This is a genomic window from Streptomyces sp. JH34, assembly GCF_029428875.1.
In the GTDB taxonomy this organism is placed as follows: Bacteria; Actinomycetota; Actinomycetes; order Streptomycetales; family Streptomycetaceae; genus Streptomyces.
The window spans coordinates 850053-907723 of record NZ_JAJSOO010000001.1 but is presented as its reverse complement, the minus strand read 5'-3'; the positions used below and the strand labels follow the sequence as shown (position 1 = coordinate 907723).

Below are 57671 nucleotides of genomic sequence, written 5' to 3'. Positions count from 1 at the left end.
CTGACCATCAGCTTGATGACCTCGCGCGGGGTGAAGTGCTCACCCGCGGTCTCGTTCGACTGCTCGGAGAAGCGACGGATCAACTCCTCGAAGATGTACCCCATGTTGTGGTTGGAGACGACCTCGGGGCGCAGGTCCAGGTCCGTGAACTTCCCCATGACCTGGTAGAGCAGGTTCGCGCTGTCGAGCTTGCGGATCTGCTGGGCGAACTCGTACTTCTCCAGCACCTCGCGGGCGTTGGGCGAGAAGGCGCCGATGTAGATCTGGAGGTTCGTGGCGGCGTTGTCCGGGTCACCGGCGATCTTCTTCAGCGTCAGGCTGCTCGTGTTGTAGAAGGAGTGGCCCGACGCCCGCGGAAGGAAGTAATCCGTGTCGAGGTCCTGTTCCTTGCACCGGACGACAGCCTCCGCGACTTTCTCCCGCGTCGGCTCCAACACGCATTCCAGGCGGCGCAGCACCGTGAACGGAAGGATGACCTTTCCGTAGTCGGACTGCTTGTAATCGCCGCGCAGAAGGTCGGCGACGGACCAGGCGTGGTTCGCCAGCTCCGTGTGCTTGCTGCTGTTCAAGGGATTCCCCGGTTTCCTTTCGGACCCCCCGCTCTCCGGTCTACCGGAGCGGGTACTGACAAGTGTGGTGGTTGCGTGAAGGCCGTAGTGCCGATTCAGGCCGATTCCGCGGCGGCCCCGCTGCCGGCCGCCGCCGGGGCCGACGGGACCAGCCCGCCCCCCGTCAGTCCGCCGACCAGCAGCCGCGCGGTTTCCTCGGCCAGTTCCGTGGCGCGCGCGGCCTCGGTTCTCAGCGCGTGGACGCGGCGGAACGCCTCGCCGTAGCGTCTCTGCTCCTCCAGCGGCAGCAGCGGTACGCGCAGTCGGCCCGGGCTGACGTGAAGCACCGTGCTGCCCGTCGACGCGCTCGCGATGTTCTCCTCCGCGCCGAGGAAGCCGGCCAGGAACCACGGATCGAGCCTTGCCGGATCCGGTCGGAACAGGTGGACCTGATGGCCGAGCAGCGCCCCGGCGTCCGCGTCGTCCGCCACTCGGGCCATCGCGCCGCTGCCCCCCGCGACCGCCCGTACGAGCACGTCGCCCGCCGCGATCACCGGCGCCCCGTCCGCCCGCAGCCCGCTGGGGTCACCCGACGGGGCCGTGCCGCGCGCGATGTCCAGGCCGGTGAGCACGGCGGTCACCGATGCCGCACCGGCGGAGCCCTTGGAGTCCGGCGCCGTGCGCAGCAGCGTGAGCGCACCGCCCCGGGACAGGTCCGACGCCGTGGCCGTGCGCCACACGCGCGGGGCGGGGCCGGCCGCGCTCCAGTCGTCGTAACCGGCCGCCCTGCCCAGCGACTTGGCACCGGCGACGAGCCGTCGGCGTACCTCGTCCACTTCCCGGGCCAGCTCCGCCGGGGCGACGTCCGTGCGCGAGGCGCGTACATGGCGGGCGGGGGAGAGGTCCACGACGTCGTCCAGGAGGTCGACCACCGGGACCGCGCGGGCGGTGCCCGGCTCGTCGGCGTACGCGTCCGGGTCCTTCGCGAAGGCCGACCACTGGGTGAGTGCCGTCTCGGTGAGTGCCGTCCAGTTCATTGGGGTGCGGCCGGTTCGCGTACCGGAGGCGGTGCCGCCCGTGCGTGTGCCCGGGCCGGTCGCCGTGTCGGCGCCCGTTCCCGCCGCCTCGGACGTGTCGATGAACAGGACCGACGTGTGCGCGGGGCCTGCCGGCTCGGGACGGCGCAGCACCCAGATCTGGAGCCCCACATGGAACGGCGCCGCCGCGCCCGGGGGCAGCGCCACCACCGCACGCAGGGCGCCGCTGCGGACCAGCTCCATGCGGACCCGGCGGCCCGAGGCGCGGGAGGCGGTGGCCGGGGGGAGGAGCAGGACGGCGTGGCCGCCCGGCACCAGATGGGCCAGCGCGTGCTGGACCCAGGCGAGCTCGGACTCGGCGCGCGGCGGTACGCCGTACGCCCAGCGGGCGTCGTACGCCAGCTCGTCGTGGCCCCAGTCGCGGTCGCCGTAGGGCGGGTTGCACAGGACGGCGTCCACGGTGGCCCCGCCGAACGCGTCCGCGCGGAGACTGTCTCCCGCACGCACCGTGATGTCCGCGTCCGGGGCGGCCAGCAGCAGGCTCACCGCACTGCGCTGCGCCTGCACGGTCACGCTGTCCTGGCCGTACAGCACCGTCGCGCCCCGCCGGGCGGCGGCCGACAGCAGGGAGCCGCTGCCGCATGCCGGGTCCATGACCTGTGCGTACGGTCCGGGCACCAGGCGGGCGACCAGGTCGGCGAGCTGCACCGGGGTGCGGTAGGTGCCGCTTGCGGCACTGTCCTCCAGCTCCCGCTCCGCCAGCACGGCCAGCGCTGCCTCGCCGCTCGCGTCGTCCTGTACGCAACGCAGCAGCGCCCGCAGGACATCGACGTCATGCGCCGCGAAGTGGACGGCCTCCGCACCGGGGACCAGCTCCGCGAGGTCGGCCACCGCCCTGTCGGCGCGGGTGACGAGCTCGGCGTCGGACAGGCCGGCCAGCGCGGTCCGCTCCTCGGGAGTGCGCCGGGCCGTGGCCAGGACCAAGGGGAGCAGGGCGCCGGTCATGCCGCCACCCCCGGGGTGCAGCCGCAGCGTGGTGCGCAGCTCCTCCGCGGGGTCGGCCGTCGAGGCGTGGCCCCGGGCGCCGAGCCACTTCTGCACGTCCACCAGGTCGTAGAGAGGGCTGCTGTCGGTGCCCCCGGACGGCGCGGGGAAGTCGTCGTGCCGACGGCGCCAGTTGCTGACGGTGGCGCGCGTGACTCCGGCGATGCGTGAGATCTCGGCGGCGGTCACCTGGGCTGGTGGCTGGGGCATGGCGGGAGTCCTGGGCCTCTCGGTAGCTGACAGCTCACAACTTACACCGTCGGTCAAACGCGTCAAGCTGTTTGACAATGCTTTCACTGTGATGCTTCTCTGATGTTGCTTCCAAGTGAAGGTGCTCGGCCCGAGGGGGGTCCGAGGAACTCGCCGATCCCGTGGGGGGAATCGCCATGCGCATCACCATGCCGACCGCTGTCGTCGAAGGCACCCAGCTCACCGTCATGCCGTTCCGGGCGGACGCCGTGATCGGGACCATGTCCGTCCCGACGCTCGTCCAGCTCGTTCCCTCGCCCCGCCGCGAGGAGGACACGAAGACGCTCAAGGCCGCCTCCGGCGCCGTGCGTCGTCACGCCGAACTGCGGTCGCTCGTGCAGCGGGCGCTGAAGTCCACGCAGAAGGGGAAGAACGTCGGCTCGTACGCCGAGTACATCGCCGACGGCGTCAAGGGGGAGCTGGGCGCCGGCTGGTCCACGCCGCCGATCACCTTCTGGCACGCCGGACCCCTTGCCGCGCTCAGCGACGAACTGCTGCCCGGCACCGGACTGCGGACCCTGACCATCACGCCCGGCACCTCGGTCGTCGCGATCGACGGCGAGACCCAGACGACCGCCTGGCACGAGCTGTACGACGACCCGGAGCACTTCGGGCTCACCTACGCCGAACTCGCGACGATCCGCGTGCCGTTCGAGCTGTACGTCGACCTGAGCGTCGCCGACGCGCGGCAGATCTTCTACGACCGCAACGTCCAGGGCGTGACCGTCGCGAAGAACCTGGCGATGTCCATGGACCAGCGGGACTTCGCCACCCGCCTCGCGCACCGCGTCGCCGACGCCGTCAAGGTGAACGTGGATGACAAGCTCGTACCGTTCACGAAGCTCGTCAACGCCAGCAAGCGCCAGGTCGGAAAGAGCGACCCCGAGGTCATCACCCTCTCCGCGCTGCGGGCCCTGGTCATCACGGCGGTCTACGGCCGCAACGGGCTGTCCCGGTCCGCGGAGACCGTCCAGGAGGACGAGCTGCCCGCCGGTACCGACGCAGGTCAGGTCGAGGGACACGTCGTACCGCTACTCGCCCGGCTCATCGCCGAGCACAGCTCCCACTTCGTCTCGCGCAGCGCCCTCACCGCACCCGCCGTGCTCGCCGGGCTGGGGATCGCCGTCCACCACACCACGCCGTGGGCCGACCCGGCGAACGCGCTGAGCACCGACGCGTTGCAGCGGCTCCTCGCCGACATCCAGTGGGAGCGGGAGGCGCGCTACTGGGACGGCGTGGCCGCGAAGGCCGGGGCGACCGGTCGGCTCAACTTCAGCGGCGGCGTGAAGGACTCCGGGGGCCGTGTCGCCGACGCGATGCTCTACCCGGGCACGGAGGCGGGGCGGCGCATCCGAGGCCAGTGACCGGCCTCTTCACTCCTACCGATACCGACACACCTTCACGATCAGGAGACCGCACGATGAACCCCGAGAGCCCGCAGCAGCCCGGCCCGGCCCGCCCCGCCACCCCGCCTCCGTTCGGCCCGTACCCGACCCGTCCCGTACCACCTCCGCACGGCACGTTCCCGGGCGCGTTCATGCCTCCGCCGCCTGTCCCCGGTAAGCCGTCACAGGGCAGGAGGTGGCTCACCCACGGAGCGGTCGGCCTCGTCGCCCTCTTCCTCGGCGTCGGGATCGGCATCTCGGACGACCAGGCCCAGGCCACGGACTCCGCAGGGCCCGCTCCGAAGGTGACCGTCACCAAGACCGTCACCAAAGAGGTCGAAGTGCCGGGTCCCAAGGTCACCGTGACGAAGACCGCGACGGTCACGGCTCCGCCGCCCAAGCCGCCGAAGCCCAAGGGGCCGCCCACCACCGTCGAAGGGGACGGCGAGTACCTGGTGGGGGAGGACATGAAGGCGGGGACCTACAAGACCGCGGGGCCCGACGGGGGCTTCGGGTGCTACTGGGAGCGGGCGAGCAACGCCAGCGGCGAGTTCGACGCGATCATCGCCAACGGCAACCTCGACGGCAGCGGCCGGGTCACGGTCAACAAGGGCGAGGTCTTCAAGTCCACCCGCTGCCAGGAGTGGAAGCGGACAGGGTGAATCGAGCCGGCGGAGAAACCGGAAGCGCGGCACCCCGGGCGCCAAGACTTCTCACTTCTGCTGGTAACTGATGAGGTATCCCGTCGAAGGCGGTTATGCCCTGGCCTACTATCAGGGCGTTCACCTGAAGCCCTGGCCTCCGCGGAGGTCTCGGTACGGCAGTCTGGACCTGGGAGATTAGGGCGCCGATGACCACCGACCCCCTGCCCGTAGCTGGTTTGGCCGAGCTGCGGCAGGCAGAACTCGCGCGCCGCGAGGAGCGCCGGATCGCGCGCGAGAGCGGCGCGATACCCGCCCTGCGCGCCCGGCGTCGCGGCACCCCCGCCCGCGGGACGGAACCCGTCGTCGCGGGCATACCCGACGGTCACGAACCGGCCCCGGCGCACGTCGAGTCCACTCCCCGCATGTCCCTGTCGGCGCGAGCCATGGCCGCGCTGGAAAGGGCCGCGGCCGAGGCAGGGGACATCGGCTTCGTGGACGAGGCGCTCGTGCGTGCGGGCCGCGCAGCCGATCCCGAAGCCGCACTGTCCGAGGACGTCCTCACACTGCTCAGCGGTACGACGCTGTTGCCGGCCCTGAGACATCTGGTCGAGCTCGCCGCGTGCGGCCTCCCCGTGCTCGGTGAGGACCAGCGCACACGAGCGGAAGCCATATGTTCCGGCCGACTGCCCGCACCCGCCGTCGATCCCGACGAGGTCGATGCCTGGCAGTTGCACCTGGAAGCCGCCGAGGCGTTCGGGCATGCCACTCTGTCGACGGCTGCCTGGCAGCGACTGGTGGAGCGCCTTCCCCTCCCGGTCGTGGACGACCTGATCGACCGGGGGAGCCTGCGACGACACTCCGCCACCCACACCTGGCCCATGCAGAGCCACCGGGTGCGCTACGTGACCGCGCGGCTGTCTCCCGAACACCTCGACGACACCGAGCTGGAGGCCCTGGACTGGGAGGACGAGGTATGCCGTCGCATCCTCGGGTCCGGCGGCGGGGTCCACGCGATCGACGGCAGGCACGACCAGTGGAGTCTGCGCTCCGCCCTGCTCGCCGGCGACGTCAGCGTCCTGGACGACGCCGAAGCGTTCCCGGACCACATGCCCGAGGGCCTGGCCGACCTCGTGTCCTCCTTGCAGGAAGTCCGGCGTGGGTGCCCCGTCGGCAGGCAACTGGGCCAGGACCGGTCGCTCTTCGGTATTCTCGAGGACTGCATCCCCGACGGGATCCTCGTCTCCGGAAGGACGGACTTCCACTACTGGGCCGGCACGCGACGCATGCACCGCCTGCTGGACGACATCCACTGGGCGCTGGCCTGTGCGCCGGATCGCCTGCAGGAGGCACTGCGCGCCACCACCCAGCAGGCCTTGGCCGTGCGTAACGAGGAGTCCCGGGGGATGGCCGGAAAGGCCGACCGGGAGGCCCGAGCCGTTCAGGCATATCTCTGCTTCCTCGATGCCGGCCCGAACGACAAGGACCGGTTCGACCGGGGGATCGGTCTTCTGGAGGACGTATTGAAACGAGGCGGCTCACGGCGCGGCGGAGTCGACGGCGAGGAACGGCGTCACATGGCGTCCCTCAGTGAGCTCCTCCATTCCCTGCGGCGTGCGTCGAAGCCGCAAGCGGTCGTCAACCCGTACCTGGCCCTGTGTGTCGAACACGCATCCACCGAGTGGCGCCAGGGTTGGCGTGACCTCCGCGGACAAGCCGCTCCGGACCAACTCGAGTACGTCAACGGTGCCAAGGACCGCGTCCAGCGCATCGAAACCGCTCGTCGTCTGGGCCGGGAACCGGAAACGGTCTACGTACTCCCTTTGAACGAGCGCTTCCTGTGGGTGCCCGGTGTGCGTAACCCGGTACTCCAGCCCGCCCCTCAGCCGATGGAGCGGCGGACCGGTGCCAGCAGCGAGGAAGAACAGCAGTGGACCGCCGACGAGGCGGCCCGAGAAATCATCGGCCACTGTGCCGCAGGATCGAGGAACGACCGCTGATGCCTGAGAAGAAGAAGCCCCGCAAGTCTGCATCTGTGATCCAGGGCCCTACCCCGTACGCAGCGGGTGTGCGCTCCCGGCCTCGGGCGGGCGCTGGCAGGCCGCCTCGTGCGCAGCGCGAGGCCGGTGAGACACAGAGCCGCAATGAAGGAGCTCAGCGGACCCCGGCGCGGGGGACGAACGAGAGCCCAGCCGCTCGCCAGGAGGAGCCCGAAGGCTTCCCGCCGGTACGAGAGGCGGCCGAGCGGCTCGCCGATCCTCGTTTCGACCCTGAGGTCATGTTCCGCATCCTCAGCGACAAGATCGCGGCCAAGGTGGACAAGGCCGCGAGCAGGGCGGGTAAGAATGCGGCACAGGAGGTCAGCCGACAGCTCACCGCCGAACTGGACGCAGCGATCGCCGGAGTCCAGTCCTCTGCCGGAAAGATGGGGGCACTCGTCCAGCAGGCAGTGCAGGCCGCGGTGGACGAGGCGCTGCGCACCGCCGTCCTCAACGCCACGCGCGTACACGAGGAGCACCTGGCTCAGTTGGCTCTGATCGACCGCACGGCGCAGACGGCCCGCGACCTCTCCGCCGTGCAGCTGCGCATCGACGCCGAGATGCGCCGTTCGGGACTCACCCGCGTGGTGATCCCTGATCCGGACGCGTTCAACTTGAGCAACCCCACCGAGCACGGGGACAGCACCTCCTACGAAGTCCTCGCTCCGGCCTACGTTGACGGCCGGACCGGACGGATCGTGCAACGTGGCGAGATGCGGCGGATACCGGTGGCGCCCACGGGCCAGGAGGAGGACGGCAGATGACGTACGGCATCGACTTCGGGACCAGCAACTCCGTGGTGGCCCGATGGTCGGGAAACGCCACGGAAGTCATCCGTGTGGACAGCGCAGGACTCCCGGCGGAATGGAACCGGCCCGGGTTCGACGAACTGTTTCCGTCCGTCGTCTCGCTGCGGGACATCCAGCGGACGCTCTGTTTCGGCTGGTCCGCCAAATGCGAGACGGCAGACCCCCAGGACGCCGTGAAGCGCATGCTTGCCTCTCGTCCCAGGGCCGTCGAAGATGGGGACTTCCGGTCGGCCGGCACAGTGCCGGAGGAGCAGCAGGTCTGGCTCGGTGACGAGCCCTTCCGCAGTACCACCGTGGCTGCCGCACTGTTCGAGCGCATGCGGGACGGTGTGCGGCGCAACCTGCGCGACATGGACGAGGCCGTGGTGACCGTCCCGGCCAATGCCACCGGCGCCGCGCGGTACCGCACCAGGGCGGCCGCGAGGCTCGCTGGCATCAAGGTGAAGGCGCTGATCAACGAACCCACCGCGGCAGCCATCAGCTACGCCCACGACTACCCGGGCGAGGGCTGCTTCCTCGTGTTCGACTGGGGCGGCGGCACCATCGATGTCACGCTCCTCGAGCACTACGACGGCATTTTCGACGAGGTGGCATCGCGTGGGATCACCGCGCTCGGAGGCCTCGAATTCGACGAGGAACTCGTCAAGCTGGTCTTCGCGAAGCTGGGCACGGACTTCGGCACACTGCCCCGAGCCGATGCGCGCAGATGGCGCCGCCACGTCGAACTGACGAAGATCGCCCTCTCGCAGCCCGGCGCGGAGGAGGTGCTCTTCGAGCCGCTCGGCGGCCTGCCGCCTGTTGTCATCCACCGCGAGGAGTTCGAGCAGGCCGTCCAGCCCTTGGTCCGCCGCGCGCTGGTGCCGCTCGAGGAGTGCCTCCAGGACGTCGGCTTCACGGCCGAGAACCTGGACGCCGTCCTGATGATCGGCGGGACGTCCCAGATTCCGCTCGTGCGCAGGGAGGTCGAACGCATCCTCGGGCGCCAGGTGGTCGACTCGACACTCTGCAACCCGATGACCGCGGTCGCCAGGGGCGCAGCGATCACCGCAGCGGAGATCGACGGCCTCATTCCGGAGACCACCATCTCCGTAGCGACGAGCCATGACCTCGGGCTGACCTTCCAGGCGGGAGGACGCCGTGGTTTCGCCACCCTGATTCCGCGCTATTCGACGCTTCCGGCGCGCGGGACGAGCAGTGCCATGCCGGCCACGCGCGGGGCCGCGAAGGTAGTCCTGGAGATCGTCGAAGGCGATGGGCAGCGCGCCGCAGACGACGAGCGGACCTTCCCGCTGGCGCGGCTCGAACTCCGGGTTCCGCAGCCGCACAGTGATCCGTCGGCCAATGTCTTCGACGTCGACTACCACTACGACCGCAGCGGAATCCTCAAGGTGCACGCCAAGACGCGGCACAGCGGCACGGTGATCCTCGACGAGGAACTGGACTGCTTCGGACCGGACGGGACTCCCATCGCGCAAGGGCTCGACCGGGAGCTGGCACGCCTCCTCAAGCGTATCGACGAGCCCGTGGCGGGAGCTCTGACACCGCCCCCGGTGCGAGCAGAGGGTCGCACGGGGCCGCTGCTCTTCCCCGAGGTCGAGGAGAACGAGAGCAGCCCGAGTCTGGTGGTCGACGGGCGCGGGATCATGACGGCAGGACGTACGGCTGCCTCGCCCCGTCCTCCGAGCGTGAACCTGCTGGGGTCGGCACTCAAGGCCATCCGCACCCGTTACCCGGAGCGCCGCGTGGTGACGGTGCTGGGGAACGACATCGTCGACGCCGTCGAATACGACGGGCAGGACCTTGTCGAGCAGGCAGTGGCCGAGGGGCTGATCGTCACCGTTCCCACCGCCTCACCGCAGGCGGTCCTGAACGTCGCGCAGCAGCTCGACGCGATGGTCGTGTCCATGGAAGACCTGACCCGCTTCAGGGCACCGCATCCGTGGGTGACGGAGACAGGACGCTTCGTCAAACTCGCGCGGGTGGAGTGGAACTGGGTGTTCGTGTAGAAGCGGCTCTGCCGGGGCGCCCCGCCCCGGCAGAGAGCTGATCTTCATGGGTGCGCTACGGGAACGCTCCTTCACGGCAGCAAGGGGCGTCCCTCACGCGCGGCTGTGAAGTGCTCCGGTCTGAGCGCCTCCTCGCCGTACTTCTCGGTGAAGGCACGCACGCGGCCCAGCGCGGAGTCCGGGTCGGGCGGGCCCTCGCTCACGGTGAAGCCGTAGACCACCTCGGCGAAGGCGATCCCTACCTGTTGCGGGTCGTTCATGTCCATGGGTGAACTGTAGGGCGGGGGTCTGACACACCGGTTCCCCGATATCGTTCCTGGCAGCGACAGAGGCGCTCGGGCGCGGGGGAGGACGTCGATGAGCGTGCTGCGGAAGCTGAGAGGCGCGGGGGCGGTGGTGCTCCTCGTCTCGGTGACGGTCGGCTGCACGGCGAGTGGACGGCCGGGGGAGCCGACGAAATCGGTGGATGCGCCAGAGATACGCACCGACGCCGCCCAACTGGCGAAGTGCGTGGAGCTACCGGGGAAGCCGCAAAGGGTCCGCTGGCGCATTCGAACGCTGGGAACGGTGGACGGCAGAGCGCCCGGCCCCACCGACTTCCAGCTCGAGGGCGTCGCCTGGCTGGCCGACGGGGAAGCGGCTCGACTGCGCGCCGCGGGGGCATGGGAACCGGACTCCTCCGGCGTCTTTGTCCCGGAGGAGCTGTCTCCGACCCTCGGCAAGGCTCACGGCTGGACTCGGAACGTCGGCCTGGAGGAGGACGCGGTCGAGGGAGCGCCGCACTTCCTCCTCAACCAGGGAGCGAACGCCCTCTACGTCTGGGCGCTCAATCCGCAGTGCCAGCCGTGAGCGATGTCCGAGCCGGCGACGAGGCTCGGCGTGGAGGTGCGGAGGCCGTGCCTCAGGTCGCGGTAGCCACCCACAGCTCCATGTCACTGATGGCCAGTCGGCCCGGCCGCTGGGTGGGTGCGCATGATCCAGCAGGGTATGTCGGTGCCCCGCGAAGTCGCGGCCCGTACCAGGAGACACTTTTCGCTGTCGGTGGCCGGTCGGGCTCTCGGGGACGGCGGGCTTACGGGGGCGACGTGCCCGTCCAGTGCCGCATCGCATCGCGTCGGACTGTGCCGCCTCTTCGGTGCGGTCTGGTTTCGTACAATGTGTCAGAGCCCGTAGGGCCGAGAGCATCCCCCGCCGCGATTTTCGCGTTGCCTCTCACTTGTCGTCGCGTAGCCCCGCACGCCGTATGAAGAGAGCATGCCCCCGATGGCCTCAGCCAGAGACGAAGAGGACACCCGCAAGGTACAGACGGCTGTGTTCGGCGGCCCGGACGGGCGCCGCCCCGCCTTCCTCCCGTACGAGAAGCAGCCCGCCGACCGCCTACGCCAGGTGCACGGTGCGAATGCCTTCACCTGTGGTGTCCTGCTCGGTGGGTGCGGCAAGTTGCTGACGTTGCGTGCCTGCGACGACAAGAAGTCGCACTTCGCCCACCGCCCCCCTGTGCGCTGCAGCCGGACCTCCGTGGGTGAGAGCAGCGCCGACCATCTGTACATCGGTGAAGCCCTGTTGACGTGGCTTTCCACGCAAGGCCGTCCGAACGCCGCGGTGGCCTACGTCAAGCAGAGCCACGCACGCAGTGATGCGATCGAGATCCGCTTCGGTTCCCAGAAGAAGCGCCGTCTCCTCCACGTACAGATGTCCCGACGGTCCTTCAAGGACTGGACGGCCGACGGTGAACGCATTGCCGCAGGGCCAGGTAAACCGCCGTCCATCCGCATGTACGGACCGGACAGCCAGCTTTCCCCGTTCGAGGTGAACGCCCGTGGATACGCGCTGCGATTCCGATGCGAGACCAAGCAGGGTACGCGGGAAGTGTTCGTCGGCACGCAGTCGCCGGACCACAGGGTCGAATGGACGACGCTCGACCGGTGCCGACTCACCGACCGCGGAATCCTCACCCCCTGGCTCGAGCACACGGCGGACGGGATTCGTTTCCGGACGGCCACCCAGGCGTCGGGCACGAGCGGGCCATCGCGGCAGGCCGTCACCCCGGCGCCGAAGGCTGCCGCAGGCGTTCCCGCGCTCGCCCTGGCTCCCGGCCTGGTCGCCTTCACGGGTGCCCGACTCTCCTCCGAGGTCTCGTCGGACCGCCAGGTGTACGACGCGGATGCGCAGCCGCATGGTTCGGCGGGCTTCCGCGCGCGGATATCCCTGCCCGCCGAGACAGACCCGCCCGAGCCCCATCGCGTCTACGTGCTGGCCGCCGGGGCAGCGGTCGTCGGACCTCCACCCGCGATGGGTTCGGGAACATCATGGAGCCTCCGGGCCGAGCGCATCGTGCGTCTCACCCCGGCCAAGGCCGCGGAATGGGACGTGCTCAGGCCGCCGCCCGCACCGGACCTGAAGGTGGTGACGGACCCGATCCCGGTTCGTGTGCCTGTCGAGCCGTCGGCAGGAGGTCCGACGCCACCGCCGCCGGCACCGGCTGCGGAACCGGCACCGTCTACGGAGCCGGAGCCGGAACCGGCACCGGCACCGGTACCGGAACCCAAGCCGGCAACAGTGGTCGAGCGACCGGCTGGTGACGTATCGGCCAGGCCGGCGGACGACGTCCTGGTGAAGAACATGGCCCGCGTGCTGATGGACATCGCACGCGCCGGAACCACCATCACCTGGCGCGATCTGCTCCGTGCGGTCGGAGTTCGCCCCGAGGACGTCAGCGTCGAGCGTCAACTCGGCCTCCTTGCCGCGGTCGACGGTCCACGGGCGAGGAGCAGCAAGCCATTGCTGTGCTGCCTGGTCACCTTTTCCGCCGCTGCCCAGCCGGTGGGGACGCCTCCCGCGTTCTTCCGGCGGGTGCTGCTGGCTCTGGGTTGGCCGCACTGGACGAGCGAGGCGCAGGTCGCCATGATCTGGACCGAGCACCAGCAGCGGCTCCACCGGGCGGCCCGGCACGATGCGCCCGATGGGCCCCCTGGGCGTAGGGTCCCGTCGGTCGCGGATCCTGTGGGGGACCTCGTCGCGATCCTACGGAAGCTCGACGAGGCGCCGGAGGATGTCTCCTCCGTCGAGCTCTACCGGTTCCTGGAGAAGGCTGACCGGCTGGTGGTCCGGACGGGAGAACCGTTCATTCCGGGGCCGGTGATGCAACGCCTGCAGCACTGGCACATGGTGCTCCGTGACCTCCGGGCCCTGCGGACCGATGACGCCGATCCGGCTCCGGCCGAGGGACGGACGGAGCAGAAGCCGGACGAGCCGGGAGCGGAACACCCCGAGAGCGAGGGACAGGCCAAGGCAGGCCATGACGAAGCCCGCCGCGTGTTCTACGGGCTCGTCGGGACGTTCCGTGCCGCCCGGGACGCCGGTAACCTCCGAGAGGCGAAGGCCGCACGCGGTGCCATGGGTTCCGTCTACGCTCTGAGACTCTCGCCGGAGGACCGGGAGGCGGCTACCCCGCTGGTGCGTGAGTTCAAGCAGTGGGTCCGCGACCAGGAGCCGTCCCGGCCGCCAGTCGATCCGCCGCTACAGCGCATCCGCGAGATCATCGTGGACCTCGCGTCGGGTAAGGACGCACTGACCTCGGCCGACCTGAGGGCGGCTCTCGACGAGACGGCACGGCTGCGCCGACGTCTCGCCGCTCCGCTGCCCGAGGCCGAGCAGAAGCGGCTGGGCCGGTGGCGCGGCAATCTGAGGCACCGCCTGCTCCTTGAGAGCAACGCCGGGGAACCGGTCCGGGACGTACCGACCGATCCGAGCGACCACCGCCGTGACACACCACGTCACACACCACGTCTCAGCAGAGAGCGGATCGAAGGTCTGGCGGATCTCGTCCGAGTGCTCCTTCACGATGCGGCCCGCGCGGGTACGACCCTCACCTGGGGTGACATGCGCCGACGTACGGAAGGGGCGCTGCCTTACCTGCACCCGGACGACCAGGGGGAGATCCTGGTTGCCGTGGACCTTGCCACGCCCGCCGACGAGCCGTTGCTGTCAGCTCTCGTGCCTGGCGCCGATCTCTCGCCGCACGGGTTGTACCGTCACGTCCGTCACAGCCTGGGAAGGGAGCGGGTGCCGGACGAGGCGCTCGAGACGCACTGGCGGATGGACGTCCTCAGGCTCTACTCGTTGTGGCGCCATCGGTGATGATGTGCGTCGCAGTGGCGGAAGGCCACGGTGCCCCGGGCCGGGCCTGAGCAACGGGGAGTCGCTGCGCGGGCCTACCGGCGGTGCCCACCGACACACAGCCGTCGCACGTCATCCCGGCCACGCCTTCGATCCAGGTCCGGAGCCGAGTGCGTACGGACTGCGGACGGTTCGGGGCCACCCTGTGAGCAGCCTGCCGTACGGATGAACCTCAGACGAGCCGGGTGAGCTTCTTCGCCGTACTGCAGTGCACACTCCTCCCGTGCCGCCACAGTTGTACCGCCGTCAGCGTGAGGAGTGCGGCGAACACCGCGAGGAAGACACCCGCGATCACCGTCTGCCGACCGCCTGCCGCCGAGTCGTCGTAGGAGAGCAGGCCGAGGGCGGAGAGCAGCACCCCGGCCAGGTAGACCGAACGGACGCGCCGCAACTGCCGTACCGCGCGAGGAGCAAGAGCAATACGCTTCAGGAAGGCCATGCCCCCTCCGTACCCCCTCTCGGGGTGATGAGACGTCAATTCCGGAGGACATTCTCGTGCGGGAGCGTGCCGACGCGTGCGCAGCCGACGGATGACCGACACCGTTCCGGGCAGCAGAAGGACTGACCCGTTCCACTCGACCACCGTGAGGAGTCGGCCATGGCCCTGGTTCAGCTCGACCTTCCCGACCCGATGGCGATGCGAGGGCGCTGGGCGGCCCTCGCCGCCGTGCAGGCCGCCTCAGGGCGCGGCCGGGGCCCGTCGTCAGGTCGCGCCCCCGTCTACTCGCAGCGCCCCTCGTCCACGGTGACGTCAAGAGCCAGCTCGACGCTCGTCACCGTGGGCTCGGGCTCGGGTGGGGACACGCTCAGGCAGTAGACGGTGTCGACGTCCTCGGTGCTGACCTCGAAACGGTCCACCCCCGCCGGGGCGTCGGGGACGTACTGGTCGTCCACCTCGGAGACACGCACCACGCCGCCGGTCGAGGGGCCCTCGCCGCTGTCCTCGATCGCGTCGCGGATCATGACCTGGTAACCGCCCGTCCAGGGCGCGAACGTCTGATCCTCGGCCTCCAGGGTCCTGACCGCGGAGTGCACGGCGTCGTGCAGTTCGCCCTCACTCCATGACGAGCTCGCGTGGAGGAAGTAGAGGGCGCCCGCCGCGAACACCAGCGAGCCGATGATGAGGCCGAGGCCGACCGGGTTGCGTGGGTTGTAGACGTATCGGGTGGTTCCCCACTGCGAGCGTATGAAGACGGGCTCGTCGTCGTGATCTCTGGGCACCGCACGAGCCTAGGGGCTGTCCACGATCTTCGTGACCGGGCTTTCGGGCCGCCCGTCATGTGGCGGCGCGGCGCCCGGCGGTCGCGGCCGGCCATGCCCCGCGGCCCGCCAGATCGAGGACGAGCGCGGCGATGTTCCACGCGTCGTCCTCGCCGCGATGATGGCGTCCCTCGAGAGGCAGCCCCGCGAGCCGCAGAGCCTGGTCCATACCGGGTCTCCCGCGCAGCCCGTACGCCTCGGCGAACACGGCCTTGGCATTGGTGTGGGTGCGTTCCGTCGGATGCCCGAACGGACAGGCCACCCCGTCGGCCCGGCTCTGGCGGGCGAACTGGCGACGGTCGTACTCGCCCCAGCTCGTCCAGGGGCGCTCCCCGGCGTCGTACTCCTCGACGAGGATCCGGCACGCCTCGGCGAAGGTGACTCCCCGGTCGACCTCGGCCTGCGCCAGACCGGTCAGTTCGGTGCAGAAGTCGCTCACCGCCGACCGGGCGGGGCGGACCAGGATCCGGTGGCGGGACACACGGCGCCCTGCCGGCACGTCCACGACCGTGAGACCGACCTCGATGATCTCGTTCACGGAGCCGGGCGGCGGCTGTCCGTCCCAGCAGGTGGCTTCGACGTCGATGACGTTCAGGAGGGAGGATTCGCGGCGCATGGGGCTGAGAGTAGGGGCGCGCGCAGGGTTCCGGCACCTCCGTTTCCGCGGGCGCCGGGTGTCGCGATCACTCCCCAAAGCTTCACCCGACCTCCCTATAGTGGTGCCGCGTTGATCGTATGGCCGCAACGCGCGAAGCCGTCTCCCAGGAGTCCGTACGATGACGAACCCCTTCTTATCCGCCGCGCCCGCATCCGGCGGCGGCTGCCCCGCGCACGCCGCCACCACGCCCGTGCCGCTCGGCGGACCCGCGTTCCACACCGAACCGCAGGCCCTGTACCGGAGCATGCGGCACTCCTACGGGCCCGTCGTGCCCGTGGAGCTCCCCGGCGGTTTTCCCGCCTGGCTGGTCGTCGGATACCGCGAACTCCACCAGGTCACCAGTGACGGCGAGCTCTTCCCCAGGGACGTCGGCCTGTGGAACCAGTGGGAGCACATACCCGAGGACTGGCCGCTGCTCCCCATGGTCGGGCGTCCCATGCCGTCCATCTACTTCACCGCCGGCGCCGAACACCGGCGGCACTCCCAGATGGTGGTGCCCGCGCTGGAGGCCGCGGACCCCTTCGAGATCCGCGGGCACTGCGAGCAGCTGGCCGACCGGCTCGTCGACGACATCTGCGCCCGGGGCGCCGCCGACCTCGTCGCCGACTTCGCGGAGCCACTGCCCGTGCTCGTCCTCGCCCGCCTCGTGGGCTTCCCCGACGCCGAGGGAGCGGACATCGCGAAGGTCCTGAAGGACCTGGCCGACGGTGGTCCCGGTGCCCACGAGGCCCACGCGCGCTTCGGTGAGCACATGCGGCGGCTGGTGGCGGCCAAGCGTGGGACGCCCGGCGACGACGTCACCTCCCGGATGCTCGCCGACCCGGAGCCCTTCACGGACGAGGAGTACGCCCTCGATCTGATGGCCGTCACCGCCGCCGGGCACCTCACCACGGCGGACTGGATCAGCAACTCCCTGCGCCTCATGCTCACCGAGGGCCAGTTCGCCGACTCCCTCACCGGTGGGCGGCGCAGTGTCGGCGACGCGATGAACGAGGTCCTCTGGGAGGAGAGCCCGACCCAGATCCTCGCCGGCCGCTGGGCGGTCCGCGACACGCGGCTCGGCGGACGGACCATCCGTGCCGGGGACATGCTCCTGCTCGGCCTGGGCGCGGCCAACACCGACCCGCTGATACGGCAGGAGATCACGTCCGGGGGTGCGGGGCACCACGCGGCCAACGGGTCGCACCTCGCCTTCAGCCACGGGGAGTACCGCTGCCCCTTCCCCGCGCAGGAGATCGCGGAGACCATCGCCCGTACGGCGATCGAGGTCATCCTCGACCGGCTGCCCGACCTCGAACTCGCCGTCCCCGCCGAGGATCTCGTCCGGCGCCCGTCCGCCTTCCTGCGCGGGACGAACGCGCTGCCCGTCCGGTTCGCTCCCGTACAGACGACAGGAGACCTGCTGTGAAGTGCCCCTACACGACCGTGGTGATCGACCCCATGGTGCAGGACCTCGACGGTGAGACCGAACGGCTGCGGGCGTCCGTCCCGCTCGCCCGCATCGAGCTCCTCGGAGTTCCCGCCTGGACCGTCACCCGGCATGCCGAGGCACGCCAACTCCTCCTCGACACACGCCTGGTGAAGGACCTGGACGCCTGGGGGCTCTGGCAGAGCGGGGAGGTGACCCACGCCTGGCCGCTGATCGGCATGATCGATGCGGGACGCTCCATGTTCACGGTGGACGGCGAGGAGCACCGCCGGCTGCGGACGAAGACCTCCCAGGCCCTCACCCCCCGCCGGCTGGAGGCGATCCGGCCGGACATCGAGAAGTTCACCGACGAACTGCTGGACGCACTGGCCGAACGGGGCGAGGACGGGGTCGTAGATCTCAAGGCAGGGTTCGCCCAGCCGCTCCCGATGAAGGTGGTCGGGCTGCTGATGGGGGTGGACGAGGCGTTGCACCCCATGCTCACCCGGCAGTACAAGGCGTTCTTCTCCATGCTCACCCCGCAGGAGGACCGGCTGGCGCTCCTCGCCGAGCTCGACGTCTTCTACGCCGCACTGGTCCGGGAGAAGACCGCGCACCCCACCGACGACCTCACCAGCGGGCTGATCCTGGCCGAGGAGGGCGGGGAGCCCCTCACCGAGGAGGAGGTCGTCGGCAACCTCAAGGCGATGGTGGCGGCGGGGCACGAGACCACGATCGGGCTCATCCTCAACGCCGTACGCGCGCTCCTCGCCCACCCGGACCAGTTGCGGAAGGTGCTGGACGGGGAGATCCCCTGGGAGACGGTGATCGAGGAGACGCTGCGCTGGGACAGCCCCAGCACCCACCTCCTGATGAGGTTCGCCACCGAGGACATCCAGGTCGGCGACCAGGTCATAGCCAAGGGGGAGGGCGTCGTCATCTCCTACCGTGCCATCGGCCGCGACACCGACCAGCACGGGGACGACGCCGGAGCCTTCGACATCACCCGGCCGACGCCGATACGGCACATGACCTTCGGGCACGGGCCCCACATCTGTCCCGGTGCGGCACTGTCCCGGGTCGAGGCCGGGATCGCGCTGCCCGCGCTGTTCGGACGCTTCCCGGAGCTGAAGCTCGCGATCGAGGACGACGAGATCCGCAAGCTGCCGGTGATGACGCAGAACGACATGGAGGCGTTCCCCGTGCTGCTCCACGGCTGACGGCGCGCGGGGGAGTCAGGGGCGGACAGCTGCTCCTCGGCGTCCGACCCCTGGGCCCCGGACATTTCCTACCGCGGTGGCAAGTACCTGATGTACCACGCCGTCTCGTCCTTCGGCTCGAACACATCGGCCATCGGCCTGGCCGCCACCTCGACGCGTGGGGAGCCGACGGCCCCGGAGGCCGGTTTCCCGGATGCCTTCGGTCACGGAACGTGATACGTGCTGTCGGGAGGCCCGTAGTGGCATACCGGGCCGACGTGTGCCGAAAGTGTCAGGATGTACGCATGGATGTGCGGAAGCGGAACCGGGTGTCCGTGACAGGCCGGGAAGGCGGCCCGGTGGTGATGCTCGCCCACGGGTTCGGGTGCGACCAGAATCTGTGGCGTCTCGTCGCGCCCGAACTGGAGAAGCACTTCCGAGTGGTCCTGTTCGACCATGTGGGGGCCGGGCTGTCCGATGTGTCCTCCTGGAGCCCCGAGCGGTACTCCACCTTGGACGGCTATGTCCAGGACGTGATCGAGCTCTGCCGGGAGCTCGACCTGGGACCCCTGACCTTCGTCGGGCATTCGGTCAGTTCCATGATCGGCGTCCTTGCCGCCGTACAGGAACCGGAGCTCTTCGACGGGCTGGTTCTCCTCACCCCGTCGCCGTCCTACATCGATGACGGCGACTACCGGGGCGGTTTCAGCGAGGAGGACATCGAGGAGCTGCTCGAGTCGTTGGCCAGCAACTACCTGGGCTGGTCCGCGACGATGGCCCCGGTGATCATGGGGAATCCGGACCGTCCGGAGCTGGGCGAGGAGCTGACGAACAGCTTCTGCCGAACCGACCCGGAGATCGCGCGGGTGTTCGCGAAAGTGACCTTCCTGTCCGACAACCGGGCGGATCTCGCCAAGGTGCGAGTCCCGACTCTCATCGCCGAGAGCGCGCGCGACACACTCGCCCCGCGGGAGGTCGGCGCCTACGTCCACCGGCAGATCCCCGGCAGCCGGCTGGTCACCCTGGACTCGACGGGCCACTGCCCCCAGCTGAGCGCCCCCGAGGAGACGACCGAGGCGATCATCGCCTTCGTGCAGGGGCGGTGACGGTGCCCCCGGGCGGCGAGGAGGTGGACGGGTCGTGGGCCGTGGGGGACCGTGACCAGGAGCAGCTGCCGTTCACCGCGCTGCTGGAGGACAGCGCGGAGGACCTCTACGAGAACGCGCCGTGCGGCTACCTCTCCACGCTGATGGACGGCCGGATCGCCAAGATCAACGGGACGCTGCTGCAGTGGCTCGGATACCGGCGCGGGGAACTGGTGGGTCACAAGCAGTTCTCCGACCTGCTGACGATCGGCGGCAGGCTCTACCACGAGACGCACTTCTCGCCGCTCCTGCGCATGCAGGGCGAGATCAGCGGCATCGCCCTGGAACTCAAGGCATCGGACGGCAGCCGACTGCCCGTCCTGGTCACCTCCACGGTCAAGCAGGACAGTGACGGCGAGCCACTGCTGATCCGCACCACCGTCCAGGACGCCAGGGACAGGCGCGCCTACGAGCGTGAACTCCTGCGGGCGCGGCAGGAGGCGGACCACGAACGCGAACGCCTCCAGCGCCTCGCCACGACCCTGCAGCAGACCCTGATCCCCCCGGCGCTCGAACCGGTTCCGGGCCTGGAGGTCGACGCGCGCTACCACTTCGCCTCCCCCGACGAGGTGGGCGGGGACTTCTACGATCTGTTCCCGCTGGCCCCCGGACGCTGGGGGTTCTTCATGGGCGATGTGCGCGGCAAGGGCGCGACCGCCGCCGTGGTGACGTCGTTGGCGCGGTACACCCTGCGGGCAGCGGCGGTGTCCGACCCCGTGCCGGCCACGGTGCTGGCCAACCTCAACACCGCCCTCAACCGGGAGTTCCAGGAAGACGAACCGCGCTTCTGTACCGTGATCTTCGGCGTGCTCACATCCGAGGGGGAGGGCACCGGATTCCACGTCGTCCTGGCGGGCGGTGGACACCCCCCGGCCGTGCTGCTGCGCGCCGACGGCAGCGCCGACCACGTGCCCACGCCGGGCGGCCAGCTCGTCGGGGTCGTGCCCGACGCGGATTTCGCCACCGCCACGCTGGAGCTGGGCCCCGGTGACACGCTCCTGCTCTACACCGACGGACTGACCGAGGCGCGCACCCCGGACGGCGGCGGACGCTACAGCGACGAAGCGCTCCTGGACTTCGCGCGGGGCCTCGCTCCCGCCTCCGCTCCCGGTGTCGTCGCGGCGCTCACCGAGCTCCTGGGCTCGTTCGTTGACGGGCTCGACGACGACACCGCGCTCCTGGCGATGGGCGTGCCCGGCGAGAACCCGGACGGTGAGGCGACCGGCGCCGAACGGTCGTAGCCAGGAGCCGGCGGCTGCCGCGAGGCGGCCGGGGGCTGCCGCGCAGCCGCAGCCGGTGAGCACTTGCCGCTTCCCCGCCGTGCACCGGGGCGCGGCAACCTTTCGTGCGGCTGCGGCGACTACCGACCGGAACTCCACCTCTTCCCCGACGAACGGATCACGCCATGGCAGTCGATCGAGGCCGACGTACCCTGCCCCACGCCGGACCGCGGAGAGCGATGACGGCGGGGGTGGCCGCGCTGCTCGCCGTCGCCCCGGTGTGGACCTCCGGGTCCGCGTCCGGCGCCGAGGCGGCGACCACCCTCACCGTCGCCAAGGACGGCAGCGGGCAGTACACGAGCGTGCAGGCGGCGGTCAACGCGATCCCGGCCGGCAACACCGCACGGGTCGTCGTCTCCATCAAGCCAGGCACCTACCGCGAGCTGGTGAAGATCCCCTCCACCAAGCAGAACGTCACCCTCCAGGGCAGCGGGTCGAGCCGCAACGACACCGTCATCGTCTACGACAACGCCTCCGGCACCCGGAAGCCCGACGGCTCCGGCACCTACGGGACCAGTGGCAGCGCGACCGTCGCGGCCGAGGCCAACGGCTTCCAGGCCCGCAACCTCACCATCTCCAACGACTTCGACGAAGCCGCCAACCAGAACCTGAGCGGACTCCAGGCCGTGGCGCTGCGCACCGCCGCGGACAAGGTCCTCCTCGACTCCGTGATCGTCACCGGTGACCAGGACACCCTGCTGCTCGACACCGCCTCCAAGGCGACACTCGGCCGCGTCTACATGACCAACTCCTACGTCGTCGGCAACGTCGACTTCATCTTCGGACGTGCCACCGCGGTGATCGACAAGTCCGTCATCACACTGAAGAAGCGGTGGGACGGCAGCTCCGCCGGCTACATCGCCGCTCCGAGCACGGCCGCCGACCGCAAGGGCTTCCTGATCACCGGCTCGACCGTCAACGGCGACGTCTCGGCATCATCCTTCTACCTCGGCCGGCCGTGGCACGCGGGCGGTGACGCCACGCTCGACCCGATGGCGACCTTCCGCGGCACCACGCTCAGCTCGGCCGTCAAGTCCGCTCCATGGACGGACATGAGCGGATTCTCCTGGAAGGACGACCGTTTCGCGGAGTACAGGAACACGGGGCCCGGATCCGGCACGGCGAGCAGCAACCGGCCCCAGCTCACCGACTCCCAGGCCGCGGACCAGGAGACCTCCGACTGGCTGGCGGGCTGGACACCTTCGGCCTCCTGAGACACGGTGTGTGAGGCCGAGGGATCGATGCCGACGGTCGGTCGAAGCGCTTCGACTCCACTCTGGACAGTGACTGTGAGCAAGTCTAGGCTCCACGTTGTCTGTGCATGTCAGAGTGCGAAGGGGAGCACAGCACGGCGCTGTCGAAGCGCTTCACCAGCTCTCCCTTGCGGTCGCCCACTGTAGGGGAGAAACCGAATGGTCACGCTTGCCGAGGTCGCCCAGCACGCCGGAGTCTCCGCGAGCACGGTGAGCTATGTCCTCAGCGGCAAGCGGTCGATCTCGGCCTCCACCCGGGAACGCGTCGAGCACAGTATCCAACAGCTCGGCTACCACCCCAACGCCGGTGCGCGGGCCCTCGCCAGCAGCAGATCCAACATCATCGCCCTGATGGTGCCGCTGCGCACGGACATGTACGTCCCGGTGATGATGGAGATCGCGATCGCCGTCGCCACGAGTGCCCGTACGCACGGCTACGACGTACTGCTGCTCACCGGCGAGGAGGGGCCGGCGGCCGTACGGCGGATCGCGGGGAGCTCCCTGGCCGACGCGATGATCCTGATGGACGTCGAACTGCACGACGAGCGGCTCCCGTTGCTCCGCGACTCCGGACGGACCGCCGTCCTGATCGGCCTGCCGGCCGACACCTCGGGGCTCACCTGTGTGGACCTCGACTTCGAGGCGACCGGGGCACTCTGCGTGGACCACCTCGCCGGCCTCGGACACCGCGAGGTGGCGGTGATCGGCGAAGCGGCAGCCGTCTACGAGCGTCACACCGGCTTCGCCGAACGGACCGTGGACGGCATCCGGACCAAGGCGCAGGACGCCGGGGTGCGGATCCTGCACCGTCCCTGCGAGGGCGGATACGCGGCGATGGCCGGGACCCTCGCCCGCATCTTCGACGAACGGCCGGGGACGACCGGCTTCATCGTCCAGAACGAGGCGGCCGTCGAGCCGCTGCTCAACCTGCTCCAGCAGCAGGGGCGCGCCGTGCCGGAGGACGTCTCCGTCGTGGCCGTCTGCCCCGACCAGGTGGCCACGCAGGCGTCGGTACGGCTCACCTCCGTGGCCATTCCGGCGCAGGAGATGGGGCGCCGGGCGGTGGAACAGGTGGTGGCGAAGCTGGGCGGCAGGGGTACCGACGAGGTCGACCTGCTGGAGCCGGTCCTGACGGTGCGCGCGAGCTCCGGGCCGGCGCCGGTCTGAACGCCGTGGACCGCGTTCACCCGTCCGGGTGAGGTGTGTCCCGGTGTGTTGTCGCGGCGCAGGGGGCTCTCGTGTCACAGGTGGTCAACAGCGCCTGGAATGAGCCTGGTTGCTGAAGATCCGACGTGGTAACTTCACGGTCTGTCATGAAGGTGTTACCGGCTCGACGGGGGTGGTCGGTGGTGGCGCACGGGCTGCTCGGAGCGGACGAGCCGGACGACGCCGAGGGTCGGCTCATCGAGGGTCTGGTCGCGTTCCTGTCCGAACAGGACTTCGTGACCGATCGCGACCAGTGCGCGCTGTTCGTGTCACTGGTCGCCGACCGGCTCGTCACGCAAGTCCTCTACCGGCGCATCAATCCCCGGGCGGACATGGTGTCCCTCGTCAGGGACGTCCTCCGGCACGAAGGGGGCCTCCCGGCCCTGATCTTCGCGGCCGGCGCCATCGCGGGACCGGACTGCGCGGCCCGGCTGAAGCTGATCGTGGAGGACGCCCTGGCCGACGCCTCCCCCGAGTTCACCGACACCGCGGTCCGGGACGTCCACCGGCTGCTCGCCGACGTGCGGCGCGTCGACGACGGCCGTCTGCACGCGCTCCTGGCCCATGAGCTGGTCGTCGACGTGCCGTACGGCCAGACGCCCGCCCAGCGCTTCGATCACCTCCGCCGGGTGAACACCCAGGCCGACGGTCTGCCTCCCGCGCTCGTCATGGTGGAGATCACGGCGTTCCTGGAGAAGCCGGCGCTGCGCGAGACCCTCCGGGCGTGGTCGGACGCATGGGCCAGGGAGGCCGGCCCGGACGCCGTGCGGGCCCTGGAGGAGCGCCGGCGCGCGATCGAGGCCCTGCCGACGGCCGATCCTGATGTGGCGCGTTGCCTCGTCGTGATGGTGGAGCCAGCCGACGACAGTTCGTCCGACATCTACGTACGACACTGGGTCAATCCCGCGCCAGGCTTCTGGGAGCCGGTGGCGGGTGAAGTGCGTTCCACGACCCTCGAACAGCTGGCGAGCGAGGTCGAGCTGGCCGTCGGCAGCGGGCGGAAGCGCTGGGCGGGTATGCCGGTGATGGAGGGGGAACCGCCCGCGCAGGTCGAGTTCGTGCTGCCGTTCACGCTGCTCAACCACGACATGGCCCGGCTGAAGCTGGGTACATGGAGTGGTGACCCGTTGCCGATGAGTCTCAGTTACCACGTCCATCTGAGATCTCTCGAACGGATGAGGGCCGCGCAGGCCCACGGATATCTGCCCGCGTGGCGGGAGCGCTGGACACAGCTCAGGAACGCCGGTGTGGCCGAGTCGTATCGCTGGCACGGCGAAGAGGGTGAGCGGCTCGACCGCTGGCGTGCCAATCTGATAGCGAACCCGAGCCTGACCGCGGTCATACTCGACGTTCCCGCACTGCCCGGTCTCGGCCTGGAGGCACTCGTCAGCGCGATCGCTCAGGGGGTGGGGCTCGCGGCCTGGGACCGGCGGACGGACAGCCCCGACCTGTCGGGTGAGGTGCTGACGTTGCTGCTCGCTCACCCTCCCGCCCAAATCCCGTCGAAGGTCAGCGCGTTGCGCAGGAAAGCCGAGGGGATGGACCGGGACAATTGGTCCCTCGGTAAGCATTTGGCCCTATTGTGGGACGATCCCAATCGCTTGATCGACTGCGAGGAGTTGACAGCATGACCGAGCAGGTCTCGGCAGCGCAGTCCGTCACGCCCCCATCCTGGAGGGTGTTCCACGCGACCGGGCGGCCTCCCGCCGGGGATCCGCCGCAACTGCCCGAGCCGCCGCCGTGGCGGGTGTTCTCCGGGAGCCCCCTGCAGCAGGATCCCCCCGATGACGCGCAGTCGGCGCTCCGCCGGCTCGGCACCGTCCAACAGGGGCCCCAGCTGCGCGACGAGGAGATCGACGCGGTCAACGCCGCCCTCCTGTTGCGCCGCCCCCTTCTGGTCACCGGCCCGCCCGGGGTCGGCAAATCCACCCTCGCCTATCTGATCGCCAGGGAGCTGGGGCTCGGCCGGGTTCTTCCGTGGAGCATCGTCAGCCGGACCACGCTGCGCGGCGGTCTGTACGAGTACGACGCCATCGGGCGGGCGCAGGCCATCGCCGCCTGGCGCGCCGGAACCGCCTCGGAGCCCGAAGGCGAGGCGGGCAGCGCCCCCGACCTGGGCGACTTCGTGACGCTGGGGCCGCTGGGGACGGCTCTGCTGGCGTACGGGCGCCCCCGGGTGCTGCTGGTCGACGAGTTGGACAAGAGCGACATCGACCTGCCCAACGACCTGCTCCACGTGCTGGAGAACGGCAGCTACGAGATCCCCGAACTGGTGCGCGCCGGCGTGGCCGAGGTCTCCGTCTTCACGGACGATCCGCAGGGCCGGGCCGTCATCGAGGCGGGCCGCGTCGAGTGCGCGGAGTTCCCCGTCGTCGTGATCACGAGCAACGGGGAACGCGAGTTCCCGGCGGCCTTCCGGCGCCGTTGTCTGCCGCTGGAGATGCGCCCGCCCACCCGTGCGCAGCTCGTCTCCATCGTCGTCAGTCATCTGGGCCGGAGTCCGGAGGGGGTCGAGGACCTCGTGGACGACTTCGTCAAACGCCTGGACGGCGGGGGCACCCAGTCCGTCGACCAGCTCCTGAACGCCGTGCAGCTCACCACCGCTCACGGATTACGGCCCGAGGGGGACGGGCGTAAGCTCGTCGAGATGCTTCTCCGAGACCTCTCGAAGGGCCGCTGATGAACGGCTCGCCCAGGGAACGCGCTCCGGACGCGGCGACCGCGCCGGTCAGCGGCATCCTCGAGGAGGCGGAAGCCGACGCCGACGCGAGCTGGCAGGACCTCGCCGACGGAGTCTGGCTCGCGGCCGCATGGCACCGGGCGGGCCGCCGGCCGGACGAGCGGGAGGACCCGGACCCCGGGCCCGTGCCGGACGGCGGACCCCAGCCCTCCGCCGACGTGCGGGATCCGTTCCTCCCGCCGGGGACGCCGGAGGTCGTGCCCTCCGGTGGCACGGGCGTCGACCCTCGCGACGTGGAGATCCGTCACGTCGTCAGCAACGCGCGCGGCCTGCCCGAATCCGTTCTGCCGCAGGAGACGCGCCCCCCACGCCGTGTGCGACCGCTGCGGCTGGCCAAGGCCCTGCGCGGCTTCGGCCGCAGGGTCCCCTCACGCCACGAGAGCCGTCTCGACGAGGAACGCACCGCAGAGAACGGCGTCATCGACGGACTGTGGATCCCCTACCTCGACCCGGCCCAGGAACGCGCCTTCGACCTGATGCTGCTCGTCGACACGGCACCCACCATGCGTGTGTGGGACAGCTCGTTACGCCAGCTCTCCGGCGAGGCGGTGCGCAGCGGGGCCTTCCGCGACGTCCGTACCGTCGACATCTCGCTGCCCGGAGGGGAGGCGCCCGCCCTGCGCTGGCCCGGCAACCGGCGGGCCGACGCCGCCGAGCTGCTGGACGGCAGGGGCTCGCGGCTCTTCCTCGTCGTGACGGACGGTCTGGCCCCCGGGTGGGCGGAGAGCGGGGCCGACGAACTGCTGGGGCGGCTCGCGGCTTCGGGACCCACGGCACTCGTCCATCTGCTGCCCTCGTACCTGCACCACCGGTCCTCGGTCTACCCCTTCCGCGCGCGGCTCGACGCCGCCGGCTTCGCCGCCCTCAACAGGCACCTGCTCTGCCGTCCGCCCCACGGCGTGCCCGAGCACGCCCACATCCTGCCCGACACGGGTGACGGGTCCGTGGCGATACCGGTCCTCAGCCTGCGCCCCGGTTCGTTCCGGGCCTGGGCGGATCTGGTCACCGGTGAACGCGGCGTCCGCCGGGCCCTCCCGGTGGTCCTGGCCGGAGCGATGGCCAAGGGGGTGTCCGCCCCGGGGCTGCGCACGCCCAGGCTCGACGGCCCCCGTTCGGCGGCGGACGCCGTGCGGAGGTTCTTCTCGCTGGCCAGCCCGCTCGCCCGCCAGCTCGCCGTGCTGCTGGCCGTGGCCCCCATGCGTTTCGACGTCATCGAGGAACTGCGTGACCGGGCCTTCCCCGAGTCGCAGCCCGAGCACCTGGCCGAGGTGATGATGGGCGGTCTCATCGACTGGCGACGCGACGGCGAGGGCGGTCCCGACTTCGCCGACGGCATCCGTGAGGCCTTGCTGGCCACGGGGAACCGCACCCAACTCGCCCGGGCCGTAGGGCTGCTGGCGGAGTCACGGGCCGGCAGCGTGCAGGGCGTACGCCTTCGAGCCGCGCTGCGCGACCCGATGGGGGCGGCACTGCCGGACGGTGAGGGCGGCCCGGTGTGGCTCCGGATCGAACTCGCTGTCCTGCGTGCGCTGGGCGGGCTTCCGTACCGGCAACGGGCCAAGCTCCTGAACGGCGTGCTGCAGAGCGGCGCGGGAGTGCCGACGGAGGGGACAAGAGATGATAAAGAGGCACCTGATGTGAATAAGAACGGCCCCGCTTCCCCGTCGCACCCGACGGTTCCACCAGGAGGACCTGTGTCGCCGACGACACCACCCGTAGAGACCGAGCAGGACCGGCCCGGGGTGCGTCCGCCCGCCACAGCACCGGAACTACGGTTCGTCCGCACGGGCCAACCGAAGATCATGGGCAACGTGCCGCCGAAGAACCCGAACTTCACCGGACGGGAGAGTCTTCTGGCTGCCGTGGAGCGGCAGTTGCGAGAGGACGAGACCACGGCCGTGCTTCCGCACGCGCTCCATGGCATGGGCGGTGTCGGCAAGTCGCAGATCGCGGTGGAGTACGTCTACCGCCACAGCGCCGAGTTCAACGTCATCTGGTGGATCCCCTCGGAGCAGGAGAACCTGATCCTGGGCGCTCTCGCCGACCTCGCACGCAGCCTCGGCCTGGAGGTGGGGCCGCAGACGAACGCAGCCGTGCCCGCCGTGCGTGAGGCGCTCCGCACGGGCAAGCCGTTCGACAACTGGCTGCTGGTCTTCGACAACGCCGAGGACATCGAGGCCGTACGCTCGTACTTCCCCAACGGGGGACCCGGCAAGATCATCGTCACCTCGCGCAACCGCGAGTGGGAACGCGTCGCGACGCCCCTCAGCGTCGACGTCTTCGACCGTGAGGAGAGCATCGCCCTTCTGCAGCGCCGCGCCCGCGGTCTGAGCCACGGCGACGCGGACCGGCTCGCTGCCGCGCTCGGGGACCTGCCCCTCGCGGTGGAGCAGGCGGGTGCCTGGCACGCCGCCACCGGCATGTCCGTCGACGAGTACCTCGGTCTGCTGGAGGAACGCCGGCCCGAGATCCACCAGCTCGTCCCGTCCCCCGACTACCCGCTGCCCGTCGCGGCGGTCTGGGACATCTCGCTCGGCCGCCTCTCCCAGGACAATCCCGCAGCGCGCCAACTCCTGGAGATCTGCGCCTGCATGGCGCCGGAGCCCATCCCGCTCAGCCTCTTCAGGGGCGGACGCAACGTCGGGGTGACCCCCGAACTGGACCCGGTCCTGCGCGACCCGCTGCTCCTCGCCCGTGCGACGCGGGACCTCAGCAAGCTGTCGCTGGTGAGGCTGGACCACAAGACCTCCACCCTGCAGATGCACCGGCTCATGCAGAACGTGATCGTGGCCAGGATGGATCCGGAGGAGCGGACCAGGATGACGCGGGCGGCGCACCTGCTGCTCACGACGGCCAAGCCCGGCGCACCCGCGTCCCCGGACCAGTGGCCCGCCTATCAGGCGATCCTCCCGCACGTCATCGCCTCCGGAGCCGTCGAGAGTTCCGACGGGTGGGTCCGTGACCTCGTCTACGACATGGTCTTCTTCCTGTACTACTGGGGTGCGCACGAATCGGGCGCCGCCCAGGCCCGGCTGGCCTGGGCCGCGTGGCGCGCCCAGTCGGGTGACGAGAACCTGAACGTCATCAGGATCACCAAGCTCCTCGGCTTCTACCTGCGCCTGCTCGGACGCCCCGACGAGGCGGTCGAGCACAACGAGCGGGCCCTGGCGATCTCGCGCGGTGCGGAGATCCCCGACGAGGAACTCATCGACTCCATGTGGCAGATGGCCGGGGCGCTGCGCCACAAGGGAAAGTTCCTCGAAGCCCGGGAACTGGCCGAGGAGGCGTTCACCCGCGCGAGCGACCTGTTCGGCCCCGAGGACCCCACCACGCTGAGTGCAGCGCACGACTACGGAGTGTCGCTCCGGCTGAACGGCAGCTTCCAGGCCGCGCAGACGATCGACGAGGAGACCGTGCGACAGCGTGAACTGCTCTACGGCCCGGTGAACGGGCTGACGCTCAACACCCTCAACGGACTGGCCATCGACCTGCGGGAGTCGGGCGACTACCTGGGTGCCCGCGCACTCCAGGAGTCCAACTACCTGACCTACGTGAACCACTTCGGCGAGACGAACGCGGCCACCATCCGCGCGGCCCTGAACCTGGCGGTGTGCCGGCGCAGGGCCGGGGTGGCGGAAGGGGGGTCGGACCTCGCGGAACAGACACTCGAGCGCTTCACCACCCGCTACGGTCTGAACAACAGCGACGCGCTGGGGGCGGCGACCCACGCCACGGTCGAACGCCGCCTGACCGGAGACCTCGTCGGTGCCCGCGAGCTGGGCGAGCAGACACTGGCCGCCTACCGCAAGGTGCTCGGCGACCACCACCCCTACACCCAGTTCGCCCGGGTGAACCTCGCGGCCACCCTCCGGGCGCAGGGCGACACGGACCGGGCGGAGAGGCTGGACGCGCAGGCGCTGGAGAGTCTGGAGGGAACGCTCGGCCCGAAGCACATCAACACGCTGACCGCGGCGATGTGCCGGGCCAACGACCATTACGCGCGGCTGGACTTCGCGCAGGCGATGGCTGCCGACGCGGACCTGCTCCCCAAGTTCACCGGGACGGCAGGGGCCGAGCATCCGCTGACACTCGCCTGCACGGCGAACCTGGCCCTCGACCGGCGCGGGCTCGGTGCGTCGGAGGAGGCCGACCGCCTCAACCGCCTCGCCGTGGACGGGTTCGAACGTCTCCTGGGACCCAACCACCCCTGGCACACCGCGGCCAGGCTCCATCAGCGCATCGAATGCGACATCACGCCGCTGCCGATGTGACGTCCAGGACGAACGGGTGAGCGCGTGCCCGTCCGCAGCGTGGCGGCGGACGGGCACGCGGTGACAGCAACGGGGGGCGTACACATGACCACGGTGGTCTTCATCCACGGCACAGGTGTGCGCGAACCACACCTCACCACGCTGCTCTCCCAGGTCGCTTCGGGCCTGGCGACGACGGCTCCAGGCGCACGACTCGTCGCCTACGACTGGGGCGGGACGTACGGGGCCACGCTCGCCGCGGACGGCGCCAGCATCCCGGCCGCGCCCGGCGCCGGGACCGGCCGGAGCACCGGCGGTCCCGACGACGGCGACGAGACCGAGGGATGGGCCCGGCTGTACCAGGACCCCACGGCCGAGCTCGCCACCGCGTCCGCGGGGGCGGGCCCGCGCGTCACACCGCCCGGCGCGGCCTTCCCGGACGAACGCCCCAGGGCCCTCCTCCGCCGGCTCGCGGCAGAGGGGGAACCCGCGGCGGGCGCACTCGGCCCGGGTCTGTCCGAGGCGGCGGCCGGGCTCGCGCGCAGCCCACTGCTCGGTGGGGCGGCCGAGGCCCTGGACCAGGAGACCCTGTCCTGGGTGCTCGCGCGATCCCTGGCAGCCGCGCTCGTCGCCGAGGGGATCGCGGGCGACCGCCCCGTCCAGTGCGGCGGCGACGCCAGGGACGCCGCCGTCACCGTGCTGGCGGAGCGCCTGGGTGCCCCGCCGGCGGGCACCGGCCGTGGTCCTCTGCTCCGGATGGCGGGGAGGCCCCTGGTTCGCCTGGGCTCGCGTTATGCCGTACGCCGCCGTCACGCACTCACCGATGCCGCGCACCCGGCCGCCGGTGACATCCTCAAATATCTCGCGAGGGGCGAGGACACCCGTCAGGGGCTGCGGGAGCTCGTGGCCACGGCCGAGCCGCCCGTCGTCCTGCTGGGGCACAGCCTCGGCGGCATCATCGCGCTCGACACCCTGATATCCGGCCCCCTCCCGGAGGTCGAGCTCCTGATGACCGTCGGCTCGCAGGGCCCCTTCCTGTACGAGACGGGAGCGCTGCCCTCGCTCGCCCATCCTGATCCGCTGCCCGGTCACGTCCCGCCATGGGTCAACGTCTACGACCGCCGCGATCTTCTGGGGTACGCCGCCGGACCGCTCTTCCCCGGCCGGGCCCACGACGTCGCGACCGACAGCCGGCAGCCCTTCCCCGTGGCGCACAGCGCCTACTGGAGCGATCCGGCCGTCTACCGTGCGCTCGGGGAGCGGCTGCCGTGACGCGCGGACCGGTCCCGTCCGACCGCATCTTCGCCCTGGTCGTCGGAATCGAGCGCTACGCCGCCGGATCCGGCTGGGACCTTCCAGGGCCTGCCCGGGACGCCCTGCGCTTCCGCGACTGGCTGCTCGCCCGCGGAGTTCCCGACAGCCACATCCAGCTCCATCTCGCGCCGCTGCCGGGAACGGCCCCCGATGTTCCGTTCCACCCGGCCGACCACGACTCCCTGCGGCGCGCCTTCGTCAAGGACATCCCGGAACGCGGGGACCAGGCGCTGTGGGTGTGGTGGGGAGGCCACGGTGTGCTGGACGCCGACGACGACACACGGCTCTACACCGCCGACGCCACCCTGAAGGACCGGCGCAACATCCACGTCGAGTCCGCGCTCGCCCGGCTCCGAAGCGACGTGTCCCGCGGCCACGGTGTGCAGATGTGGGTGGTCGACGCGTGCCGGACCTTCGACGAGGCGCACCACTTCCCGGAGTCCCTCCCCACGGAGCGATTCCCCACCGGTGCCAGGGTCGCCGCACACGAGCAGACCCTGATGTTCGCCGCGGGCCGCGGGCAGCGCGCGGGCAACGACCCGGAGCGCCGCCTCGGCTTGTTCTCGGACATCGTTCTGGGCGAACTGGCGGACGACGCTCTGCCCGACCCCCTGCCTCTCTTCGACGCGGTGAAGACGAGGATGAACGCCCTGCGGGAGGCGGGCCTCACCGACCAGGGGCCCGGCCTCCGACTCGAAGCGCCCGGACACCGCGAACTCATCGGCTGGGGCAGGGCTGCGCGGCCTCGCCCGGCGGAACCACCGGCCGCCCGGGTGATCACCGCCCTGATGGCATATCCGCTGATGAACGACCGAGACGAACGGCAGGTGCTGGTCGGCGAGTTGCCCGCCGCCGTCGTCGCCAGGATGCCGAGGCACCCCATGCCGCGTACGGACGTGATCGGGATCTTCCGCGCCCTCAGAACCACGCCGGACGGACTGTGGAAGCTGTACGCCGCGGTGACCCTGCTCGACGTCGACCCCGCCCGGGCATCCGAACTGAAGGCAGCCATCGAGGACTTCCTCTCGGACCCGGACCCCGGGATGTGATCGGCTGGCGTGATCACACGGGTTTCGTGAAGGGGTCCGAGTCGTCATGATGGAGTAAACGGTGGCATCCTGTGCCACCGCTCGCGAAGGGGGAGCGCGCCTTGTACCAGCCGGTGCCCGCCGACGGCACATCCGATCACCTCGAGTCCGACCTCGCGGACCTGACCTCCGTAGGCGTCGCGGATCTGAGGCGTCTGACCGCTCCTGACGGGGCGGCGAGGCAGCTCGCCGAACTGCGGCGCGCGCGTACGAACGCGATGGGAGGCCAGGAACCCGGGCGGGCCGAATAGACAGGGCCGAACAGAACAGGGCCGAACAGAACAGGGCCGTACAGACAGGGCCGAATGTGCCGCCGTGAAGGCTCCGTCCACGACTGGGAGCGAGATGTACGCCCCGATCCTCATGCCCGGCACCCTGTTCGACGAGATCGCAGCAGGCGGCGGCTCGCCCGCGGCTGTCGCCTTCCTGCTCCACGGCGAACGTACACGCCGTCTCCTGCTGCTGCGTGAGCTCCTGGATCTCCTCGACTCGGACCCCGGCATCCTCGGGCCGCTGGACGCGTCCTCGGTGTGGCCCGCGCTGGAGGCCGCCGCCGCCCGGGCCCCCGAGCGGGTCGACGCACTCCTGCTGACCCCCCAGGTCGGCAGCTGGCTCGCGCACACCCTGCGCAGGCTGCACGGGACGGCCACCGGGCCACCCCTGTGGGCCGACGCCGGACAACTGGCCGCCGTGGCGGCGACAGCGGCCGTCCACGCCGGTACGGACGCCGGGCTCCTCCTCCCCGCACGGGGCAGGGGCGTCAGCCTGCCGGCGCTGGGCGTCGTCCTGCTGCCGCGGCCGGACGGCGACGACTTCCACGCGGTGCACACCTTCGTGTCGGACGGAACCCTCACCCTCCGCACCGGGTCCGGGCCCGACACCGTCGTACGCCCCCTCACCGAGCCCGAGTCCGCGCACTGGCTGCCCGTGCACCGGCTGGACACCGGCCCGGGGCGGCGCACGGTGCAGCTCGACGACCTCGACCCCTACCGCGACCTGGACGAACCGATCGCCCCCCACCGGCTCTCCCCGGAGGAACTCGGCGCCTGGAAGGAACTGTTCCGGGACGCCGTGGACATCCTGGGGCGCGGCGGCACGGGACCCGGCGGCCTGCGGCCCGAGGAGGTGAGCCGCATCGTCCCCTGGCACGCGGAGGACGCCGACGCGCAGCTGCCCGTGCCCGCCGAGGGGCTCAGCGCCTCCACCGGTGACGCGTTCGCGTCCATGGTGATCGCCCGGCCGCGGGACGGCCTCTCTCTCGCGGAGACGCTCGTCCACGAGTTCCAGCACAGCAAACTCGGTGCCCTGCTCCACCTCTTCCCGCTCCTCGACGACGACCGGTCGGAACGGCACTACGCGCCCTGGCGCGCCGACCCCCGTCACCTGCCCGGCCTCCTCCACGGTGCCTACGCCTTCGCCGGCGTCACCGGATTCTGGCGGGAGAGGATCGGGGACGACGCGGCGGATCCGGACGGACGGGCGCCGTTCCTCTTCGCGATGCGCCGCCTCCAGACCCGCATGGTCCTGCGCACACTGGCGACGCACGCCCGGCTCACCGAACCGGGCCTGCGGCTCGTCACCCGGCTGTCCGGGACCGTCGACGGCTGGCTGAGGGAGCCGCTGGAACCCGCGACCGTGGCCAGGGCCCGGGCGGCGGCGGTCAGCCATCGGGTGGAGTGGCGGCTGCGCAACCTGCGCTGCGGCGAGGACGACCGGGACGCCCTGCTCAAGGCCCTGCGGACGGGCACCGCCCCTTCGCCGAGCGGTGAGCCGCTGATCGTGCCGGACCCGGGCCGTGCGTACTGGCACGACGACCGCGCGCGCCTCTACCAGCTGTCCGCGTCCACGGCGGGCGGGGCCACCACGGCCGACGAACTTCTGGTCGCGGGGGATCCGGAAGCGGCGAGGGCGGCGTACGGGGAGCAGCTGGGCGGTGCGAGCCCCCTCGACCGGCACGCGTTGTCCGGCTGGCTGCTGGCGCACACGGCGCTGTACCCGGGCGACCGCCGGCTGCTGGCACGCCCCGAGCGGCTCGCGGCCCTGCTGGACGCCTCGCCTTTCGAGCACTGGACGCGGACCGCCCGCTGGCTGGCCGGGAGCTGAGGGACACCGCACGGCGACGGGCCGGGGACACCCCGGCCCGTCGCCGCGGGGATCAGCTCGACGAGACGCCGAACCCGTTGGTCGTGAAGTTCAGGCCGCCGGACGACGAGGTGATCTCGTATCCGAACTGGACGTCACCGATGGTCTCGTTGCCCCACCAGCCCTTGGTGTCCTTGATCCACTTCAGGATCGGCAGGATGTTCACGGTGCCGGAGGACGAGTCCGAGGTCCGCAGGAACGAGAAGACCTCGTTGGCGCCGTTGCTGCCCTTGTAGACGGCCCAGGTGTGCCCGCCGAGCGTGACCGTTCCCTGCGCCGTGCCGAGGGGGCCGACAGCGCCGTTGTAGTTCACCCAGAGCATCACCTCGTAGTCGTAGTCCGTGTCCCAGATGTCGTACGACGTGTTGTACGCGCCGGACGACGGGACCGTCACGTTGTACGTGCTGGTCAGCGAGGAGAGCGACGTGATCGGCTTGTTCACGGTCTTCTTGGCGTTCGGGTACGACTTGATCCCGCCGGTGTTCGGGTGGTTCGCCGTCACGCCCCAGTTGCTCGACGAGTTGGCCCAGATGCTCTGGGTGCCCGCTCCGGAGCCCCAGATGTTGTTGTAGAGGATGTACCCGTCGGACGTGGTGTAGTTGCCCCACTGCTCCGACGACGTCCAGATCGCGGCGTGGGCGGGCGCCGCCGCGAAGCCGATGAGCGCGGCCACTGCTGCCGCGGTGGCCGGCAGCAGCCGGGTCAGGGTGGATCGTGCCATGGGGTGTTCCTTCCATGTGGGGATGGAGGACTGCTACCGCGGCCCCAGGGTGAGGACGCGGTCCACGCCGGCCGTCAGCTCCAGCGGAGCCGGGGGGTTTCCGGCCGAGGTCTCGGTGAGGGCGAGCCCGTCGCCCGTACGCAGGTCGACGAGGGCGTCGCGGGTGGGACGCAGCACGGCGGTGGCACCGTCCTCGGACCACCGCAGGTCCAGGTGCGCGCCGAACCGGGTGCGCACTCCCCGCAGTTCACCGGCCCGGTACGCGGCCGGCACGGCGGGCAGCAGCACCAGACGGCCGGGCGCCGACTGGACGAGTGACTCGATCACGACGGCCGGCAGCGTGTGGGCCGCGTCGGCGTTGTAGACGTTCCGGGACGGGTAGTGCGCGCTCATCAGCGAGTCGTGGAAGAAGTCGCCGCCCAGCACCGCGCCCAGCGCCGCCGACACCCGGGACGCGTCCCGCAGCCGGGCCGCGATCAGGGCCTGGTGCAGGTGCCCGTGCGCGGAGTCGTTCTCCGAACCGCGCAGCTCCAGCGCGCGATGTGCCGCCGCGGCCAGCTCCGGGGTGTCGTACGGATTGATCGCGTCCAGCGGCCACACCGGGTAGAGGTGGCTCAGGTGACGGTGGTCGTACGTCTCCCGCAGACCGGGCCACGCCCACTCGGCGAGCGCCCCGTCCTCGTTCACCAGGTACGCCGGGAGCCGCGCCGCGAGTGACCGCCATAGACCGGCGGACGGGTGCCCGGGCGCGTGCTCGGCTGCCGTCGTCAGGGCGTGGTGGGCCGCCGCGATGTCCATCGTGGCGTTCACCGTGCCCCAGCTCGCGTTGGCCGGCCGGTTCTCCGGGGAGTAGGAGGGCACGACCGCCAGGTGTCCGTCCGGGTCCTCGCGGCTCAGGAAGTCCTCGTAGAACAGGGCGGCCTGGACGAGGGCGTCCGTCAGACCTGTGTCCGGAGTCCCCGTCGTGGTCTCGGCGTGCTCGAGCAGCGGCTGCAGCAGCCAGTCCGCCCCCGCCGTCCACAGATGCAGCGGATAGGCGCGCTGGAAGTGCCGGGTGTGCCCCGAGGCGCCGTCCGTGTGGGACGGTGCGACGATGCCCCTGGCCCCGAAGAGGGCCCGGGCGTTGTCCTGCCAGTCGGCGAGCTGCCCCTCGACCAGCGCCGCGTGCGCCTCGGTCACCTCGGGGAGGCCGGCCGCCGCGGCGGAGGAGATCTGGAGGTTCAGATTGGCGTTCGTGGTGAAGGCTCCGGACCACGCGGTGTCCCAGTCGCCGGTCCACAGGCCGGTCAGCCGGGGCGGAAGCATCCCCGAGGAGGACAGCAGGTGGTAGCGGCCCGCGGCGAAGAGCCTCTCCAGGAGCGCGGGGGACGTCGGGTCACGCAGCAGCTCGCTGCCGGAAAGCTCACGCTCGGGCGCGGCGTCCAGCAGCGAGAGAGAGGCACGCCCGTACGCGGCCCGGTGCAGCGGCCGGTGGCGCTCCAGCAGTGTGGCGTAGTCCTCCCGGGGCAGCGCGGCCCACAGCTCGCCGAGCTCCGGCCGGCCGGGGCCGCGGACGACGCGGGTCGTCAGGGTGAGACCCCGCGCCCCCTCGATCCGGACGCCCTCGCCCGCCACGAAGACCTTTCCGCCGTCCACCCGCACCACGGTGACGCCCGTGTAGCCGAGTCCACCGCCCGGATAGCCCACCCGCAGAGCCAGGTGCGCGCCGTCCGGGGTCAGCACCGTGGAGCGCCCCACCGCCAGCCGCGCCGGGGCGCCCGGCAGAACGTGGTCCAGGAAGACGTCGGCGGTCAGCCCCGGGTCGGTGACGTGCTGCACGACCACGTCGTCGGCCCGCGACACGAAGACACCGCTGCGCCACGCCTCGTACGAAGCGGTCACCTCACCCGAGGTGAAGTCGACCTCGCGCCGGTACCCGGCCACCGCCTCGTGGAGCCCGCGGGTGCGGCGCACCCGTGTCTGGAACGCGGGGTGGAAGGGCTGTACCCACACCAGCGGGCTTCCCGCGCCGAACTCCTCCGCGGCCTTCGTGTCGCCGGACAGCAGCGCGTCCTGGAGCCGGCCGAGCCGGTCGGCGAGCTCCGGCGCCCGGAGGTTCTCGCTGCCGTTGGGCCGCACCAGGGTGTGGTGGTCGACGATCACCCGGTCGTCGGCCGGATCGCCGTACACCATCGCCCCGTGACGGCCGTTGCCGCTGAGGAAGGCGTCCTCCCAGCGGGTGGCGGGGCCGGGCTCCCACGTGCCGTCGATCATGCTGAGACGCCTCTGAGCACGGCCACGCCGTAGCGGTCCAGCTCCAGGCCGCCGTCGGTACCGGCGCCCGTGAGCAGGTCGGTGAACCGGCCCGGCAGCTCCACCGCGACCCGGGACCGGCCGTGGTTCAGCAGGAACAGCAGCTCGCCGCGCCGCACCGCCTCGACCCCGGCGGGCAGTCCCTCCAGCACGGGGCGCACCCCTGCCACGGCCGCCGCCCGGCCGAGCAGGCCGCGCAGCGCCTCGGGTCCGGGCAGCGTCGAGACGTACCAGGCGGTGCCCTTGCGGAGCACCGCCGGAAGCCCGTCGAGCTCGCCGCCCCGGTACGCGGCCACGGTCTCCGCGCTGCCGTCGGGCTCCAGTTCCTCCGACCACAGGGTGCCGCGGAAGCCGTCGCACTCCACGGTCGCCTCCGCGTCCAGCGGCCACCACTCGTGCACCGTACGGATGCCGAACAGCTCACGCAGCCGGACGTCCATGCCGCCCGGCCTGATCCGGTCGTCCGCGTCCGTGACGCCGGTGAAGAACCCGCACACCAGGGTGCCGCCACCGCGCGCGTACGCGACGAGGTTGTCGACGGCGGCGTCGCCGAGGAGCTGGAGCTGCGGCACGAGCACCATGCGGTAGGCGCTCAGGTCGGCGCCCGGGCGGGCGAACTCCGTGCTGATCCCGCTCTCCCACAGCCCACGGTGCCATGCCTGCACGAGTTCCGTGTACGAGACGAGGGAGGACGGGCGGCCCTGCTGGGTGCTCGACCACCAGGCGTCCCAGTCGTGGAGCACCGCGACCTCGGCGGACACCCCGGTGCCGCTCACCTCGGCCCCGACGAGTGCGAGTTCGGAGCCGATGCGCCTGACCTCCCGGAACGTGCGGCCCTCCTCGCCCGCGTGGCTCAGCATCCCGGAGTGGAACTTCTCGGCGCCCTGCCGGGACTGCCGCCACTGGAAGTAGCAGACGGCGTCCGCGCCCCTGGCCACGGCCTGCAGAGACCACAGCCGGTTGAGACCGGCCGGCTTGGGGTGGTTGACGTCACGCCAGTTCACCGCCCCGGCGGCCTGTTCCATCACCATCCACGGGCCGCGCGCCTGGGAGCGCGTCATGTCGGCCAGCATCGCGTTGTACTGGCCGCCGTGCGGGTCTGCCGGATCCGGGTAGACGTCGACGGAGACGATGTCCTCCTGCTCCGCCCAGGCCCAGGCGTCCTGGCCCGACCACAGCGGCATGAAGTTGGTCGTCACCGGGATGTGCGGGGTGTGCCGGGCGACGATGTCCCGTTCGGAGGTGTAGCACTCCAGCAGGGCGTCGGAGGTGAACCGCTTGAAGTCCAGCTCCTGTGCGGGGTTGCGAATGTACTGCGCCCGGCGCGGAGGCAGGATCTCCGTCCACGTGTCGTAGCGCTGGCTCCAGAACGCCGTGCCCCAGGCGTCGTTGAGCGCTTCCAGGGTGGTGTGACGGGACGCCAGCCAGCGACGGAAGTGGGCGGCGGTCTCGTCGCACCAGCAGTGGGTGCAGTACTCGTTGTTGATGTGCCACACGGTGAGCGCCGGATGGTCCGCGTACCGTGCCGCGAGGTCCTCGGTGAGGGCGGCCGCATAGCGCCGGTACACCGGGGAGCTCGGGCAGAAGTGCTGCCGGGAACCGTAGTTGACGACCGCCCCGTCCTCGGTGCGGGGCAGCGTCTCCGGGTGGAGCGCTCCCATCCACGGCGGGGGCGAGGACGTCGGTGTGGCGAGCACGACGCCTATCCCGTTGGCGGCCAGGAGGTCCATGAGCCGGTCCAGCCAGCCGAACTCCCGCGCGCCCGGCCGGGGTTCGATCATCGCCCAGGAGAAGACGCCGACGGTGACGGTGTTGACCCCGGCTTCCTTCATCAGCCGGACGTCGTCGGCCCATACCTCCTCGGGCCACTGCTCGGGGTTGTAGTCGCCTCCGAAGAGGATGCGGCCACGGGCGGCGTCGTGCAGGGACGGCATGGATCTCGTTCCTCTACTGGGGATCTGCGTACTGGATGCCACGGCCGTTGGTGCCCAGATAGACACGGCCGTGGACGCGGGGGTCGCCGGTGACGACCTCGCCGGTCCACCCCCACCGGTGGGCGTCGTCGTTGATGCGGACCCAGGTCGCGCCCGCGTCGTCGGAGCGGAGCACGGCCACGCCGTCGTACGTGGCGGCAACCCGCCCGGTCTGGAAGACCGCCGGGTAGCCGGCCCGCCCCTTCGACGGGGCGGCCTTGCCGAACCCGAGGGCGTGCGAGGCCTGGCAGCCGGCCACCCGCGTGAACGTGCGACCGCCGTCCGTGGAGCGCAGCAGTCCTTCGTCCTTGGCGGACAGCCAGAGGTCGCCGGAGCGCCCCGGTGCCGCCGAGACGCGGAACTGCACGTCCCCCGAGGGAAGCCCCTTCGCGCCCTCGGTGAACGTCGCCCCCCGGTCCGTGGAGAGGAGGACCACCCCGGTGTCCGTGTCGTACGCGTAGAAGCGCCTCGGGTCGAGCGGATCCGAGACCGGAGTGGCGCCCTCGGGGAAGGTGGTGACCTCGGCCCATGTGGCGCCGCCGTCCGTCGAGCGGTGCGCCGCGTACTTCGTGCCGTCCCAGTGGACGAACGACCACAGCAGCGTCTCGCCGTCGGCGGAGACCGCCACCGGGCCTGGAGCGGAGGGGGCGATCGCGGGCTGGGAGGCGAAGGGCCGCCAACTCGCCCCGCCGTCGAGGGAGTACGCGCCGGCCCGGTCGGAGCCCGACGGCCAGCCGGTCCGCACGACGTACGACGGCTTCAGGGTGGCGAGGGCCAGTCCGGTCGCCGTGCCGAACACCGGGTCCGTCGCCATACCGCGTGACGGGGACGCCGTGAGGGAGTCGTGGCGCATGACTCCGACGTCCCCCAGACCACTGAGCAGCCGGGCACCCGAAGGGGGCGCGACGAGCTGTCGCACCGCCGACTCCTCCAGACCTCGGATCTCCGGCGCCCAGTGCACCAGGTCGCGGGTCCCGAAGACCGTGGCGCCGGTGCCGTACAGGAGGTGCCGCGAGTCGTACGGGTCGAGTGCGACGGCCTGGATCCACCAGCCGAACTTGGGCTCCCCGCCCCACTTCAGATACGGGGTCTCCGACACGTCCAGTACGGCCGTGTCCTTGAGCGAGGTCCAGCTCGCCCCGCCGTCCGTGGACCGGAACAGGGTGTCCACCGGCCCCCAGCGGTTGTTCGTGGAGACGACGACCGTGCCCGGCCGGGCGGCGTCGACGGCGACCCCGCCGTACCCGAACGCGTCGCCGTCACCCGGGGCCACGGGGGTCACGTCGGTCCAGGCACCGGACACCGTGTCGAGGCGGTGCACCGAACCGTCGGCCTGGTTGTTCGGGCCCGGCCCGTCCGCGTACGTCACGTACAGCGCACGGCTGCCCGCGTCGTACGCCGCGCGGACCGGCACCTTCGTCGCCGCGCCGGCGGACGGCTGCCCGGGGACGGCCTCCCAGCCGCCGGTGGCGTTCGTACGGTGGAGAGCGGTGGGGCCGTCTCCCCAGCCCGCGTACACCGTGCGGCCCGCCGCCACCAGCAGGGTGACGCCCTGCCCGGCCGCGGACGCCGTGGCCGGGAAGGAGGTGTCGACGGCCCAGGTGGCCCCCCGGTCCCGGGAGCGCAGCAGCCCGTCGTGGCGCGTGCCGAGCCAGAGCGTCCCGCTGTCGCGGGGATCGACCAGGAGCCGTTCGCCGCAGCCCCGGCCGTCCTCGTTGGCCCCGAGACGCACGGTGAGGTCCGTACGCGCCCAGGTCGCCCCGCGGTCCTCGGACCGCAGGACCGCTCCCGGGGACGCCCACTCCTGGGAGTACGTGCCGAGTGCCAGGTACAGCCGGTCCGGGTGCGCCGGATCGACCGCCATCGCCTCGACGCCCAGCAGATTCCAGTCGTCCCACCCGATGTGGTCGGTGAGGGCCGTCCACCGTGACCTCCGGTCGTCCCACCGGTAGGCGCCCCCGATGTCCGTGCGGGCGTAGGCGAGACCCCGCACGGCCGGATGGAACAGGAGGCCCGTCACGAAGCCCGTCCCGCCGATGGCGGCGGTGCGCCAGCGGTACGGCTCGGACTTCGCCGGCCGCCGGGAGGCCGCCGTGGCCCCCGCCGCCGGGAGCGCCGACGCCGAGGCCGCGGCCACCGCCGCACCGGCCAGGACGGTCCGGCGCCGGGGACGCGAGGCGGGTTCCGGCTGTGGGACGGACGAAGCGCGCATGACGGGGACCCTCCGGTGGGGGAGTGCGGGACGTGCGGGACGGGTGCGGCGGTTCAGCCCTTGACGGCGCCGGTGAGCATGCCTTCCTTGAAGTGTTTCTGGACGAACGGCGACAGGAACGCGACCGGGACCAGCGCCAGCACCATGACCGCCATCTGCACGGCGAGCAGCGACAGGTGACCGGTGTTGATGACCTGGGTGAGGCCGGTGGGCCGCTCCTGCTTGAGCACCAGCTGGTTCATCACGTTCTGCAGCGGCAGCATGTCCGGGTCGCTGATGTAGATCGACGCGTTGAACCAGGCGCTCCAGTAGCCCACCGCGTAGAACAGCGTGATCACGGCGATGACCGCGCGGGACAGCGGCATGACGATCTGCCACAGGATGCGGAAGTCGCCCGCGCCGTCGATGCGGGCGCTCTCGACGAGCTCCTGCGCCGTACTCATGAAGAACGCCCGCAGGACCAGGATGTTGAAGACGTTCAGCGCGCTCGGCAGGATCAGCGCCAGGTAGGAGTCCGTGAGACCGAGGCCCTGCACCACGAGGTAGGTCGGGATCAGTCCCGCGCCGAAGAACATCGTGGCCAGCATGAAGATCAGCAACGGGCGGTGCAGCACGGAACCGGTACGCGAGAGTCCGTAGGCGCACAGGATCGAGACGGTCATGCTGAACAGGGTCCCGACCACGGTCACACAGACGCTGATGAGAGCCGCGCGGGTGACCTGGCCGCCGCCCAGGAGCTCCTGGTAGGCGACGAAGGTGACGCCGCGCGGGATCACCACCAGTCCGCCGGCCTCGGTGATGGTCTTCACCGAGGACAGACTGGTGACGATCACGACCCAGAGCGGGAAGAGGACGGCCAGGCAGATCAGGACCATCACCACACCCTTGGAGGCGAGGCCGGCCTTCGACGGCTCCTCCTCCCACACGGGACGCAGGCGGCCGCGGGTTCCCGGCTTCACACCGCCCAAGCCGGTCAGGCCGGAGAGCAGGCTGCTCACTTCTTGTACACCCCCTGCTCACCCATGAGATGGGCGACCTTGTTGGCCCCGAGGACCAGCAGCAGACCGAAGATTCCCTTGATGATCCCGACGGCCGCCGCGTAGCTGAATCCACCGTTGGTGATGCCGACGTTCCAGACGTAGGTGTCCAGCACCTCGGACGCCCCCGGGCCGACCGCCGTGCGCTGGAGCAGGATCTGCTCGAAGCCGACGGTCAGCGCGTTGCCGACCTGGAGCACGAGCAGCAGGGCGACGACGGGGCGCAGGGCGGGCAGGGTGATGTGCCACATCCGGCGCCACCGGTTCGCGCCGTCCATGGCGCTCGCCTCGTAGAGGTCGGGACTCACCGCCGCGAGGGCGGCGAGGAAGACGATGACGCCCCAGCCGGCGTCCTTCCAGATCATCTCGAAGGTGATCAGGAACTTGAACAGGCCGGGGTCGGTCATCAGGTCGAAGCCCTCATGACCGTTCTCCCGCAGTGTCTGCGCGATCAGTCCGGCGCCGCCGAACATCTGCTGGAACACCGTGACGACCAGGACCCAGGAGAAGAAGTGCGGCAGGTAGAGGATCGCCTGCGCCACCGCCCGGACCCGGGGCCGCACGAAGCTGTTGATGAACAGCGCGAGCAGGATCGGCACCGGGAAGAACAGCGTCAGCTGCAGGAGGAAGATCGTCAGGGTGTTCCGCAGCGCCGACCAGAACAGCCGGTCGTTCACCATCTGCTGGAACCACTCGAACCCGACCCACGGGCTCTGGGCGATCGCCTGGAACGCGTTGTCGGCGATGTACGGGTCGTAGTCCTGGAACGCCACGACGTTCCCCGCCAGGGGGATGTACGCGAAGACCAGCAGCAGGATCATCGCCGGCAGCGTCATCAGGATCAGCGTGCGGTCCCGGCGCAGCCGGTGACGCAGCGGCATTTCCTTGGTGACGGGCCGGTCACCGGCCGCCGCCTTCGTCTTGACCGGCGGCGTCCGTGAATCCTGCGCGCGCCGGTCGTCTGTGCTCAGTGACATGTCAGGAGGCCGACTCACCGGTCTCGTCGAGCAGCTTCTTGTACCAGTCGCGGAGCTTGTCCCCGCCCTTGGTCTTCCAGTCGGAGACGGCCTGCTGCATGTCGCCGACCTTCTTGCGGCCGCGCACGATGTCCTTCTCGAGGTCCTCGAACTGTGCGTTGAGCTCGGTGAAGCGGGTCGGCTCCTGGATCTGCATGCCGTGGAACAGGGGCTTCCTGAGGTGCGCGCCCTGACGCTGCTGCCACTCGATGACACCCTTGGCGACGTCCGGGAAGTCCGGGTAGGCGCGGAAGGGGGCCGGGGAGGCCACGTACTCGTAGGTGGCGAAGACCTGGTTGTTGCCCTGCTCCGTCTTGACGAGGACGCCGTCCTTGAGGGTGTGGTGCGTGCCTTCCAGGCCGTAGGCCTTCAGGCGCTGCTCCTTGGTCCCGTAGGGGGCGGCCGTGTAGTTGGCGAGGGCGAGGACGTCCTGGATGGTCTTCTTGTCGGCGTTCTTGTTGACGAAGCACCAGATGTTGGAGGGCGACGCCTCGTAGATGACCGGGTCACCGCCGGCGGCGGCGAAGAAGTCCATCGCCCCCATCCGGAACTCCGGCTTGTCGAGGCGCTGGACAGCGGTGGCGGCGTACCAGTCGGAGATGTCCGCGTTGTACATGAGGACGTTCCCCGAGGAGAACGTGGTCCGCATGTCACCCGTCTCGGCCTTGGCGTCCGGGTGCACGAAGCCCGCCGAGTACAGCGAGCGCGACCACTCCAGCGCCTCGAGGTACTCGTCGGTCTCGTAGCGGTTGACCAGCTTGCCGTCGACGAGCTTCCAGTAGTACGGCTTCTCCGGCAGCACCCCGAAGAAGACGAACGCCGACCACGTCATGTCGCTGCACGCCCACACCTTGCTCTTCGGGGCGTTGATCTCCTTGCAGAGGTCGTAGAACTCCTGCGTGGTGGTCGGGACCTCGTAGCCCTTCTCCTCGAAGATGTCCGCGCGGTAGAAGGGGGTGATGTTCGGAGTCGCCTCCGCGGGCATGGGGAGACCGCGCAGCTTGCCGGCGAAGATCGCCCGCTGCCAGGCGCCGGTGGGGATGGCCGCCAGGTTCGGGTAGTCCTTGACCTTGTCACCGGAGAGGTAGGGGCCGAGGTCGGCGAACTTGTTGGCGATGGCGCTCGGTATCTTGCCGCCCAGCTCCCAGCCGGGGACGACGACCGCATCGGGGATGTCACTGGAGGCGAGCACCGCGCCGAGCTTCTGGCCGTAGACGTTGCCGTCCTGGTTCTGCCACTTGACGGTGACGCCGGCCGCCTCGTCCATCGCCTTCCAGTACGGGTTGCCCTCACCCGGCGACGTGCCCCACAGCGGTGCCATGACCCGCAGCTCGCTGCCCTGGCCCAGCTTCTTCGGCACGGACACCGCGAGCTTGTCGGCCGGGAGCGCGGTGGTGAAGCCGGCCGCGGAACCGTTCTTGCTCGGGATGTCCGGGGTGACCGCCTCGGAGGGCACGTAGGACGGAAGGATGTCCTTCAGCTTCTTGCCCGTGGTCGTGCCCTCGTTCTTCGCACCGCCGGATCCGCCGCCGCAGGCGGCGAGGAGCGGCATCCCCCCGCCGACGGCTGCGGCGACGACCACGGAGGAGGCGAGGAATCGTCTCCGGCTGGGAGCGGAGGGGGAGTTCGGCGTCATTGCGTCAACCCTTCGTGGTGCAACAGGACGGCCCGCGGCGGCGACTGCCGCTCGGCCCTGTGTCTGAGGTAGGGGGGCGTTACCGGCCGAGCCGGTGGAACTGCACCGGCTGAGCTGAAGCGGTCAACGGGCTGCCTCGTCGAAGCGCTTCGATGTTGCAGCGAGATTAAGTGAAGGGTCCCGGCCGCACAAGAGTTCGTTTCGAGATTCCTCCGACCTGTTTCCGAACCGTTTCCCGGGGCGACGCGGCTTCGATACGTCCACATGGACCTCTTTGCGGCGACCGGACCCTTGACACCCGCGGGGTACGCCGCAGAGCATCGAAGCGCTTCGAAAGATCTTTCCCGCGCGTCGGACTCTCCTTCGGCGCGAGCAGACCGGAAAACCTCCCACCTCTCCAAGGGGACCCGCACGTGACGGACCATCCGCTTCCCTTCCGCGACCCGCAGCTGCCCTTCTCCCGGCGCACCGACGACCTGCTCGGACGGCTCACGCTCGACGAGCGGATCGCGATGCTGCACCAGTTCGCCCCAGCGGTGGAGCGGCTCGGGCTCGGCCCGTTCCGTACCGGACAGGAGGCCCTGCACGGGGTCGCCTGGATGGGCCCCGCCACCGTCTTCCCGCAGGCCGTCGGCCTCGGAGCCACCTGGAACGACGACCTGGTCCGCCGTGTCGGCGAAGCCGTCGGCAACGAGGTGCGGGCCAAGCGCGCCCAGGACGACCGCGTCGGGCTCAACGTCTGGGCGCCGACGGTGAACCTGCTGCGCCACCCGCTGTGGGGCCGTGGCGAGGAGGGGTACTCCGAGGACCCGGCCCTCACCTCCGCCATCGCCGTCGCCTACACCCGGGGCCTGCGCGGGGACGACCCGCACTACTGGCGCACCGCGCCCGTGCTCAAGCACTGGCTCGCGCACAACAACGAGACCGACCGCGACACCGCCTCCTCCTCGGTCCGCCCGCGCGTCCTGCACGAGTACGACCTGCGGGCCTTCCGCGACGCGGTACGGGCCGGGGCCGTGGCCGGAGTCATGCCCGCCTACAACCTCGTCAACGGGCGCCCCAACCACGTCTCGCCCCTCCTCGAGCAGCACCTGCGGAGCTGGACCGACCAGCCGCTCGTCGTCTGCTCGGACGCCGGAGCGCCCTCCAACCTGGTCGATTCCGAGCACTACTTCGACACCCACGAAGAGGCGACCGCGGCCGCCCTGAAGGCGGGCGTCGACAGCTTCACCGACCACGGCACGGACTCCACGGTCATGACCGGCCGCATCCGTGACGCGCTCGCCAAGGGGCTCCTCGACGAGAGCGACATCGACACGGCGGTCCGCCGGCTGCTCGCCATGCGCTTCGCGCTCGGTGAGTTCGACCCGGAACTCGACCCGTACGCCCAGGTGGACGACCTGGACACCGAGGAACACCGCGCGCTCGCCCTCGAAGCGGCGGAGCAGGCGGTCGTGCTCCTCAAGAACGACGGACTGCTGCCCCTGACACCCGGGCAGGGACGCACCGTCGCGGTGGTCGGGCTGCTCGCCGACGACTGCAAGCTCGACTGGTACAGCGGCACCCTCATGCACCGCTCGACCCCGCTCGACGGCTTGCGCGAGCGGTACGGCGCCGAGAACGTCCTCCACGCCGAGGGCGTGGACCGGGTCCGGCTGAAGACCTCCGAGGGCTGGCTCCAGGTGCCCGCGGCCGACGGGGCGACGGACGGGGAGGCGCGAGGCGCGGAAGGCGCCCTCGACCCCGCGCTCCTCGCCGGCCGCACCGACCTGCCCCCGCTGACCTGCGGCGACGAGGCCACCGAACTCGCACTCGTCGACTGGGGCGAGGGTGTCCTCACCCTGCGCACCGACGAGGGGCTGTACCTCTCCGTGGCCGACGACGGATACGTCAGGGCCTCCGCGGACGAGCCGGGCGGCTGGGTCGTCCAGGAGACGTTCCGCCTTGAAGCGGTGGAAGGACACGACGGCGGGCACCGCCTTCTGCACATCGGGACCGGTGGGTACGTCTCTGTCGCCGCCGACGGCGCGAAGGTTGCCGTGTCCGGCGAGAAGATCTCCCGGGACGACGCCACGGTCTTCCAGTCCGAGACCGTCGAGTACGGCGCGGACGCCGTGGCCCGGGTCGCCGCGGCCGCCGACACCGTGATCGTCGTCGCGGGCAACGACCCCCACATCAACGGCCGCGAGACGGAGGACCGCACCACCCTCGCCCTCCCGGCCCAGCAGGACCGGCTGTGGCGCGCGGCCCACGCCGCCAACCCGCGTACGGTCCTCGTCCTGTCGTCCGCCTATCCGTACGCCGTCGTCGACGCGGCCGCCGCACTGCCGGCGCTGCTCTGGACGGCGCACGGCGGCCAGGCCGCGGGTACGGCTCTCGCACGCGTCCTCGCCGGAGACGTGTCCCCGGCCGGGCGCCTGCCGCAGACCTGGTACGCGAGCGACGACGACCTGCCCGGCCTGTTCGACTACGACGTCATCGGCTCCCGGCAGACGTACCTCTATTTCCGCGGCACCCCCCTCTTCCCGTTCGGACACGGCCTCGGATACGCCGACTTCACCTACTCCGGGCTGCGGGCCGAGGCCGACGGCGATCAGCTGAGGGTGTCGTTGACGATCACCAACGACGGGACGACGGCTGCCGACGAGGTGGCCCAGGTCTACGTCCGCGCGGCCGGCCCGGCCGAGGCGGACGAGCCCGCCCCCGAAGGGCTGGGGCGTCGGCTCCCCGGGCTCGGCGACCCCTCGGACCTGCCGCTGCGCAAGCTGGTCGGCCACCGCCGCGTGCACCTGGCGCCCGGCGCGGCCCGGAGCGTCGAATTCACCGTCCCGTTGGAGGAGTTGGGGCACTGGAACGTGGCGCACGGCCGGTGGGCCGTCGAGCCGGGCGGCTACGAGATCCTCGCGGGCGCGTCCAGCGCCGACATCCGCCTCACCGCAACGACCGAGGTGGGCGGCGAGGCGCTCGGCCCCCGGCCGGTGACGGAGCGAGGCATCGAGGCAGCCGACTACGACCGGCAGCAGGGCACGGAGCTCGTGGACCGGACGAAGACGGAGGGCGACGCCGTGGCGCCCGCCTCCGCCGACGACGAGGGGCGTCTCGTCTACCGGGCCTGCGACTTCGGCGACGGCGTGCGAGCACTGGCGTTTCAGGTCTCGGGGGAGGGGCGTGTCACCGTCAGCGCGGCCGGGCACAACTCCCTGATCCAGTTCCCGGACACCGGTGGCCCGTACTCCTACCGCACCGTGGAAGTCGCGGTCGACCTCCGCGGAGTGCAGGAACTGCGCATCGGCCTCACCGGGGCCGTGCGCCTCGCCCGCATCGACGTCGTCCCCGGAAAGGAGTCCGCATGAGGTTCACCGACGGCTTCTGGCTGATGCGTGAGGGCGTCCGCGCGTCCTACGCCACCGAGATCCGCGATCTGCGGGTCGATGACGACCGGTTCACGGCGTACGCGGCGGTCAAGCGTGTCGCGGCGCGAGGGGACACGCTCAACACCCCGCTGATCACGGTCGAATGCTTCTCCCCGGCCGAGGGCGTCATCGGCGTCCGCACCACCCATCACGCCGGGAAGGCCCGTCGCGGGCCGGACTTCGCGCTGCTCGCGGATGACACCGCGGCCCCTGTCGCCACCACCCGCCGGGACGGTGCGGTCACCGAACTCACCAGCGGACCACTGACGTTGCGGATGGACGGCGACGGGCCCTGGGGCATCACCTTCCTCGACGGCGACGGGAAGCGCCTCACCCGGGTGGACCCGAAGGGGACGGCATTCGCGACCACGCCCGACGGCGTCCACCACATGATCGCCCAACTCGCCCTGGACGTCGGCGAGAACGTCTACGGCCTCGGTGAGCGCTTCACCCCGTACGTGAAGAACGGCCAGACCGTCGACATCTGGCAGGCAGACGGCGGCACCAGCAGCGAACTGGCCTACAAGAACATCCCGTTCTACCTGTCCTCGCGCGGGTACGGCGTCTTCGTCAACCACCCCGGCAAGGTCTCCTTCGAGGTCGGCTCGGAGTCCGTCGGACAGGTGCAGTTCAGCGTCGAGGACCAGTCGATCGAGTACTACGTCGTCGCCGGCCCGACCCCGAAGGACGTCCTGTCCCGCTACACGGCCCTGACCGGCCGGCCCGCGCTGCCGCCTGCCTGGTCGTTCGGGCTCTGGCTGACCACGTCCTTCTGCACGTCGTACGACGAGGAGACCGTCACCTCCTTCGTGGACGGCATGGCCGAGCGCGGCATCCCGCTGAGCGTCTTCCACTTCGACTGCTTCTGGATGCGCGAATACCAGTGGTCGGACTTCCTCTGGGACCCCGAGGTCTTCCCCGACCCGGAGGGGATGCTGGCCCGCCTCAAGGAACGTGGCCTGCGCGTCTCCATGTGGATCAATCCCTACATCGCCCAGAAGTCGGCCCTGTTCGCCGAGGGCGCCGAACACGGCTACCTGGTCCGCCGGGCCAACGGCGACATCTGGCAGTGGGACCTTTGGCAGCCGGGCATGGCGCTGGTCGACTTCACCAACCCGGCCGCCCGGGCCTGGTACGACGACAAGCTGCGGGCCCTGCTCGACCAGGGCGTCGACTGCTTCAAGACGGACTTCGGCGAGCGCATCCCGACGGACGTCGTCTGGCACGACGGCTCCGACCCGGAGCGGATGCACAACTACTACGCGCAGATCTACAACCGCACCGTCTTCGAGCTGCTGGAGAGGGAGCGGGGCGCGGGGGAGGCGGTGCTGTTCGCCCGGTCGGCGACGGCGGGCGGCCAGCAGTTCCCGGTGCACTGGGGCGGCGACTGCTTCGCCTCGTTCACGGCGATGGCGGAGTCGCTGCGCGGCGGGCTGTCCCTGAGCCTGTCCGGGTTCGGCTTCTGGAGCCACGACATCGGCGGCTTCGAGGGCACGCCCGACCCCGCGGTCTTCAAACGCTGGCTCGCCTTCGGCCTGCTCTCCTCGCACAGCCGGCTCCACGGCAACGTCTCCTACCGCGTGCCGTGGGAGTTCGGTGAGGAAGCCGTCGACGTGGCGCGGAAGTTCACCCTGCTCAAGCACCGGCTCATGCCCTACCTCTACGGGGTGGCCGTGGAGGCGCACCGCACGGGTGTCCCGATGATGCGGCCCATGCTCGCGGAGTTCCCCGGCGACCCCGCCTCCCGCACCCTGGACCGGCAGTACATGCTCGGACCGGACCTGCTGGTCGCACCGGTCTTCACGGAGGACGGCGAGGTCGAGTACTACGTCCCCGAGGGCACCTGGACCTCGCTGCTCACGGGAGAGCGCGTCACCGGCCCAGGCTGGAGGCACGAGACGCACGGCTTCGACAGTCTGCCCCTGCTGGTCAGGGACGGTGCGGTGCTCCCGTGGGGCGCCGACGACCAGCGCCCGGACGGGGACTGGCTGGAGGGCCTGACCCTGCGCGTCTTCGGGGCGGGCCCGGACGAGCGCACGGTCACCGTCCCTGACCTGACCGGCAGCCCGGCCGCGACGTTCCGCGTCGTACGCGACGACTCGGGCACACAGGTCACGGCGGAGGGCACGGACCGCCCCTACCGCGTGGTCGTCGAGGAGTCCGGGGCGGCGGGGGAGGGGACCGGAACCGTGTCCCCCGCCTGACCGCCCGAGCGCGGCGAGGCAGCTCCGCAGAGGTCCGGCGCGAAGGCGCCGGGCCTCTGCGGCACCGTCAGGTCACGGGAACACGGGCCCCACAGGCGAGATCCGGCGCATCCGATGGCAAGATCAATGCAACTCACTGACGAAGTGGGGTCGTTGACCGGACAAACTCTGGAGACGTCGTGTCCGCTCGTTCCGCACTGCCTGTCATATTCACCGCCACCCTCACCGCGGTCGCCGTACTCACGGGCTGCACCAGCACCAAGCCCTCCGCGTCCGGCGGAACTGAACTGGAGCTGGTGACCCCGGGCAAGCTCACCACCTGCACACACCTGCCGTACGAACCCTTCCAGGTGCGCAAGGGCGACGCCGTCGTCGGCTTCGACGTGGACCTCGTCGATCTGGTCGCCAAGAAGCTCGAGGTCACCCAGGAGATCGTGGACACGCCCTTCGAGGGCATCCAGACGGGCGAGGACCTCAACGCCCGCAAGTGCGATCTGGCCGCGGCGGGTATGACGATCACGCCGGTGCGCGCGAAGAACCTGGACTTCTCCGTCGGCTACTTCGACGCCACACAGGCCCTGATCGCCAAGAAGGGTTCCTCCCTCACCTCGCTGGCGAGCCTCAAGGGGAAGAAGCTCGGGGTCCAGCAGGGCACCACGGGAGAGACGTACGCACAGAAGAACGCCGAGGGCGTGACGACCGTGCAGTTCGAGGACCTGGCGCTGCTGCTCACCGCCGTGAAGACCGGACAGGTCGACGCCGCCGTGAACGACAACGGCGTGCTCTTCGAGTACGTACGGAAGAACCCGGACACCCAGGTCACCGCCGAGTTCGACACGGGGGAGGAGTACGGCATCGGGGTGCGCACCGGAAACGACGCCCTGCGCAAGGAGATCGACGCGGTGCTCGCCGACGCCAAATCCGACGGCAGTTACGACCGGATCTACAAGAAGTGGTTCCCCGCCGCTCCCAAGAAGTGAGGAAACCGCTACCGATGTCCCTATCCCGCAGACAACGGACCCGCGCCGTCCGAGGCGCTCAGTACGCGGTCCTCGCCGCCGTACTGCTCGTCGTCGCCCTGGCCGCCGACTGGGGTGAGATCCGACGGGCGTTCTTCGACGTCGAGGTCGCCAAGGCACAGTTCCCTGACATCATCACCACGGCCCTGCTCAACACCGTGGTCTACACCCTGCTCGGCTTCGGTTTCGGACTGGCCGCGGGGCTGCTGCTCGCACTGATGAGACTGTCGCGCGTCCCGCCGTACCGCTGGCTGGCCGTCGCGTACATCGAGTTCTTCCGCGGCGTTCCCGCGCTGCTGGTCTTCATCGCCCTCGGCTTCGGCGTACCGCTCGCCTTCCAGGTGGCGCTCAACCAGTACGTGACCGTCATGCTGGCACTCGGCCTCGTCGGCGCCGCCTACATGGCGGAGACGATACGGGCGGGGATCCAGGCGGTCCCGAAGGGGCAGATGGAGGCGGCGCGTTCGCTGGGCATGTCGCAGACCCGGGCCATGGTGTCCATCATCATCCCGCAGGCCCTGCGCATCGTCCTCCCGCCACTCACCAACGAGCTGATCCTGCTGACCAAGGACTCGTCCCTGGTGTACCTGCTGGGCCTGTCGCTCTCCCAGTACGAACTGGCCAAGTTCGGCCGGGACGCCCTCAACCAGAACCGCAGCCTGACGCCGATCCTCATCGCCGGTCTGTGCTATCTGATCATCACTCTGCCGCTCGGCCACCTGGTCCGGCGGCTCGAAGCGCGTACGGCGAAGGCGAGGTGACCGCGATGAAGGAGGTCTCGACGGCAGACGGCGCGGCGGCGGGGGGAGGTCCGGCGATCGACGTGCGGGGCCTGCGGAAGTCGTTCGGCACGCTGGAGGTGCTCGCGGGCATCGACTTCTCCGTGGCCCGGGGCGAGGTGGTGTGCGTCATCGGCCCGTCCGGTTCGGGCAAGTCCACGCTGCTTCGGTGCGTGAACCTGCTGGAGGAGCCCACGTCGGGGACGGTCGTGGTGGGCGGCGCCGAAGTCACCGACCCGGACGTGGACATCGACAAGGTGCGCCGGCGGATCGGCATGGTCTTCCAGTCGTTCAACCTGTTCCCGCACCTCACCGCGCTGGAGAACCTGACGCTCCCCCAGCGGCGCGTACTGGGGCGCGACAAGGCGGAGGCGGCGCGGATCGCACGCGATCGGCTGGCCCGGGTGGGCCTGACCGACAAGGAATCCGCCTACCCGGCACAGTTGTCCGGCGGCCAGCAGCAGCGGGTGGCCATCGCCCGGGCTCTGGCCATGGACCCGGAACTGATGCTCTTCGACGAGCCCACCTCCGCGCTCGACCCGGAGCTGGTGGGGGACGTCCTGGCCGTGATGCGCTCGCTGGCCGACGAAGGGATGACGATGCTCGTCGTCACCCATGAGATGAGCTTCGCCCGGGAGGTCGCGGACCGCGTGGTCTTCATGGACGGAGGGGTCATCGTGGAGGAGGGGACCCCGGAGCAGGTGATCGGCGCGCCCGGTCATGCCCGCACCCGGTCCTTCCTCGCACGTCTGCTGACCCCGGCCACCGCGGACCTGGCGGAGGCCGCCGGGCCCGCCGACGCGGCGGAGAAGGGGCCGGACCCGGTGTAGGGGCGGGCTCCGACGGCCCCGCCTCCCCGGCCCGCCGCTCCACCTGGATCGCCCCGGTCGTGCTGACCGGGGCGGGCCGGTTCACGCCCTTTCGCGGTCACGCACAGACCCCGGCCGCACACCCTCCGCGACGCCGCCGACGACGGTCGCCGAGCGCCCGAAGTGAGCCGTCTCACCCAGAGTGAATATCTCGGCATACATCTCGCCGAATCGGGGAGGCACTCAGATCGCTGGTGCCGACCCCGGTCCACCGGCTCAGGTGCTCGGCCGGACCGGTGCGGAGCAATCAGGCACGGAAGGCAGATCACCACATGTCGGCTCCCCACCCGTCGGCGCACCCCGCCGCCGCTCTGGACACCCTCCACATCGACGGCACCTGGCGTGCGGCCGGGTCCGGTGCGACACGCGAGATCCTCGACCCGGCGGACGCCACCGTGCTCGCCCGCGTCTCCGAGGCCGGAACCGAGGACACCGACGCCGCCGTGGCCGCCGCCCGCCGCGCCTTCGACGACGGCCCCTGGCCCCACAGGCCCGTCGCCGAACGCGCCGAGCTGCTGCGCAGGGTCGCCGGGCTCCTCCAGCGGGACCGCGAGGAGATCGCGATCACCGAGAGCCGCGACACCGGCAAGACCCTGGAGGAGGGCCGCGTCGACGTCGACGACGTCACCAATGCCTTCCGCTACTTCGCCGACCTCGTCATGAACGAGAGCGGCGGCCGGGTCGTCGACGCGGGCGACCCCGACGTGCACAGCGTCGTCGTGCACGAGCCGGTCGGCGTCTGCGCCCTGATCGCCCCGTGGAACTACCCGCTGCTCCAGGCCAGCTGGAAGATCGCCCCCGCCCTCGCCGCGGGCAACACCTTCGTGCTCAAGCCCAGCGAGGTCACCCCGCTCTCCACCGTTCACTTGATCCGGCTGCTCGCCGAGGCCGGACTGCCCGACGGCGCCGCCAACCTCGTCACCGGTGCCGGTGACCCCGTCGGCGCACGGCTCTCCGAACACCCCGACGTCGACCTCGTCTCCTTCACCGGCGGACTCGCCAGCGGCACGAAGGTCGCCCAGGCGGCCGCGCCCACCGTCAAGAAGGTCGCCCTGGAGCTCGGCGGGAAGAACCCCAACGTCGTGTTCGCCGACGCCTGCGCCACCGACGAAGGCTTCGACACCACCGTCGACCAGGCACTGAACGCCGCCTTCTTCCACAGCGGCCAGGTCTGCTCCGCCGGCGCCCGCCTCATCGTCGAGGAGTCCGTCCGCGACCGCTTCGTCACCGAACTCGCCCGCCGCGCCGACGCGATCCGGCTCGGCCGCGGCACCGTGGACGGGGTCGAGTGCGGACCGCTCGTCTCCGCACAGCAGCTCGCCAAGGTCGAGGCGTACGTGGCGTCCGCCCGCGAGGAGGGCGCCGTCGTCCGCTCGGGCGGCGCACGCCCGGAGCCCTCGGACGTCCGGCCCGCGAGCGGTTACTTCTACCGGCCGACCGTCCTCGACGGCTGCCACCGCGAGATGAAGGTCGTCCGCGAGGAGACCTTCGGCCCGATTCTCACCGTCGAGACCTTCCGCACCGAGGAAGAAGCCATCACCCTGGCCAACGACACCGATTACGGTCTCGCCGGCGCCGTATGGACCACCGACGCGGGCCGCGCCCGGCGCGTCGCGGGCCGGCTGCGGCACGGCACCGTCTGGATCAACGACTACCACCCCTACCTCCCGCAGGCCGAGTGGGGAGGCTTCGGCAAGTCCGGCACGGGCCGCGAACTGGGCCCCACCGGGCTCGCCGAGTACCGCGAGTCCAAGCACATCTACCAGAACCTCAACCCGCGCCCCCAGCGCTGGTTCGCCGGCTGAACGAACAAGCCCTCTCCGCCCGGCTGTTCGCAGTACCACGCACACGCAAGCACCTTGCAGAAGGAGCAGTGACCGATGCCACCGTCCCCCAGCACCGCACGCCCCGAACCCGTCGACTACGTGATCGTCGGAGGCGGTACGGCAGGTTCGGTCATCGCCTCCCGGCTCACCGAGGACCCCGACGTCACCGTCACCGTCATCGAGGGCGGTCCCACCGACATCGACCGCGACGACGTCCTCACCCTCCGCCGCTGGCTCGGTCTCCTCGGGGGCGACCTCGACTACGACTACCCCACCACCGAACAGCCCCGCGGCAACTCCCACATCCGGCACAGCCGCGCCCGCGTCCTCGGCGGCTGCTCCTCGCACAACACGCTGATCAGCTTCAAGCCGCTGCCCGGCGACTGGGACGAATGGGCCGAGGCCGGGGCCGAAGGCTGGCACGCCGCCGCGATGGACCCCTACTTCGACCGGCTCCGCAACAACATCGTGCCCGTCGACGAGAAGGACCGGAACGCCATCGCCCGCGACTTCGTCGAGGCCGCGCAGGCCGCCGCCGGGGTCCCGCGCGTGGACAGCTTCAACAAGAAGCCCTTCCACGACGGCGTCGGCTTCTTCGACCTGGCCTACCACCCGGAGAACAACAAGCGCTCCTCCGCGTCGGTCGCCTATCTGCATCCGCACATCGAGGCCGGTGACCGCCCCAACCTCTCGATCCTGCTGGAGACATGGGCGTACCGCCTGGAGTTCGACGGCGACCGGGCCACCGGGGTGCACGTCCGGGACAAGGACGGCGTGGAGACGCTCCTGCGCGCCACGCGCGAGGTGATCGTCTGCGCGGGCGCCGTGGACACCCCGCGGCTGCTGATGCACTCCGGCGTCGGACCGGCCGAGGACCTCAGCGCGCTCGGCATCCCCGTCGTCCACGACGCGCCGGGCGTCGGCGAGAACCTGCTCGACCACCCCGAGTCGGTCATCGTCTGGGAGACCGACGGGCCCATCCCGGAGAACTCCGCCATGGACTCCGACGCGGGCCTCTTCGTACGCCGCGACCCCGGATCCAGGGGCCCCGACCTGATGTTCCACTTCTACCAGATCCCCTTCACCGACAACCCGGAGCGCCTCGGCTACGAGAAGCCCGAGCACGGGGTGTCGATGACCCCGAACATCCCCAAGCCGCGCAGCCGCGGCCGGCTTTACCTGACGAGCGCCGACCCCGAGGTCAAGCCCGCCCTGGACTTCCGCTACTTCACCGACGAGGACGACCACGACGGCCGCACCCTGGTCGACGGCATCAAGCTCGCCCGCGAGATAGCGAAGACCGAACCGCTGGCCCACTGGCTCAAGCGCGAGGTGTGCCCCGGCCCCGAGGTCACGTCCGACGAGGACATCAGCGAGTACGCCCGCAAGGTCGCGCACACCGTCTACCACCCGGCCGGAACCTGCCGGATGGGCGCCGAGGGCGACCCGGAGGCCGTCGTCGACCCGCAGTTGCGGATCCAGGGCCTGAAGGGCATCCGGATCGCCGACGCGTCCGTCTTCCCGACCATGCCCGCCGTGAACCCCATGATCGGCGTCCTGATGGTGGGCGAGAAGTGCGCCGAACTGCTCCGTGCGACCCCGACCACCGGAGGCGATGTCCGATGAGCGAAGCCAGTACCCCTGCGATGGCCAGTGACCCCGTGTTCAGCGTCAAGAACCTCTGGAAGGTCTTCGGCCCCAGGGCCGACCGGATCCCCGGCAGCGAACTCGCCGATCTGCCCGCCGCGGAACTCCGCGAACGCACCGGCTGCACCGCCGCGGTGCGCGACGTCT

At 70.7% G+C, this 57671-nt stretch carries 40 protein-coding genes and 2 pseudogenes (2 of these 42 cut by a window edge); 29 read left to right on the top strand and 13 right to left on the bottom strand.

Going from position 1 to position 57671, the window contains the following annotated elements; all coding sequences use genetic code 11:
• Both LWJ43_RS04195 and LWJ43_RS04190 read right to left on the bottom strand, forming a co-directional pair.
• Positions 1–569 carry the beginning of a type I restriction-modification system subunit M gene (locus LWJ43_RS04195; protein WP_277330911.1) on the bottom strand. It extends 1549 nt beyond the left edge of the window, so 569 of the gene's 2118 nt are visible here — the first part of the coding sequence; it begins with the start codon at positions 567–569; the stop codon falls past the left edge of the window.
• Positions 570–664: 95 nt separating this feature from the next.
• Positions 665–2839 carry an N-6 DNA methylase gene (locus tag LWJ43_RS04190; protein WP_277330910.1) on the bottom strand — a complete coding sequence of 725 codons (2175 nt, stop codon included), beginning with the start codon at positions 2837–2839 and terminating at the stop codon, positions 665–667.
• Between the two features lie 176 nt (positions 2840–3015).
• Here LWJ43_RS04190 and LWJ43_RS04185 point away from each other — a divergent pair, with 176 nt between their 5' ends.
• From LWJ43_RS04185 to LWJ43_RS04165, 5 genes are all read left to right on the top strand, one after another.
• Positions 3016–4242: a DNA sulfur modification protein DndB gene (locus LWJ43_RS04185; protein ID WP_277330909.1), complete on the top strand. Its 1227-nt coding sequence runs from the start codon at positions 3016–3018 to the stop codon at positions 4240–4242.
• Between the two features lie 56 nt (positions 4243–4298).
• Positions 4299–4925 (top strand): hypothetical protein, encoded by a 627-nt coding sequence (locus LWJ43_RS04180; protein ID WP_277330908.1) that lies wholly within the window; start codon positions 4299–4301, stop codon positions 4923–4925.
• 188 nt (positions 4926–5113) lie between these two features.
• Positions 5114–6904, top strand: a complete 1791-nt coding sequence (locus tag LWJ43_RS04175; RefSeq protein WP_277330907.1) for a hypothetical protein — start codon at positions 5114–5116, stop codon at positions 6902–6904.
• Between the two features lie 278 nt (positions 6905–7182).
• Positions 7183–7707, top strand: a complete 525-nt coding sequence (locus tag LWJ43_RS04170) for a hypothetical protein (protein ID WP_277330906.1) — start codon at positions 7183–7185, stop codon at positions 7705–7707.
• Positions 7704–9758, top strand: a complete 2055-nt coding sequence (locus LWJ43_RS04165; RefSeq protein ID WP_277330905.1) for an Hsp70 family protein — start codon at positions 7704–7706, stop codon at positions 9756–9758. Before LWJ43_RS04170 ends, LWJ43_RS04165 begins: the two co-directional genes overlap by 4 nt.
• Positions 9759–9829: 71 nt before the next feature.
• On the opposite strand, the gene LWJ43_RS04160 is transcribed toward LWJ43_RS04165, so the two are convergent.
• Entirely contained in the window at positions 9830–10024 is a 195-nt protein-coding gene (locus tag LWJ43_RS04160) for a hypothetical protein (protein ID WP_277330904.1), read from the bottom strand.
• A gap of 91 nt (positions 10025–10115) precedes the next feature.
• Here LWJ43_RS04160 and LWJ43_RS04155 point away from each other — a divergent pair, with 91 nt between their 5' ends.
• Together LWJ43_RS04155 and LWJ43_RS04150 are read left to right on the top strand one after the other, a co-directional pair.
• The gene (locus tag LWJ43_RS04155; RefSeq protein ID WP_277330903.1) at positions 10116–10607 is read left to right on the top strand and encodes a hypothetical protein; all 492 of its coding nucleotides are present in this window, start codon (positions 10116–10118) and stop codon (positions 10605–10607) included.
• A 414-nt stretch (positions 10608–11021) separates the two neighbouring features.
• The gene (locus LWJ43_RS04150) at positions 11022–13898 is read left to right on the top strand and encodes a competence protein CoiA family protein (RefSeq protein ID WP_277330902.1); all 2877 of its coding nucleotides are present in this window, start codon (positions 11022–11024) and stop codon (positions 13896–13898) included.
• Between the two features lie 211 nt (positions 13899–14109).
• Here LWJ43_RS04150 and LWJ43_RS04145 read toward each other — a convergent pair whose 3' ends face one another.
• The 3 genes from LWJ43_RS04145 to LWJ43_RS04135 all read right to left on the bottom strand — a co-directional run bounded on the left by LWJ43_RS04145 (position 14110) and on the right by LWJ43_RS04135 (position 15813).
• Positions 14110–14376 carry a hypothetical protein gene (locus LWJ43_RS04145; protein ID WP_277330901.1) on the bottom strand — a complete coding sequence of 89 codons (267 nt, stop codon included), beginning with the start codon at positions 14374–14376 and terminating at the stop codon, positions 14110–14112.
• Positions 14377–14657: 281 nt separating this feature from the next.
• Positions 14658–15158 (bottom strand): hypothetical protein, encoded by a 501-nt coding sequence (locus tag LWJ43_RS04140; RefSeq protein WP_277330900.1) that lies wholly within the window; start codon positions 15156–15158, stop codon positions 14658–14660.
• 55 nt (positions 15159–15213) lie between these two features.
• Entirely contained in the window at positions 15214–15813 is a 600-nt protein-coding gene (locus tag LWJ43_RS04135) for a 3'-5' exonuclease (protein ID WP_277330899.1), read from the bottom strand.
• 160 nt (positions 15814–15973) lie between these two features.
• Between LWJ43_RS04135 and LWJ43_RS04130 the strand changes: the two genes are divergently transcribed.
• The 14 genes and pseudogenes from LWJ43_RS04130 (at position 15974) to LWJ43_RS04065 (ending at position 34841) form a co-directional block, all read left to right on the top strand.
• Positions 15974–17263 carry a cytochrome P450 gene (locus LWJ43_RS04130; RefSeq protein ID WP_277330898.1) on the top strand — a complete coding sequence of 430 codons (1290 nt, stop codon included), beginning with the start codon at positions 15974–15976 and terminating at the stop codon, positions 17261–17263.
• Positions 17264–17295: 32 nt separating this feature from the next.
• On the top strand, positions 17296–18483 hold the full coding sequence (locus LWJ43_RS04125) for a cytochrome P450 family protein (RefSeq protein WP_277335808.1): 1188 nt from the start codon (positions 17296–17298) through the stop codon (positions 18481–18483).
• A 33-nt stretch (positions 18484–18516) separates the two neighbouring features.
• Positions 18517–18651: pseudogene (locus LWJ43_RS04120) on the top strand (arabinan endo-1,5-alpha-L-arabinosidase); the annotation flags it as partial.
• Between the two features lie 116 nt (positions 18652–18767).
• On the top strand, positions 18768–19568 hold the full coding sequence (locus tag LWJ43_RS04115) for an alpha/beta fold hydrolase (RefSeq protein WP_277330897.1): 801 nt from the start codon (positions 18768–18770) through the stop codon (positions 19566–19568).
• The gene (locus tag LWJ43_RS04110; protein ID WP_462100861.1) at positions 19565–20848 is read left to right on the top strand and encodes a PP2C family protein-serine/threonine phosphatase; all 1284 of its coding nucleotides are present in this window, start codon (positions 19565–19567) and stop codon (positions 20846–20848) included. Before LWJ43_RS04115 ends, LWJ43_RS04110 begins: the two co-directional genes overlap by 4 nt.
• Positions 20849–21132: 284 nt before the next feature.
• A pseudogene (locus tag LWJ43_RS04105) lies at positions 21133–22101 on the top strand (pectinesterase family protein); the annotation flags it as partial.
• Between the two features lie 198 nt (positions 22102–22299).
• Positions 22300–23307 carry a LacI family DNA-binding transcriptional regulator gene (locus tag LWJ43_RS04100; RefSeq protein ID WP_277330896.1) on the top strand — a complete coding sequence of 336 codons (1008 nt, stop codon included), beginning with the start codon at positions 22300–22302 and terminating at the stop codon, positions 23305–23307.
• 146 nt (positions 23308–23453) lie between these two features.
• Entirely contained in the window at positions 23454–24977 is a 1524-nt protein-coding gene (locus tag LWJ43_RS04095) for a VMAP-C domain-containing protein (protein WP_277330895.1), read from the top strand.
• Positions 24974–26026, top strand: coding sequence for an AAA family ATPase (locus tag LWJ43_RS04090; protein WP_277330894.1), 1053 nt, complete (start codon positions 24974–24976; stop codon positions 26024–26026). The genes LWJ43_RS04095 and LWJ43_RS04090 overlap by 4 nt, the downstream gene beginning before the upstream one ends.
• Positions 26026–30357, top strand: coding sequence for an FxSxx-COOH system tetratricopeptide repeat protein (fxsT, locus tag LWJ43_RS04085; RefSeq protein WP_277330893.1), 4332 nt, complete (start codon positions 26026–26028; stop codon positions 30355–30357). The genes LWJ43_RS04090 and fxsT overlap by 1 nt, the downstream gene beginning before the upstream one ends.
• A gap of 84 nt (positions 30358–30441) precedes the next feature.
• Positions 30442–31608, top strand: coding sequence for an alpha/beta fold hydrolase (locus LWJ43_RS04080; protein WP_277330892.1), 1167 nt, complete (start codon positions 30442–30444; stop codon positions 31606–31608).
• On the top strand, positions 31605–32699 hold the full coding sequence (locus LWJ43_RS04075; protein ID WP_277330891.1) for an effector-associated domain 2-containing protein: 1095 nt from the start codon (positions 31605–31607) through the stop codon (positions 32697–32699). Before LWJ43_RS04080 ends, LWJ43_RS04075 begins: the two co-directional genes overlap by 4 nt.
• A 101-nt stretch (positions 32700–32800) precedes the next feature.
• Positions 32801–32989: an aldo/keto reductase gene (locus tag LWJ43_RS04070; protein ID WP_277330890.1), complete on the top strand. Its 189-nt coding sequence runs from the start codon at positions 32801–32803 to the stop codon at positions 32987–32989.
• Between the two features lie 94 nt (positions 32990–33083).
• Complete coding sequence (locus tag LWJ43_RS04065; RefSeq protein WP_277330889.1) at positions 33084–34841, top strand: HEXXH motif domain-containing protein; 1758 nt, start codon at positions 33084–33086, stop codon at positions 34839–34841.
• Positions 34842–34893: 52 nt separating this feature from the next.
• Here LWJ43_RS04065 and LWJ43_RS04060 read toward each other — a convergent pair whose 3' ends face one another.
• Genes LWJ43_RS04060 through LWJ43_RS04030 form a run of 7 tightly spaced genes read right to left on the bottom strand, consistent with a single transcriptional unit; the run spans position 34894 to position 45767 of the window.
• Complete coding sequence (locus tag LWJ43_RS04060; protein WP_277330888.1) at positions 34894–35601, bottom strand: GH12 family glycosyl hydrolase domain-containing protein; 708 nt, start codon at positions 35599–35601, stop codon at positions 34894–34896.
• Between the two features lie 33 nt (positions 35602–35634).
• A complete protein-coding gene (locus LWJ43_RS04055; protein ID WP_277330887.1) occupies positions 35635–37854 on the bottom strand; it encodes a glycosyl hydrolase family 95 catalytic domain-containing protein in 2220 nt (739 codons plus the stop codon).
• On the bottom strand, positions 37851–39827 hold the full coding sequence (locus LWJ43_RS04050) for a beta-galactosidase (RefSeq protein WP_277330886.1): 1977 nt from the start codon (positions 39825–39827) through the stop codon (positions 37851–37853). The genes LWJ43_RS04055 and LWJ43_RS04050 overlap by 4 nt, the downstream gene beginning before the upstream one ends.
• A gap of 13 nt (positions 39828–39840) precedes the next feature.
• A complete protein-coding gene (locus LWJ43_RS04045) occupies positions 39841–42078 on the bottom strand; it encodes an exo-alpha-sialidase (RefSeq protein ID WP_277330885.1) in 2238 nt (745 codons plus the stop codon).
• 53 nt (positions 42079–42131) lie between these two features.
• Positions 42132–43067: a carbohydrate ABC transporter permease gene (locus LWJ43_RS04040; protein ID WP_277335806.1), complete on the bottom strand. Its 936-nt coding sequence runs from the start codon at positions 43065–43067 to the stop codon at positions 42132–42134.
• A 5-nt stretch (positions 43068–43072) separates the two neighbouring features.
• Positions 43073–44092 (bottom strand): ABC transporter permease, encoded by a 1020-nt coding sequence (locus LWJ43_RS04035; protein ID WP_277330884.1) that lies wholly within the window; start codon positions 44090–44092, stop codon positions 43073–43075.
• A gap of 1 nt (position 44093) precedes the next feature.
• A complete protein-coding gene (locus tag LWJ43_RS04030; protein ID WP_277330883.1) occupies positions 44094–45767 on the bottom strand; it encodes an extracellular solute-binding protein in 1674 nt (557 codons plus the stop codon).
• Between the two features lie 413 nt (positions 45768–46180).
• On the opposite strand from LWJ43_RS04030, the gene LWJ43_RS04025 reads away from it, so the two are divergent.
• The 8 genes from LWJ43_RS04025 to LWJ43_RS03990 all read left to right on the top strand — a co-directional run.
• Positions 46181–49120 carry a glycoside hydrolase family 3 C-terminal domain-containing protein gene (locus LWJ43_RS04025; protein WP_277330882.1) on the top strand — a complete coding sequence of 980 codons (2940 nt, stop codon included), beginning with the start codon at positions 46181–46183 and terminating at the stop codon, positions 49118–49120.
• Positions 49117–51384 (top strand): alpha-xylosidase, encoded by a 2268-nt coding sequence (gene yicI / locus LWJ43_RS04020; protein ID WP_277330881.1) that lies wholly within the window; start codon positions 49117–49119, stop codon positions 51382–51384. Before LWJ43_RS04025 ends, yicI begins: the two co-directional genes overlap by 4 nt.
• A 179-nt stretch (positions 51385–51563) precedes the next feature.
• Positions 51564–52364, top strand: a complete 801-nt coding sequence (locus LWJ43_RS04015; RefSeq protein WP_277330880.1) for an ABC transporter substrate-binding protein — start codon at positions 51564–51566, stop codon at positions 52362–52364.
• Between the two features lie 14 nt (positions 52365–52378).
• The gene (locus LWJ43_RS04010) at positions 52379–53164 is read left to right on the top strand and encodes an amino acid ABC transporter permease (protein WP_277330879.1); all 786 of its coding nucleotides are present in this window, start codon (positions 52379–52381) and stop codon (positions 53162–53164) included.
• A gap of 5 nt (positions 53165–53169) precedes the next feature.
• The gene (locus LWJ43_RS04005; RefSeq protein ID WP_277330878.1) at positions 53170–54012 is read left to right on the top strand and encodes an amino acid ABC transporter ATP-binding protein; all 843 of its coding nucleotides are present in this window, start codon (positions 53170–53172) and stop codon (positions 54010–54012) included.
• Positions 54013–54323: 311 nt separating this feature from the next.
• Entirely contained in the window at positions 54324–55856 is a 1533-nt protein-coding gene (locus LWJ43_RS04000; RefSeq protein WP_277330877.1) for an aldehyde dehydrogenase family protein, read from the top strand.
• Between the two features lie 75 nt (positions 55857–55931).
• Complete coding sequence (locus LWJ43_RS03995; protein WP_277330876.1) at positions 55932–57503, top strand: GMC family oxidoreductase; 1572 nt, start codon at positions 55932–55934, stop codon at positions 57501–57503.
• Positions 57500–57671, top strand: the start of a protein-coding gene (locus tag LWJ43_RS03990; RefSeq protein ID WP_277330875.1) for a quaternary amine ABC transporter ATP-binding protein. Its footprint extends 911 nt past the window's final position; the window shows 172 of its 1083 coding nt (coding positions 1–172); its start codon is at positions 57500–57502; its stop codon lies off the right edge, out of view. The genes LWJ43_RS03995 and LWJ43_RS03990 overlap by 4 nt, the downstream gene beginning before the upstream one ends.

Bases quoted from the DNA above. Each gene is read 5' to 3' on its own strand.
- LWJ43_RS04060 (WP_277330888.1), bottom strand. From the start codon at position 35,601: ATGGCACGATCCACCCTGACCCGGCTGCTGCCGGCCACCGCGGCAGCA.
- yicI (WP_277330881.1), top strand. From the start codon at position 49,117: ATGAGGTTCACCGACGGCTTCTGGCTGATGCGTGAGGGCGTCCGCGCG.
- LWJ43_RS04090 (WP_277330894.1), top strand. From the start codon at position 24,974: ATGACCGAGCAGGTCTCGGCAGCGCAGTCCGTCACGCCCCCATCCTGG.
- LWJ43_RS04065 (WP_277330889.1), top strand. From the start codon at position 33,084: ATGTACGCCCCGATCCTCATGCCCGGCACCCTGTTCGACGAGATCGCA.
- LWJ43_RS04125 (WP_277335808.1), top strand. From the start codon at position 17,296: ATGGTGCAGGACCTCGACGGTGAGACCGAACGGCTGCGGGCGTCCGTC.
- LWJ43_RS04115 (WP_277330897.1), top strand. From the start codon at position 18,768: ATGGATGTGCGGAAGCGGAACCGGGTGTCCGTGACAGGCCGGGAAGGC.
- LWJ43_RS04130 (WP_277330898.1), top strand. From the start codon at position 15,974: ATGACGAACCCCTTCTTATCCGCCGCGCCCGCATCCGGCGGCGGCTGC.
- LWJ43_RS04010 (WP_277330879.1), top strand. From the start codon at position 52,379: ATGTCCCTATCCCGCAGACAACGGACCCGCGCCGTCCGAGGCGCTCAG.
- LWJ43_RS04165 (WP_277330905.1), top strand. From the start codon at position 7,704: ATGACGTACGGCATCGACTTCGGGACCAGCAACTCCGTGGTGGCCCGA.
- LWJ43_RS04055 (WP_277330887.1), bottom strand. From the start codon at position 37,854: ATGATCGACGGCACGTGGGAGCCCGGCCCCGCCACCCGCTGGGAGGAC.
- LWJ43_RS04190 (WP_277330910.1), bottom strand. From the start codon at position 2,839: ATGCCCCAGCCACCAGCCCAGGTGACCGCCGCCGAGATCTCACGCATC.
- LWJ43_RS03995 (WP_277330876.1), top strand. From the start codon at position 55,932: ATGCCACCGTCCCCCAGCACCGCACGCCCCGAACCCGTCGACTACGTG.
- fxsT (WP_277330893.1), top strand. From the start codon at position 26,026: ATGAACGGCTCGCCCAGGGAACGCGCTCCGGACGCGGCGACCGCGCCG.
- LWJ43_RS04095 (WP_277330895.1), top strand. From the start codon at position 23,454: ATGAAGGTGTTACCGGCTCGACGGGGGTGGTCGGTGGTGGCGCACGGG.
- LWJ43_RS04145 (WP_277330901.1), bottom strand. From the start codon at position 14,376: ATGGCCTTCCTGAAGCGTATTGCTCTTGCTCCTCGCGCGGTACGGCAG.
- LWJ43_RS04155 (WP_277330903.1), top strand. From the start codon at position 10,116: ATGAGCGTGCTGCGGAAGCTGAGAGGCGCGGGGGCGGTGGTGCTCCTC.
- LWJ43_RS04045 (WP_277330885.1), bottom strand. From the start codon at position 42,078: ATGCGCGCTTCGTCCGTCCCACAGCCGGAACCCGCCTCGCGTCCCCGG.
- LWJ43_RS04050 (WP_277330886.1), bottom strand. From the start codon at position 39,827: ATGCCGTCCCTGCACGACGCCGCCCGTGGCCGCATCCTCTTCGGAGGC.
- LWJ43_RS04005 (WP_277330878.1), top strand. From the start codon at position 53,170: ATGAAGGAGGTCTCGACGGCAGACGGCGCGGCGGCGGGGGGAGGTCCG.
- LWJ43_RS04100 (WP_277330896.1), top strand. From the start codon at position 22,300: ATGGTCACGCTTGCCGAGGTCGCCCAGCACGCCGGAGTCTCCGCGAGC.
- LWJ43_RS04160 (WP_277330904.1), bottom strand. From the start codon at position 10,024: ATGGACATGAACGACCCGCAACAGGTAGGGATCGCCTTCGCCGAGGTG.
- LWJ43_RS04175 (WP_277330907.1), top strand. From the start codon at position 5,114: ATGACCACCGACCCCCTGCCCGTAGCTGGTTTGGCCGAGCTGCGGCAG.
- LWJ43_RS04180 (WP_277330908.1), top strand. From the start codon at position 4,299: ATGAACCCCGAGAGCCCGCAGCAGCCCGGCCCGGCCCGCCCCGCCACC.
- LWJ43_RS04000 (WP_277330877.1), top strand. From the start codon at position 54,324: ATGTCGGCTCCCCACCCGTCGGCGCACCCCGCCGCCGCTCTGGACACC.
- LWJ43_RS04135 (WP_277330899.1), bottom strand. From the start codon at position 15,813: ATGCGCCGCGAATCCTCCCTCCTGAACGTCATCGACGTCGAAGCCACC.
- LWJ43_RS04150 (WP_277330902.1), top strand. From the start codon at position 11,022: ATGGCCTCAGCCAGAGACGAAGAGGACACCCGCAAGGTACAGACGGCT.
- LWJ43_RS04185 (WP_277330909.1), top strand. From the start codon at position 3,016: ATGCGCATCACCATGCCGACCGCTGTCGTCGAAGGCACCCAGCTCACC.
- LWJ43_RS04170 (WP_277330906.1), top strand. From the start codon at position 7,183: ATGTTCCGCATCCTCAGCGACAAGATCGCGGCCAAGGTGGACAAGGCC.
- LWJ43_RS04030 (WP_277330883.1), bottom strand. From the start codon at position 45,767: ATGACGCCGAACTCCCCCTCCGCTCCCAGCCGGAGACGATTCCTCGCC.
- LWJ43_RS04035 (WP_277330884.1), bottom strand. From the start codon at position 44,092: ATGTCACTGAGCACAGACGACCGGCGCGCGCAGGATTCACGGACGCCG.
- LWJ43_RS04080 (WP_277330892.1), top strand. From the start codon at position 30,442: ATGACCACGGTGGTCTTCATCCACGGCACAGGTGTGCGCGAACCACAC.